The 43949-nt window shown below is 47.3% G+C and carries 40 protein-coding genes and 2 riboswitches (1 of these 42 running past the window's edge); of the genes, 37 read left to right on the top strand and 3 right to left on the bottom strand.

Features of this window, described 5'->3' with window-relative positions:
- Positions 1-225: 225 nt before the first annotated feature.
- Positions 226-864 (bottom strand): MetQ/NlpA family ABC transporter substrate-binding protein, encoded by a 639-nt coding sequence (locus tag ABLT31_RS22140; protein WP_367755769.1) that lies wholly within the window; start codon positions 862-864, stop codon positions 226-228.
- A gap of 260 nt (positions 865-1124) precedes the next feature.
- Between ABLT31_RS22140 and ABLT31_RS22135 the strand changes: the two genes are divergently transcribed.
- From ABLT31_RS22135 to ABLT31_RS22020, 24 genes are all read left to right on the top strand, one after another.
- Positions 1125-1886, top strand: a complete 762-nt coding sequence (locus ABLT31_RS22135; protein WP_367755767.1) for a M15 family metallopeptidase — start codon at positions 1125-1127, stop codon at positions 1884-1886.
- A gap of 118 nt (positions 1887-2004) precedes the next feature.
- A complete protein-coding gene (locus ABLT31_RS22130) occupies positions 2005-3828 on the top strand; it encodes a PAS domain S-box protein (protein WP_367755765.1) in 1824 nt (607 codons plus the stop codon).
- Positions 3829-3943: 115 nt separating this feature from the next.
- Complete coding sequence (locus ABLT31_RS22125; protein WP_367755763.1) at positions 3944-4312, top strand: hypothetical protein; 369 nt, start codon at positions 3944-3946, stop codon at positions 4310-4312.
- 228 nt (positions 4313-4540) lie between these two features.
- Positions 4541-5314, top strand: a complete 774-nt coding sequence (locus ABLT31_RS22120) for an FUSC family protein (RefSeq protein WP_367755761.1) — start codon at positions 4541-4543, stop codon at positions 5312-5314.
- 111 nt (positions 5315-5425) lie between these two features.
- Positions 5426-6157 carry an SIMPL domain-containing protein gene (locus ABLT31_RS22115; protein ID WP_367755759.1) on the top strand — a complete coding sequence of 244 codons (732 nt, stop codon included), beginning with the start codon at positions 5426-5428 and terminating at the stop codon, positions 6155-6157.
- Entirely contained in the window at positions 6144-8972 is a 2829-nt protein-coding gene (gene dacB, locus ABLT31_RS22110; protein WP_367755757.1) for a D-alanyl-D-alanine carboxypeptidase/D-alanyl-D-alanine endopeptidase, read from the top strand. The genes ABLT31_RS22115 and dacB overlap by 14 nt, the downstream gene beginning before the upstream one ends.
- Before the next feature lie 279 nt (positions 8973-9251).
- Positions 9252-10544, top strand: a complete 1293-nt coding sequence (locus ABLT31_RS22105) for a Zn-dependent hydrolase (protein WP_367755755.1) — start codon at positions 9252-9254, stop codon at positions 10542-10544.
- A 50-nt stretch (positions 10545-10594) separates the two neighbouring features.
- Positions 10595-10786, top strand: a riboswitch (cobalamin riboswitch).
- Positions 10787-10927: 141 nt separating this feature from the next.
- Positions 10928-13204, top strand: coding sequence for a ribonucleoside-diphosphate reductase subunit alpha (locus ABLT31_RS22100; RefSeq protein WP_367755753.1), 2277 nt, complete (start codon positions 10928-10930; stop codon positions 13202-13204).
- 18 nt (positions 13205-13222) lie between these two features.
- Positions 13223-14260: a ribonucleotide-diphosphate reductase subunit beta gene (locus ABLT31_RS22095; protein ID WP_462976522.1), complete on the top strand. Its 1038-nt coding sequence runs from the start codon at positions 13223-13225 to the stop codon at positions 14258-14260.
- A 332-nt stretch (positions 14261-14592) separates the two neighbouring features.
- Positions 14593-16116 carry a nickel ABC transporter substrate-binding protein gene (nikA, locus tag ABLT31_RS22090; RefSeq protein ID WP_367755751.1) on the top strand — a complete coding sequence of 508 codons (1524 nt, stop codon included), beginning with the start codon at positions 14593-14595 and terminating at the stop codon, positions 16114-16116.
- A 4-nt stretch (positions 16117-16120) separates the two neighbouring features.
- Positions 16121-17062 (top strand): nickel ABC transporter permease, encoded by a 942-nt coding sequence (gene nikB, locus ABLT31_RS22085; RefSeq protein ID WP_462976523.1) that lies wholly within the window; start codon positions 16121-16123, stop codon positions 17060-17062.
- A 56-nt stretch (positions 17063-17118) separates the two neighbouring features.
- Positions 17119-17919, top strand: a complete 801-nt coding sequence (gene nikC / locus ABLT31_RS22080) for a nickel transporter permease (RefSeq protein ID WP_367755782.1) — start codon at positions 17119-17121, stop codon at positions 17917-17919.
- Between the two features lie 19 nt (positions 17920-17938).
- Entirely contained in the window at positions 17939-18787 is an 849-nt protein-coding gene (locus ABLT31_RS22075) for an ATP-binding cassette domain-containing protein (protein ID WP_367755747.1), read from the top strand.
- Positions 18784-19563 (top strand): ABC transporter ATP-binding protein, encoded by a 780-nt coding sequence (locus tag ABLT31_RS22070; RefSeq protein WP_462976521.1) that lies wholly within the window; start codon positions 18784-18786, stop codon positions 19561-19563. Before ABLT31_RS22075 ends, ABLT31_RS22070 begins: the two co-directional genes overlap by 4 nt.
- Complete coding sequence (locus tag ABLT31_RS22065; RefSeq protein ID WP_367755745.1) at positions 19563-20912, top strand: MATE family efflux transporter; 1350 nt, start codon at positions 19563-19565, stop codon at positions 20910-20912. The genes ABLT31_RS22070 and ABLT31_RS22065 overlap by 1 nt, the downstream gene beginning before the upstream one ends.
- A 163-nt stretch (positions 20913-21075) precedes the next feature.
- Positions 21076-22080 (top strand): permease, encoded by a 1005-nt coding sequence (locus ABLT31_RS22060; protein WP_367755743.1) that lies wholly within the window; start codon positions 21076-21078, stop codon positions 22078-22080.
- A 13-nt stretch (positions 22081-22093) separates the two neighbouring features.
- Positions 22094-22954, top strand: coding sequence for a TIGR03943 family putative permease subunit (locus tag ABLT31_RS22055; RefSeq protein WP_367755741.1), 861 nt, complete (start codon positions 22094-22096; stop codon positions 22952-22954).
- Between the two features lie 77 nt (positions 22955-23031).
- Entirely contained in the window at positions 23032-23613 is a 582-nt protein-coding gene (locus ABLT31_RS22050) for an MSMEG_1061 family FMN-dependent PPOX-type flavoprotein (RefSeq protein ID WP_367755739.1), read from the top strand.
- A gap of 219 nt (positions 23614-23832) precedes the next feature.
- On the top strand, positions 23833-24579 hold the full coding sequence (locus tag ABLT31_RS22045) for an ABC transporter permease (RefSeq protein WP_367755737.1): 747 nt from the start codon (positions 23833-23835) through the stop codon (positions 24577-24579).
- Positions 24580-24941: 362 nt separating this feature from the next.
- Complete coding sequence (locus ABLT31_RS22040) at positions 24942-25634, top strand: GntR family transcriptional regulator (protein ID WP_367755735.1); 693 nt, start codon at positions 24942-24944, stop codon at positions 25632-25634.
- 78 nt (positions 25635-25712) lie between these two features.
- Complete coding sequence (locus ABLT31_RS22035) at positions 25713-26255, top strand: acyl-CoA thioesterase (RefSeq protein ID WP_367755733.1); 543 nt, start codon at positions 25713-25715, stop codon at positions 26253-26255.
- A 55-nt stretch (positions 26256-26310) separates the two neighbouring features.
- On the top strand, positions 26311-26502 hold the full coding sequence (locus ABLT31_RS22030) for a hypothetical protein (protein WP_367755731.1): 192 nt from the start codon (positions 26311-26313) through the stop codon (positions 26500-26502).
- 261 nt (positions 26503-26763) lie between these two features.
- Entirely contained in the window at positions 26764-27996 is a 1233-nt protein-coding gene (locus ABLT31_RS22025; RefSeq protein WP_367755729.1) for a DUF6612 family protein, read from the top strand.
- A gap of 78 nt (positions 27997-28074) precedes the next feature.
- Positions 28075-28263 carry a YqaE/Pmp3 family membrane protein gene (locus ABLT31_RS22020; protein WP_367755727.1) on the top strand — a complete coding sequence of 63 codons (189 nt, stop codon included), beginning with the start codon at positions 28075-28077 and terminating at the stop codon, positions 28261-28263.
- Between the two features lie 28 nt (positions 28264-28291).
- Here the strand turns inward: ABLT31_RS22020 and ABLT31_RS22015 are convergent, their stop codons facing one another.
- Complete coding sequence (locus ABLT31_RS22015) at positions 28292-29245, bottom strand: nuclease-related domain-containing protein (protein ID WP_367755725.1); 954 nt, start codon at positions 29243-29245, stop codon at positions 28292-28294.
- Positions 29246-29437: 192 nt separating this feature from the next.
- Between ABLT31_RS22015 and ABLT31_RS22010 the strand changes: the two genes are divergently transcribed.
- Complete coding sequence (locus tag ABLT31_RS22010) at positions 29438-30469, top strand: alpha/beta fold hydrolase (protein WP_367755723.1); 1032 nt, start codon at positions 29438-29440, stop codon at positions 30467-30469.
- 42 nt (positions 30470-30511) lie between these two features.
- On the opposite strand, the gene ABLT31_RS22005 is transcribed toward ABLT31_RS22010, so the two are convergent.
- Positions 30512-30841 (bottom strand): YmaF family protein, encoded by a 330-nt coding sequence (locus ABLT31_RS22005; RefSeq protein WP_367755721.1) that lies wholly within the window; start codon positions 30839-30841, stop codon positions 30512-30514.
- 106 nt (positions 30842-30947) lie between these two features.
- A riboswitch (SAM riboswitch) is annotated at positions 30948-31054 on the top strand.
- 224 nt (positions 31055-31278) lie between these two features.
- Between ABLT31_RS22005 and ABLT31_RS22000 the strand changes: the two genes are divergently transcribed.
- From ABLT31_RS22000 to ABLT31_RS21945, 12 genes are all read left to right on the top strand, one after another.
- Positions 31279-32361 carry a sugar ABC transporter substrate-binding protein gene (locus ABLT31_RS22000; RefSeq protein ID WP_367755719.1) on the top strand — a complete coding sequence of 361 codons (1083 nt, stop codon included), beginning with the start codon at positions 31279-31281 and terminating at the stop codon, positions 32359-32361.
- A 314-nt stretch (positions 32362-32675) separates the two neighbouring features.
- Positions 32676-34166 carry a sugar ABC transporter ATP-binding protein gene (locus ABLT31_RS21995; protein ID WP_367755717.1) on the top strand — a complete coding sequence of 497 codons (1491 nt, stop codon included), beginning with the start codon at positions 32676-32678 and terminating at the stop codon, positions 34164-34166.
- 1 nt (position 34167) lies between these two features.
- Complete coding sequence (locus tag ABLT31_RS21990) at positions 34168-35148, top strand: ABC transporter permease (RefSeq protein WP_367755716.1); 981 nt, start codon at positions 34168-34170, stop codon at positions 35146-35148.
- 67 nt (positions 35149-35215) lie between these two features.
- A complete protein-coding gene (locus tag ABLT31_RS21985) occupies positions 35216-35845 on the top strand; it encodes a copper amine oxidase N-terminal domain-containing protein (RefSeq protein ID WP_367755715.1) in 630 nt (209 codons plus the stop codon).
- Positions 35846-36561: 716 nt separating this feature from the next.
- Positions 36562-38133: a BCCT family transporter gene (locus tag ABLT31_RS21980; protein ID WP_367755713.1), complete on the top strand. Its 1572-nt coding sequence runs from the start codon at positions 36562-36564 to the stop codon at positions 38131-38133.
- 22 nt (positions 38134-38155) lie between these two features.
- Positions 38156-38536 carry a 4-carboxymuconolactone decarboxylase gene (gene pcaC, locus ABLT31_RS21975; RefSeq protein WP_367755711.1) on the top strand — a complete coding sequence of 127 codons (381 nt, stop codon included), beginning with the start codon at positions 38156-38158 and terminating at the stop codon, positions 38534-38536.
- Between the two features lie 107 nt (positions 38537-38643).
- Complete coding sequence (locus ABLT31_RS21970; protein WP_367755709.1) at positions 38644-39318, top strand: GntR family transcriptional regulator; 675 nt, start codon at positions 38644-38646, stop codon at positions 39316-39318.
- A 187-nt stretch (positions 39319-39505) separates the two neighbouring features.
- Entirely contained in the window at positions 39506-40636 is a 1131-nt protein-coding gene (locus ABLT31_RS21965; protein ID WP_367755707.1) for an LLM class flavin-dependent oxidoreductase, read from the top strand.
- A gap of 37 nt (positions 40637-40673) precedes the next feature.
- Positions 40674-41252 carry an amino acid synthesis family protein gene (locus tag ABLT31_RS21960; protein ID WP_367755705.1) on the top strand — a complete coding sequence of 193 codons (579 nt, stop codon included), beginning with the start codon at positions 40674-40676 and terminating at the stop codon, positions 41250-41252.
- Position 41253: 1 nt separating this feature from the next.
- Entirely contained in the window at positions 41254-42054 is an 801-nt protein-coding gene (locus ABLT31_RS21955; RefSeq protein ID WP_367755703.1) for an alpha/beta fold hydrolase, read from the top strand.
- 1 nt (position 42055) lies between these two features.
- Positions 42056-43540, top strand: coding sequence for an aldehyde dehydrogenase (locus ABLT31_RS21950; RefSeq protein ID WP_367755701.1), 1485 nt, complete (start codon positions 42056-42058; stop codon positions 43538-43540).
- A 32-nt stretch (positions 43541-43572) separates the two neighbouring features.
- Positions 43573-43949 carry the 5' portion of an NADPH-dependent FMN reductase gene (locus ABLT31_RS21945; protein ID WP_367755699.1) on the top strand. The gene runs 157 nt beyond the window's last position, so 377 of the gene's 534 nt are visible here — the first part of the coding sequence; the start codon lies at positions 43573-43575; its stop codon lies beyond the right edge, outside the window.

Below are 43949 nucleotides of genomic sequence, written 5' to 3'. Positions count from 1 at the left end.
CGCCCTCTTGTAAATCTTCTAACCTCCCTAAGGTACAGAGGGTTTCTTGGCGAACGGTTTTCTTATTAACTCGGAAAGAACGAGCTACCTGAATATATTGACGGAGTGAGCCGTCCTTGTTTTTCTGTTTGTTCACTTTAATATACATGGTAGTTATATTTTACCACGAAATAACTATATTTGAATACGACATAGTTATACACATAACACTACAAACTCACCAGATTATCCACAAAAAACGGCTCTCATCCCATGAAGGACAAGAACCGTTATCCACAATTGTAGGGTATTGCTGTCAAACTCGAGTTTGAATTCGAGGTTCTTAGGATTTTCCGCAATATCGAAAGGAGTTGGATCCTTCACATCGGCTTTTAATTTGATAAGTCCTGCTTGCTCATATAAGAAAAGGGCTCTTGCGCGCTGAGTGGGGTCATTTTGAATACCGACTGTAGCGCCATCCGGAATCTCATCAATAGACTTATATTTTGCAGAGTAAATTCCCATAGGGAATGTTACCGTTTTGTCAAGAACAACGACGTTGGCGCCATGGTCTGCATTGAAATTCTCCAAAAACGGAATCGTTTGGAAGCTGTTCGCATCGATCTCGCCTTCATGCAAGGTTCTGTTCGGAAGCACGTAGTCATTGAAGACCACAATCTCGATATCGAGCCCTTCTTTTTCCTTCGCTACTTCCTTCACTTTTTCAACGATTTGCTCATGCGGTCCAGCCGTTACTCCGACTTTGATATGGGTTTTTTCTTCGGCTTTTCCTGCACCTGCTTCTTGATCTCCGCTGCTTCCGCATCCAGCGAGGGCAATCACGCTTGCGGTGATGAGACTAAGGATTTTTGCATACTTTTTCATCTCTCTGTTCTCCTTTTTCTAGGTGTCATTCCCTTTCTGTCTATGTCGGGAAGTCTTATAAATTTAGTACGATAATACTTTAATAGACTAAAGTTGTCAACCTATTAATAATTTATTTATAAAATACATAGGTTTTATTTTTATCAAATTTTTCTGGGTTTTTAATTCTATAGCAGCCAAGTTTTGTCACGGACACCTTTTTTCTGTTATGCTATTCTTAAAAAGAAAGATGTTTTAAAGGATAGAAGGAGAGAATGACCTTGAATGAATCCAAATGGCTGGGTAGAATTTTAATGTCCGGCATCGCTTGTTTAAGCTTAACGTTCTTGCTATCTGCTCATTCCCAAAGTGCGATAGAGAGTCCTGAACCTCCAAAGGAGATTCCGAAGGTTTCGGCAGCGGTTCCGGCAACGGACGATTTCTTCAACCTGGACAGCCCTGTTTTATTTATAAATAAAGAGCATCACTTGCCCGCGGATTATACTCCCCCTGATCTGGTTGAGCCTGCGATTCCTTTTTCCTTTGAGGGGACAAGCCCCAAAAAGCTCATGCGAAAAGAAGCGGCAAAGGCCACCGAAGAGCTATTCGCCCATGCTCAAAAGGATGGGATCGCATTGGTAGGGGTGTCAGCTTATCGATCTTTTGACATACAGGAGACTATTTATCATAGCAATGTGAGAGCGTTAGGTCAGGAAGAGGCAGCGAAGTGGAGTGCACGCCCGGGAGAAAGCGAACATCAAACCGGATTAGCGATAGATATATCAACTGCGGAAATGGGCTTCTTATTGGAGGAAAGCTTTGCAGAAACCAAGGAGGGGAAATGGCTTGCCGAGCATGCCGCCCTGCATGGATTTATCATCCGATATCCCAAGGGAAAAGAAGAGTTGACAGGCTACTCGTATGAGCCTTGGCATATCCGTTATGTCGGCAAAAAAGCAGCGAAAGAAATCAGCGAAAAAGGAATTACCTTAGAGGAGTATGTGAAAGAGTTAACGGTCAAGAAGGGCACCCCAAAACAATAGGGGGGCCTTTTTCTTTATTTGGATGATATCAAGGTAGGGAATGGCGTGGGTGAAGTTTTCTTGATAGAATAGATATTATCAAGAATAATCTGAAACTATTCAAAGCGGAGGAAGATCCATGTTGATCGAAGAACGGCTTGAGGGTCAATCGTTATTTGTCCAGGCATTTGAATATGCCCCCATTGGAATGGCTCTTGTAGCTCCTGATGGTCGGCTTATAAAAGCCAATTCTTCTGCTCATTCTTTGTTGGGATATTCGGAAGAAGAGGTTTGCGGTGTTTTCTTTCAGCAATTGACCCATCCCGATGATTTGGAACGAGATACGCCATATATGATCCAGCTTTTGCAGGGAAGCCGGGATTCTTATCAGATGGAACAGCGGTTCTTTCACAAGTCGGGCTCCATTGTATGGGTGCTGCTTAGTGTTTCTCTGGTTAAAGATGAGGAAAAGAAGCCCTTATTTTTCATTTTCCATCTGAAGGATATTACGAAGCAAAAAATAGCGGAAAAAAGATTGCAGGAACTTCAGGAAAGATATCAATCCATCTTCGATTTCCACCCTGACCTGATCTACTCCATGGATTTGAACGGAAACTATACGGCTTTTAACGAGTCTTTTAAAACACGATTCGGGTTATCATCCGAGGAACTCCTGGAACAAAAACTTAATTTTCGCGATTTGACTTATGAAGAGGACCTGCTAGAAACAGAAGCATTCTTTCAGCAAGCGGCAAGCGGAAAAGTGCAGCGGTTCGAGAGCAGATTTAACCATATGGCTTTCATCGTTGAGGTCATTTACATTCCCATCTGCGTGCAAAATCAGGTCGTCGGCGTTTATGGGATGGCAAGGGACATTACCGAGCGAAGGCGAGTGCTCGAAGAGATCGTTGCCACGAGGGTCCAGTTAGAGTCCTTTATTGATAATCATGTGGATCCGATTCTAATTTTTGACTTGGAAAATCGGCTTGTCCGGGTGAATGAAGCCTTCGAAAGCACTTTTGGCTGGAAGGCATCAGAAATTGTAGGCCAAAAGCTTCTGCAGCTGCCGATTGTGCCGGAAGAGCGTAAGCACGAAGCGGAATTCAATTTTCAAATTACCCGAAATGGCCAGTCCATTAAGGGATATGAAACGATAAGGATCAGAAAAAATGGCATTCCCTTGCATGTCATGGTATCCGGTTTTCCGATCCTGGATCAGAAAGGGAATTTAAAAGGATGGTCCATTTGCTTGAGGGATATTACGGATCAAAAAAAGGCCGAAGAACTGTTGATAAACTCTGAAAAGTTGTCCATCGCCGGTGAGCTGGCAGCTGGTATCGCTCATGAAATTCGCAACCCGATTACCGCCATTAAAGGGTTTGTCCAGCTTATGAAATACGGGGAGAGCAATAATACCCATTACCTGGATATCATGAAATCCGAGATCGAACGGATTGAGTTGATTCTCAGCGAGCTGTTGCTTCTGGCTAAGCCTCAAATGATGAAATTCCAAAAAAGCGATCTCCGCGTTTTAGTGGAACAAGTCAAGACTTTATTGGAATCAGAGGCCATCCTGAAAGATGTGGAAATCGTTACTGCCTTCCCGCCAGGCGGGCTATTCATCGAATGCGATGAGAACCAGTTAAAGCAGGTGTTCATTAATTTTATTAAGAATGCCATCGAATCCATGTCAAAGGGCGGGACAGTGGAAGTGGAAATTAAGGCGCTGGGGAGTGAGAGGTTTCTTATTCGGATTGCCGACCAGGGCTGCGGGATTCCGGAAAACATTCTTTCCAAGCTGGGACAGCCTTTTTACACGACGAAGGAAAAGGGGACAGGCCTAGGGTTTATGGTCAGCAAAAAAATTATTGAAAATCACCAAGGGGATATTGAGGTAAAAAGCGAAGTAGGGAAAGGAACTACAATTGAAGTCATCCTTCCGATTCGGCATATGTATATTTAGGATATGAGGGTGCCCGAGGCTGGGGCACCCTTATTTCAATAGACAATATTAATCATGACAAAATTCTCTTCTATGGTAAGATTAGGATATGGAACAGGCCATTAAACTTTTATCGATGCTCGTAAACTTTATACATGATGTCATAGTTGACCTGACGGACGTTTTCGGTTTGCCCCTGACAGACAAGGACCTGCATTTCTGGTTGTTTGGCTTGCTAGGTTTCCTTATCTACATCGGGGTAGACCGGCTGTTTAAATGGATCGCAAAGCGGAACATCTCTTTGGTGTCTTTTTTGTATACCTTTACGGTAATGGCGGTCCTGGCTTTACTATTGGAAGTCATGCAAAAGGTAACCAAACGGGGAAATATGGAATTTCTAGACTTTATCTATGGAATCTGGGGATTTATTGCTTTCTGGCTCGTCTTCGTGAGCGCTTCCTATCTGTGGAAGAGGGTAAGGAAGAAGGTCAGGCGGGGTGGTTAACCGGAGAAAGTCCGCTTATATGACTTTTTTCGATCGATATTTGAAAATAAGCGGATAATCTCTCCTCCATGCCACTGATGAGGAAGGATCCATCGTTTTGTTTCGTGACTTTCACCAAGTATTTATTTATGAACAGAATATAGTCAGAAAAATTTACCATCGCCTTGATTATCTTCATATTTCTGATATATTGGAATCAACTTACAATTACGACGTGGGTGGATGATCATGAACAAATGGTTTGGAAAACGGATTATGAAGACAGCCATTGCAGTTTTTATTACGGCTTGGGTCTGTCAACAGCTAGGATGGCCGGTTATTTTTGCGGTAATCACGGCCATTGTTACCATTGAGCCGACTCTTTCTTCCTCGATCAAAAAAGGAATGATTCGCCTTCCTGCGGCGGCCATGGGTGCGGCCTTTGCTCTATTCTTCGATTACCTCTTCGGACAAATCCCTCTGACATACGCCTTATCTGCGGCATTAACCATCTATATGTGTCATCTTTTCCGCTGGCATGATGCGATGATTGTAGCCACGCTCACTGCCGCGGCCATGATCCCGATTACGGATGGGCACTTCTTCGAGGCTTTCTATACGCGGATCGGTACAACCTCCATCGGTATTATACTTTCTTCTATTGTTAATTTTGTGGTGTGGCCTCCTGACTTCTCGAACAACATCGAAACGTCATGCCGCCGATTATCCGCGCAGTCACAGAAGCTGTTTGAGGAGGTTTCGGGCGAGGAGGCGAAGGATGGTTCAAACCGTAAGCTGCTCAAGCAACGCTTGTCCGCCATGATGAAGGAATTGAATAAGACCTATGAGCTGATCCATCATCAAAAACAAGGCTACCGTTATCAAAAGCATAACGAAAGCCAAATCAATCAGCTGATCGTTTATGAAGAAACCTTAGAAAAGCTAGAGGAAGTATTGTTTCAAACGGGATATTTATTATCCGCATCAAAGGAAAGAAGGGACATAACCACAAGAAACGCCTAACCGCTGAGACAGAAGGTTAGGCGTTTTTTCTGGTGATCTGTTTCCTGCTTTTGCAACCCTCATGAATGAGACTGCGTCTAAGGAAATAATAGGATAAAAGGAGATGATGGCATGAAACGTTTAAAATCGAGTTTAATAACTGCAGCCCTGTTGGTGGGAATGACCGCCGCAGCCTCCACTTTTCTGGTGCCAGCTGGACAAGCTGTGGCCGCAGCCACTCATACGATCCAGGTGGCCGGAAAAGGCGAAATGATGATTCAGCCTGACGTTGCTTATTTGAATGTCGGTGTCAGGGCAGAGGGAGCTACGAGTCAGGCAGCCCAAGCCGAGGCTGCCAAGGTGATGGCAAAGATTCAATCGGCCCTGCAGGCAAACGGGATTGCCAAAGAAGATATTCAAACGATCCAATTTACCAGTTTTCCCCGCTATGAATGGGAAAAGGATCGTCGCGTTTTCAAAGGCTTTGAGGTGACGCACATCCTGCGCGTAACGTCCCGTGATCTAGCGAAGGTCGGAGAAGTGCTGGATGCCGTGACCGTTGCCGGAGCCAATCAGATTGATAACATTCAGTTCGCTACGGAAAAAGCAGCCGAATATGAGGGAGCGGTCCTTCAGAAAGCGATGGATCATGCGCTGAAAAAAGCTTCCGTGCTTGCCTCCGCTTCCGGAAAGAAAATCAAAGACGTGGTGTCGATTACGGAAATGGGCAGTCAACCGCCTTCCTTTTATCAACCTTTGATGATGGGGGCCGAGGCTAAGGCGGCTTCTCCCATCAGCACGGAACTATCGCAAGGATTGCTAAAGGTTCAAGCTGAGGTTCAGGTTGTGTATGAGATGGAGTAGAAAAAGCCGGGCCTTGTTCTTTTCGTGTTTTTTAGCGCTCGCTGTATTATTCCAGGCGGTTAATCCTGGTCTGGCGTTTGCAGAAAAAACGGGTGTGCAAGGTCTGTCTGTCCAATTGGAGCGGCTGGTCAATGGACTGGAGCAGAAGGAAAGCAGCAAAGGAATCCGTGCAGGAATAGCGGTCTATAACCTGACGTCGGAAAAATATCTTTATACCTACCAACATGAGATGCCCTTCGTGCCAGCTTCCAACATGAAGGTATGGGTATCCGCTGCAGCTTTGGATCAATTGGGGGGAAATTATCGCTTTAAGACAGAGATGTATGTGGACGGAAGGATCGATAAGAACGGTGTCTTAAAAGGGGACGTTGTACTGAAGGGGTACGGGGATCCTTCTTTGACCGTCGAAGACCTGCAGAAGCTGGTGGATCACCTTAGCGAAAAAGGAGTTAAATCCATACAAGGAAATCTTGTCATGGATGAAACCTACTTTGATACGAAGAGGCTGGGTTCCGGTTGGATGTGGGATGATGAGCCTTATGACTATAGTGCGCAAATCAGTGCCTTGGCATTGAACCGTAATGTGGTTGATCTTAAAATCGTACCTGATCAACCGGTCGGCCAACCTCCAACGGTCAGGATGAGTCCGAAAAATGACTATGTGACGATCCAAAATAATGTGGAAGTGATACAAGGGGCTGCTCAACAGTTTACAGTGGATCGACCGATTGCACAAAACACGTTGATTTTAAAAGGAACCATGGGAAACCAGGCGGCCGTTTACGGGGAGGCTCGAACGGTGGAAGATCCGGCTCTTTTTGCAGGCAATGTGTTAAGGCATCAACTGTTGGATAAGGGCATTGGACTTGATCCGCAAACGGAAGTTGTCAAAGGTAAAGCGAATCCGAAGGAAAGCGAAAGAGTGGGGACCCATTATTCGCGTCCCTTAGCTGAGCTGACCGTGGTATTGAACAAGGAAAGCGATAATTTATATGCGGAGATGTTTCTGAAAGCCCTAGGAGTGGAAAAAGGCGGCGGGGGAAGTACCCAAGCGGGATTGGAAGTCGTTGCTGCGGTGATGAAAAAGGCAGGAGCTGCGATGGACTTTCGGCAAGCGGATGGCTCCGGGCTTTCACGGTATAACTTGATCAGCGCCGAGCAAATGGTCAAGCTTCTAGCGTATGCCAGCAAACAAGATTATGCTAGGTTCCTCAAAGAATCGTTTCCGATTGCCGGTGTAGATGGCACCTTAGAGACCCGCTTAAAAGGGACAGCTGCGGAAGGAAAGGTTTATGCCAAAACGGGATCGATGAACGGAGTCAGCTGTTTGTCCGGATATATGACCGCTTCGAATGGGGATGAGCTCATTTTTTCCATTCTCTTGAATGGCATCCTCAAAAGTGAGGAAGGACGGGACTTTCAGGATGAAGTGTTGAAAGCTCTGGCTTCCGCTCCTGCAACCACAGCCTCGGCCCCGGTGGAAAGAAAGACGGAATCCTATGCACTGGATAAAGTCTTGAATCCACTTTTGCAGGATCCCCGTGTAAAAGGAGTCACTACAGGCATTATGGTGAAGTCTTTGGATCGGCAGCAAGTGCTATTTGCAAAAAATGCAGACAAGCTCCTGATCCCGGCCGGCAATGTCAGCCTTTTGACCAGCAGCATCGCCCTTCGCAAGCTCGGAAAAGATTTTCAATTTAAAACGGAACTTTACGCGACAGGTCCGATGAAATCGGGTGTATTGGAGGGAGATTTGGTCATCAAGGGGTATGGTGATCCTACTCTTCGCACTGAAGATGTCGACAAAATGGTTGGTGATGTAAAAGCTAAGGGAATTAAAAAAATCACGGGAAACATCCTGGTGGATGATACCTATTTTGATCGTCAGCCTTATCCGCTTGGTTGGGTTTGGGATCAAGAAGGTGATGCTTCCCATCCGCAAATTCGTACTCTAGGCCTCGATCGCGGAACGGTTCGATTAGCTTATCTGCCTGCAGCGAAAAAAGGAGAGGCGGTCCGAGTGAGTCTCCAACCCCGAACCCAGTATATACAGGTCCTTAATAAGGGGAAGACCGTATCCGCTTGGGAGGATAACACCTTGAAGATCGAGAAGGTTCGCGGTGAGAATGTGGTCCAGGTTTCCGGGAATCTTCCGATTTCGGCGAAAGGAGCGTCTGTTCAAGTTCCTGTCCATGAACCGGCTCTGTACACAGGGACCGTATTGGCAGAAAAGCTTTTATCCGCAGGCATTTCGTTGCCTCCTAAGTATCAAGTCCAGTTGGCTTCGGTCCCTCTGGATGCGATGAAAGTGGCTGAGTTTCGTTCACCTTCCGTAAAAGACATCGTATGGAAGCTCCATAATGAGCAGAACCCTTACTATGCGGAAATGATCACGAAGACGTTAGGGGCCGTGTACAAAGGGGAAGGGAGTACGGAGAAAGGTCTTGAAGTGATTTCGGATTCCTTGAAGGGATACGGATTAAATACCCATTATGTTTTGGTAGACGGCTCTGGTGTTACGCAGTACAACCTCCTTTCCCCGCGACAGGTTCTTGCGGTTTTGGACATGATGTCGGGGGATGAATTCTTCCGATCCACTCTACCTATGAACCGACTCCTTGGTACTCCTGCAGAAGGCAGGATTATCGCCCAATCCGGGTCGCTGCCAGGCGTTCGGTCGCTGTCGGGTTACGCGATGACCGAACAAGGGGAATGGCTGTCTTTTTCGATTATGATGAATGGCTATGCGAAGGATGACCAAGTGATGGATGACTTGCAGGATGCGATCCTGCTGGGGTTGGTGGGGGATCGGTAGGAGGCTGGCTTGGGGAGGAAATTTCTCCTGCAAGCCGGCTTTTTTCGGTGGAATTTTATTTTTAGAGGAAGTTGGGGAGATTAGACTGTTAGTAATTTAATTAAATTAGAAAATATGACCGTATTTTTAACAATAAGCATACATCATTCGCGGACCGTTATCCGTTACCCATAGAATTTCTCGAAAAAGTAATGTAATCTCTCGAAAAACGATTAAAATTTCTCGATCATTTCTCGAAACCAACCTTATGATATGATAAAGAAAAGTGAGGTGGACAGGTTGCAAGTTTTTTCAAAGGAAAGATTGTTAGAAGAATTGGAGCAGTGCCCACAGGTGGAGGGCATTGATCCAATCGAGGCCGCAGAAAGGCTAGCAGACATGGCGGCGATCGGAGCCACTCCGGAAGGTGGAATCACCCGCTACCCGTATGCGAAAGAAGAAAACCAAGTGAAAGAGTTATTCCGAAGCTGGATGGAACAGATGGGGCTTGACGTCTACGAAGACACGGTAGGCAATTTGTTTGGGCGCTTGGAAGGGGAAAACCCGGAGCTGCCGGTCGTAATGACGGGTTCTCATTTAGATACGGTTCCGAATGGCGGAGCGTTTGATGGGGCGTTAGGCTGTCTCAGCAGTCTGATGGCGATAGAATCCTTGATCAAGCAAGGAAAAAAGCCGAATCGAACCATAGAACTTGCAGTGTTTGTCGATGAAGAAGGGGCTCGGTTTGAAAAAGGTTTATTTGGCAGCCGGGTCATGATGGGGGAAGTCACCCCTAATGAATTAGGCCGACTTGTAGACGCAGATGGGGTTACCCTAGAGAAGGCGATGAGGGAGGCAGGATATGATCCGAATCGAATCGCTGAAAGCCGCCGCCGCCCGGAAGACATCTTTGCCTTTTTGGAGCTGCATATTGAGCAGGGGAGAATTCTAGAAAGCGAAGAAAAAAAGATTGGAATCGTGAACGGAATAGCCGGCCCTTCCTGGAAATCCTTTACGTTTCTCGGGAGCACGGACCATGCCGGAAACACCCCGATGCATCTGAGAAAGGATGCGGTTGCGGCAGCTTCTGAATTTATTTTGGGAATAGAAAAGCTTCCCCGTATGTTTAGCCCGACAGCCGTCGCAACCGTAGGAAAACTCAACGTCTTCCCCAACGGCACGAATATCATTTCGGGGAAAACGGAAGTTTTCGTGGATGCGAGAGACATTCAGGAGGAAACGAGAGAGCGGATGCTGGAGGCGATTATCGAGCTGGCTCAGGAAACCGCACAGAAACGCGGACTGCAAGTAGAAATCGATCACATTATTTCCATTCCTCCTGTCCTGGTCCCCGACTGGATCCAAAGCGCCGTTGCAGCGGCAGCTGAGCGAAATGGACTGCCTGCACGAACTTTGCCAAGCGGAGCCGGGCATGATGCCATGATCATAGGAAAACATGTCCCATCCGGCATGATTTTTGTTCCTTCTTTCCACGGGAAAAGCCATTCTCCGGAGGAGTGGACATCCTTGCCGGATTGCGTGAACGGGATGCTGGTGATGAGAGATGCATTGTGGGAGTTAGCGAAAAAATAAACCCTCCCCTTGACACAACCTATATATAGGTGTAAAGTTCAATTGAATTACATATCTTGTGTGAATAGGTTCCTTGAGGATAATCAAGGATGAAAAGGGAAGTTCGGTGAATAATCCGACACGGACCCGCCACTGTGATAAGGGAGTTCCTATCCTCAATGCCACTGATCCATAAGGATTGGGAAGGCGGATAAGAATGATGATCTTTAAGTCAGGAGACCTGCCTGTTTCACGTTTGACGCGACGAACCTACGGGAGCCTAGGGAGGTGTTGAAATGGACATTTTCATGGGGTTATTCTCGTGCAGTGAAGCATTTCTTCCCTTTATTGGGGAGAAGTGCTTTTTTTGCGTTTAAAATCAAAATCATCTTCAGGAGGAATTCATGATCACGATCATCAAACGAAACGGAACGGCAAATTCCTTGGATATTGAAAAGCTTAAAGTCGTAGCCCAGTTTGCGTGCGGAGAGCTGGAGCATGAAGGCTATACCCCAGAGCGTTTGGTCAAGGAAGTAGAAATTCAGCTGAAGGACCAGATGTCCACGCGGCAAATCCAAAAGACCCTGATCCAGACGGCGGTTGAGCTGACTTCGATCAGCGAACCGAAATGGCAGCAGGTAGCAGGAAAGCTTCTCGCTTATGATGCCTACAAGGAAGCCAGTCTGAATCGCGGCTACAGCACGTTCGGGTATGGCGATTTTTTTGAGCTGATCCAGAATATGACGGAACAAAGATTGGTTGGCTCGTACATCATCGAGGGTTATACCCGTGAGGAGATAGAGGAATTGGGGCGCTATATTCGCCCGGAAAGAGACTACCTGTTCAGTTATAGCGGGTTAAAGATGATTCTGGACCGCTATGTGATCAGGGGATATGACCGGGAAATCCTGGAGCTGCCGCAAGAAATGTTCATGGGCATTGCCATGCATTTGGCCTTATCCGAAAGAACGGAGGAGGATAAGATGGAGTGGGCAAAAACCTACTATGATCTGTCTTCCGCGCTGCGGTTCACCTTTGCCACTCCGACGATGAGCGGGGCAAGAAAGGTACACCATCAGTTATCCAGCTGCTTCATTGATACCGTGGACGATAGCCTCAAAGGGATTTACTCCAGCGTATCCCATTTTGCCGAGGTATCCAAAAACGGCGGGGGAATGGGGCTTTATTTCGGCAAGGTCAGGGCAAGGGGATCCGATATCCGGGGCCATAAGAATACCAGCGGCGGAATTATCCCTTGGATCCGCTTGGCGAATGATACCGCCACTTCCGTCGACCAATTGGGCCAGCGAAGCGGCAGCGTGTGCGTATGGACGGATATGTGGCATGCGGACCTCCTGGAGTTTCTGAAGCTGAAAACGAATAGCGGGGACGACCGGGCGAAAGCCCATGATGTTTTCCTGGGATTATGCGTTCCGGACCTGTTTTGGCGTGCAGCGGGAGAAAACATGGATCAGCTTTGGCATCTGTTTTGCCCTCATGAAGTCGAGCGGCATATGGGATTTCGATTGGAGGACACATGGGGCGAAGAGTGGGAGAAGAAGTACCAGGCTTGCATCCGCAATAAAAGCTTGCGGCGCACGGAAGTGAAAATCAAGGAGCTGGTCAAACTGATGCTGACGTCCCAGCTGGAAACCGGCACCCCGTTTATCATGAACCGGGATCATGTCAACCGGATGAATCCGAATGCTCACCTGGGGATGATCCGCTCTTCCAACTTATGCACCGAGATTTTGCAGAATATGAGTGCAGGAGAGTATCTGGAAACCCATGCTGAAACGGCAGACGGGGATGAGGTGATCGTAACCAAGGTTAAAGCGGGAGATTTTGTGACCTGCAATTTATCCTCCACCGTCATAAGCCGGAACTTGAAGGAAGAGGAACTGAAGGAAGTGGTCTTTGCGCAGATCAGAGCCATGGATGCCGTCATTGATCAGAACGAATATCCGTTGAAAGCGGCTGAAATCACGAATAAGAAATATCGGGCGGTCGGATTGGGATCCATGGGATATCACCATGCCCTGACGCTGCTTGGAATCGCATGGGAAAGCGATGAGCATATGAGATGGGCGGATGAGTATTTTGCCAAGTGGTCGTATTATGCCATCCAGGCGAGTATGGAATTAGCAAAGGAGCGCGGCGCCTACCCTGGTTTTGAAGGAAGCGATTGGCAAACGGGCGCTTACTTCGATAAGAGGGGATTATCCGGATGGCAAGATGGACTGGATTGGGATGAGCTAAAGAGGCATGTGCAAGCCTATGGGGTGCGGAACGCCTATCTGATGGCGATCGCGCCGACGGGTTCCACATCGGTCATTGCAGGAACGAGCGCCACCATCGATCCGATCATGGATAAGTATTGGCTGGAGGAAAAGAAGGGATTGACGATTCCGCAAACGGCGCCCGATTTATCCTCCGAAAATTTTTGGCTGTATAAAGAAGCTCACCGAATCGACCAGGGCTATTCGATTTCTGCGAATGCGATTCGCCAGAAGTACATCGACCAAGGCCAATCTTTCAACTTATACATTAACCCGGAAGAAACGAGTTTGCGCCAAGTCTTCAATCTGTACTATGAAGCGTGGAGGTCAGGCGTGAAAACCGTATACTACGTGCGTTCCAAATCATTGGAAATAGAAGAGTGCGTAAGCTGCTCAGCGTAAAGAAAGGATGGATGAAATATGGGAAGCATGACACTGAGGCCATTGTTCAATCCTCATGGAGATACCGATATGGCCAAGAAGAGAATCATAGGGGGGAATACCACCAACCTGCAAGAGTTTAACCGGCCTAAATATGAATGGGCCATGAGATGGTACCGCACATCGATGAATAATTTCTGGATACCGGAGGAGATTCCGATGAGTGCAGATGTCACCGACTATCGGAATTTGCCTGACGAGTACAGGGAAAGCCTAGGCAAGGTCCTCTCGTTCCTGATCTTTCTGGACAGCCTTCAGGCCGCCAATCTGCCGAACATCAATGATTACATTACTGCACCGGAGGTTAACCTTTGCCTCACCCTGCAGGCATCCGATGAAGCCATTCATAGCCAAAGCTATAGCTATATTCTGGACAGCATTTGCCATCCCCATGAGCAGCAGCGGATCCTCTACCAATGGAAGGATGATCCCCTGCTCCTGAAAAGAGTTTCTTTCATCGGGGGATTATACAATGAGTTCATCCAGCATCCAAGCGAATGGGGGCTGATCAAGACCTGTATGGCCAATTTTATTTTGGAAGGCCTGTATTTCTACAGCGGGTTTGCTTTTATCTACGCCTTGGGACGATTGGGAAAGATGAGCGGCACGGTCCAGGAAATCCGCTATATCAATCGGGATGAGCTTACCCATCTGGTCCTGTTCCGCAACATCATGAAAGAAATGAGAACCGAGAATCCTCAATACTTCACAGAAGAACACCTTGCTGAATTGCGCAGCATGGTCAAGCAAGCCGCAGAAATGGAAATCGAATGGGGACATTACGTCATTGGCGATAAGATAGAGGGGCTGAATAAGCATTTGGTTGAATCGTATATCAAGCATTTGGCGAATGAAAGATTAAGAATGCTAGATTTCGAGATTCTTTATCCGGAAATCACGCAGGATCCGCTGCCGTGGATCTCCAAATTATCCAACATCAATGGGATTAAGACCGACTTTTTTGAAGCCAAAGTCACGGCTTATACGAAGGCGGCCATTGTGAAGGATGATTTATAGGATCTATCTCAGCTTGCCTTCACCATGATAGAACAAAGCTTGCGGGTGCTGGAACCGCATCGCAAGAAAAAACGCAACGGTCTTTCTCGGGGTGAAGCTCGGGAATGACCGTTGTCTGTTCGTCCTTGAAAATTATACGAGGAAGTTTCCGCAAGATATATGACCCGATCTGGCTATTTTTATTGGGGATTGACAGGAAACAAAATCCTATTATACAATTCAAATCGTAATAATTACTATTAATAAAGAGTGAAAATAAGGTTTTCATCATTGTTAAGTTTCATTTATTTGTATTTATTACGATTTTCTAAAACTTGAAAGGTGGCTTATTCATGAATCTATTTCCGTTTCTTGCCTTACTTTTTTTGTTTCTGGCGGGCTGCAGCCAAGAGCAAGAGATAGCGGGCCCACAAACGAAAAGCGTCACGCTGATCCATCAGTTCAAAACCGGCAGCATGGATCCTCATAATGGCAGTACTCCGCTCCGGGCAGGTATAGTTGAGACTCTGGTGCGTTTGGATGAGAACTTAGAGGTGAAGCCATGGCTGGCGACAAAATGGGAGGCAAAGGATGAACGGACTTGGGTGTTTACGATCCGCGAAAACGTTGCGTTCCACGATGGAACCAAGCTAGATGCAGCTGCTGTGAAGGATTCTTTTGAGCGTGCCATGACTGTAAATGAGAAGATGATAGGTGCCTTGAAGATCGCTTCTATGGAAGCGGCCGGACAGGAATTGACCATGGTAACGAGTGAGCCCCATCCATCGCTTCCGTCCGAGCTAGTTAATCCGATGGCGGCTGTGGTGAGTGCAGAGGCAGAGAAGCAGGTGGGATCAGAAGCGTTTAACGCTGCTCCAGTGGGTACCGGCCCTTTTAAAGTGAAGAAGTTTACCCCGGATATCGAAGTGGTGGTGGAGCGTTTTGATGGGTACTGGGACGGTGCGGCAAAGCTGGAAGAGGTTACATACAAATTCAATGAAGATGGCAATGTAAGATCTTTGGCCTTACAGTCCAAGGAAGCCGATATCGTATACGGGCTTCCTGCCGAAACGATTGATGTCATCGAGCAGGACAACGAGCTTCGAGTGGAGTCCATCGCAGGGTTGCGCGTTCACTTTCTCTTGTACAACCAGCAGAAGCCCTGGATGCAGGATGTGAAGGTGAGAAGGGCAATAGATCTACTGATTAATCGCGAAAGTATCGCCAATGACATTATGCTCGGGAATGCTACGCCAGCCAACGGTCCATTTAACACGGCTTTGCCGTTTGGCAGTAAGGAACCCTTACGAGCATTGAATGTGGACGAAGCCAGGAAGCTTCTGGAGGAAGCCGGGTTTGCGCCAGGGGCTGACGGGAAGCTCGCGAAAGAGGGGAAAAGATTGACTTTGGAACTCCTTACCTATGGAGGAAGACCAGAACTGCCGCTTATGGCGCAATTGCTGCAGTCCGATGCCGCTAAGGCCGGCGTGGAGATCCGGATCAAAAACGTAGAAGATGTGGATACGTACATACGCGAGAATAAGGATTGGGACATGGTGACCTACAGTAACTTGACCGCGCCTCGCGGAGATGGAGGATTCTTTCTCAATTCGGCTTTCCTGCCGGGAGGATCCCTTAATGCAGTAAATATTGATATCCCAAAGCTAAATCAATTTGTGGAGCAATTAAATCAAACGGTGGAAACACAAGAGCGCGTCAAGCTGACTCAAGAAGCCGTTGGCCTGGTCAATGAGGAGGTTCCGCATTCCTATGCGGTTTATCCCAATATTATCGTAGGCATCAACGAAAGAATCATAGATTGGAAGCCTGGCGCGGAAGAGTACTATATCCTGACTAACAAAATGGATGTGAAATAAATTGTTGAAGCTGGTGAAAGCCCGTCTCGTACAGCTTGTCTTTGTTCTGTTTCTGTTATCCCTGCTGACCTTCACGCTCATGAAGCTTGCTCCGGGAGATCCAGTTCTTCATCTCTTGGGAGCTGATGAGCTGGCCGTGACCCAAGAGGAGGAAGCCGCGCTCCGAAAGGAGTTGGGCTTTGATCTGCCGATCCTCGTCCAGTATGGGCAGTGGATGATGGGAGTGCTGCAGCTGGATTTGGGGACATCGTACATCAAGGGGAAGCCGGTTTGGGATGAATTGATGGATAGGCTTCCGACCACAGTTGAATTAACGGTGGGAGGCATTCTCGTCATGATCATGATCTCCGTCCCGCTTGGCTTATTAGCGGCAAAGTATCCGGATCGCTGGCCTGACCATCTGAGCCGCTTTCTGGCTCTTGTTGGAGCGTCGATTCCGAGCTTTTGGATGGGACTGCTGCTGATTTACGCCTTTTCATTCAAGCTCCAGTGGCTGCCGTCCATGGGCAAAGGAAGCCTTCAGCATATGATTCTTCCCTCTGTCACCCTAGGCTTTGCCATGGCAGCGGTGTATGCCCGCTTGCTTCGTGCCGGATTGCTTGAAAGCCTGTCCCAGGAGTATATTCGGGCCGCACGGGCGAGAGGGATCGCGGAGTGGCGCATTTTGACCAAGCATGCTCTCCGGGCGGCGCTTTTGCCCGTTGTCACGGTATTTGGGATCAGTATCGGCAGTTTATTAGCCGGCACGGTCGTCATTGAAACCCTGTTTTCCTTGCCCGGGCTCGGGAGCATGGGGGTTCAGGCGATTTTTCAGCGTGATTACCCGATCATTCAGGGCTACGTGCTGCTAACCGGCGTATTCGTGGTCGTGGTCAATTTGCTCGTTGATTTGAGCTACGGATGGCTGGATCCGCGGATTCGCTATGGAAAGGGGAACGTGTCGTGAACGGGAATGTTCAGCAGGTGGTAATTACCCGAAGAGTCCTGCCTCGCTATCCAGCGATGGTACTGGGGATGGGACTGATGGCAGGGATGTTGCTTCTCATGCTCATCGGGCCATGGATCGTGCCCAATGATCCATTGGCCGTACAGATGCCGGAGCGCCTTCAGGCACCCAGCTGGCAGTATCCGCTGGGAACGGATCACATGGGCCGGTGCATTTTCTCGCGATTGGCGGAGGGGGCAAAGATTACGATCGGTGTTTCCGCTCTAGTTATCGCCTCGGTCATGCTGATTGGCATCCCTTTAGGATTGATTTCCGGATACCTTGGCGGGCGCTTGGATGCTGCCATGATGAGACTGGTCGATGGCCTTTCGGCATTGCCTGAATTTATTTGGGTCATCGCTGTTTCCGGATTTCTTGGACCCAGCTTAACCAATATGATCGTTTCCATCGTCATGATCAAATGGATCGGATATGCGCGTGTCGTGCGAAGCATTGTACTGTCTGAACGGGAAAAGGAATATGTCTTGGCAGCGCGCGTCGCAGGTACAGGATCCTGGACCATTCTGTGGAGGCATCTGCTGCCGCAGGTCATTTCCCCCATTGTTGTGCTGGCTGCGCTCGACATCGGGAAAATTATCTTGATCATTTCTTCGCTTTCGTACCTGGGTCTGGGCGCTCAGCCGCCGACGCCGGAATGGGGGGCGATGCTCAATGACGGCCGCCCGTATTTCCAGACATTGCCGCAGCTCATGATCTATCCGGGTGCGGCGATCATGCTGGTCGTGATCTCCTGCAATTTGATAGGAGAGGGATTGCGTGACTTTTTTGACGTTCGCAGCAGAGGAAGGTTTAGATAATGAGAGGAGGGGATGTCGGATGAAACCGGTGTTGGAGTTGAAAGACTTGAATATCTGTGTCCAGCAAGGCAAAAGTCATCATCTGCTGGTCCGTGATCTGAGCCTCTCGATTCAGCCGGGGGAAACCCTGGCCCTGGTAGGGGAAAGCGGAAGCGGGAAAAGCCTGACGGCAAGTGCGGTCCTGGGACTTTTATCGCCGTCCGTTCATGTGAGCGCAGGGCAAATCTTTTTTCAAGGAGAGGATATCCTCCCTTGGCCTGAGAAGAGGAGAAGACAGCTTCGCGGAAAGCAAATGGGCTACGTCTTTCAGGATTATCAAGGAAGCTTTACGCCGTTTATCAAAATAGGCAACCAGTTCGTCGAGACCCTTCGGGCGCACCGCGAAATTTCCAAAGAGGAGGCGAAGGAAGGGGCATTGGTTTGGTTGGATCAGGTGGGCTTGCCTGCGGAGAGGGTATTTAACAGCTATCCCTTTCAGCTGAGCGGGGGACAGCGCCAACGGGCCGCATTGGCTGCCGCTCTAATCCTGAAGCCATCTTTATTGATCGCCGATGAACCGACCACGGCACTCGATGTGCTTACTGGGGAAAAAGTGATGGATCTGCTGGATCAGCTCCAGCAGCAGACGGGCTGTGCGGTCCTGATGATCTCGCATGATTTGCGGCATGTTCTGAAGAGAGCCGATACGATCGCGGTCATGAAGGAGGGACGTATTGTCGAGAGGGAAGCGGCTCATGTCATTCGCCTCCAGCCCAGCCATCCCTATACACAAATGCTTCTGAAGGCGAGACCGCTTCTTTCCGAAATTCATAAAGAGCTGCTGGCGGAAGAACAAGCTTTTATTCGATCGGAGGTGGGTCTTGCGTGATGGACCTTTTGACTGTCCAGGGATTGACGAAAACCTATAAGAATTCAGGGGAGATTGTATCGGCTGTCCAAGACGTATCCTTCCGCATTGGGGCAGGGGAATGTCTGGGGTTAGTTGGAGAAAGCGGCAGCGGAAAGAGCACGCTGGGGCGGATCCTGCTCGCCCTGGAACGGCCGGATAGCGGGGGTGTCCGCTTGCGGGGAACATCGATATTGAACTTGAAAAACAAGGCCTTGCGTGACATGCGCAAGCAGATTCAAGTCGTCTTCCAAGATCCTGCCTCTTCCTTGAATCAGAGGCTGCCGGTTTGGCGATCGGTGATGGAGGCGCTGGATAATTTTCCGGAGGCGGTGCCGCCCTTCCTGGCAGATGTCCGTCACCATCGAAGGGATACAGCGGTAAGATTGCTGGAAATGGTGGGGTTAGGAGCCGAACATATGGACCGGTATCCGCATGAGCTGAGCGGGGGGCAGAGGCAGCGGGTGGCGATTGCGCGGGGGATTAGCCTGATGCCGAAGCTCTTGATATGCGACGAGCCGACTTCCAGCCTGGACGTTTCCGTTCAGGCCCAAATTTTGCAATTGCTTAAAAGCATGAAGACCGAGCTTGGCATGGCTTGCTTGTTCATTTCTCACGATATGGCTGCGGTGCGTTATATGAGTGATCGGATCATCGTGCTGAAAGAAGGACGCATCGTCGATGAATTCGCCAGCCGCCATATCCTGAGCGAGGACCGGCATGAGTATACGAGGCAGTTAGTGGCGGTCGTGAGTTAATGGTAAAAACCGTCTCTGTTACGCATCGCGAATATCTCGCCCTGGCCTTTCCCCTTATCCTATCCGGTCTTTCCACGCCGCTCTTAGGGGCAGCGGATACCGCTGTTGTGGGCCAGCTCCCTGATCCGGCCTATATCGGGGGAGTGGCTGTAGGTACGCTCATTTTTAATTATTTATATTGGGTGCTTGGTTTTTTGCGCGTCAGTACGTCCGGATTTACGGCACAAGCGCTAGGGGCTAACAACCAGCAGGAACTGCTGATGTTTCTTGCGCGTCCATTAGGGATAGCTCTTCTTATGGGATCGCTGTTCATTCTTTTGCAGGTCCCGATTAAACAAACGGCTCTGCTTTTATTGGATTCCGGTCCCATTGTAGAGGCCCAAGCGGAAAGCTACTTTGACATTCGCATTTGGGGAGCTCCCTTTGCCCTTGCCAATTACGTCATCTTAGGGTGGCTTATTGGAATATCCAAGGTGAAGCTCGGCTTATATCTGCAAATTTTCATGAATGTACTTAATATCCTGCTCGACTTCCTGTTTGTAATGGGGCTGCAATGGGGAGTGCCAGGTGTGGCCATCGCCACCCTCATTTCAGAAGTGAGTGGAACGGGAGCGGGTATCCTTCTCCTGGCAGCTAGCCGAAAAGTGGATAGCAAGGAATGGAGCTGGTCTTCCTACTGGGACTACTCTTCATTCCTTAAGATGTTTAAAGTAAACCGGGATTTGTTTATCCGAACGCTTTGCTTGCTGGCCGTTTTCGGTCTCTTCACAGCTCATGGATCCGGGCTTGGCGACATGACCTTGGCCGTCAATGCCATTTTGATGCAATTGCAGTTTATCCTGGCTTATTTCTTTAGCGGTATTGCCAATGCTGCATCGATATTGGTCGGAAAAGCAATTGGGAGCAGAAATGAGGGACTGTTTCAACGCACCATCCAGCTGACGGTCTTTTGGTCTTTCTTGGCATCGGGTTTTCTTGTTGCCGTACTCTTTCTGGCTGAGGAACCGATCTTGTCTGTATTTACTGGAATTGAAGAGGTAAAAGTTCTCGCTTCGGACTATTTGCCCTGGCTGTTTCTTTATGCGTTCGGCATTTTCTGGGGCCTGCAGCTCGAAGGGATCTATGCCGGCGCAACGAATGCTAAGCCTGTCCGCAATTCCATGATTCTTTCCTTGCTGGTCTTTCTACTCTCCGTTTGGCTGCTGCTTCCCATATGGGGCAATCATGGGCTATGGTGCGCCTTTGTACTATTTAGCCTGTCTCGCTCCTTGTTCTCCTGGGCGTACCTTCCCGGATTGAAGAGGGACTTGTTTGGGCCGGGAACGGGTATAACTTTGACTGTTAAATAATAACTATTATGATTCTGTAAAGAGAGAAAGGATCCGTGGAAAATCAGTGGATCCTTTTTTCTGGTTGTCCTCCAAAAGAATAATCGTTATCATTACTTTTAGAGTTCAACATTATGGGCTTGTCTGCATAGAATGTATTAAATTGTAGGCTGGAGGATTAAAGATGGTAAATTGGATTCGTTCATCTTTTATTGAAATCATAGGAGCGGCGATGCTTGGAATGGTTCTATATCTGTTCTTTTTAGGCGGGAATTTGCCCATGCAAGGAGGTTTATCTATTCCTCCTTCCGTTCTAAGTTTAAACACCATTTTCCTTAGCATTCTTATCGAAGCGATTCCTTTTGTACTCATTGGCGTATTGATTGCAGGGGCGATTCAGGTTTTTATAACGGAGGATCATATTCGCCGGTGGATACCTAAGAATCGATTGCTGGCGGTTTTGGCAAGCTGTTCCATCGGTGCTTTGTTTCCGGCATGCGAGTGCGGCATTGTTCCGATTGTGCGCCGTTTAGTGGCAAAGGGGGTTCCCATTCATGCCGGAATTGGCTTTCTCCTTACGGGACCTATTATCAATCCTATCGTGATTTTCTCGACCTATATGGCGTTCGGCAATGATGCGAGAATGGCCGGCATGCGCATGGTGTTGGGCTTTGTTGTCGCTGTGATTGTGGCATTTATCATTGGAATGTTGTTTAAGGGCTCGCAATTAAAAAAGTCAAGCTCATTCATTCCGATTGCAACACCCGGGACAAAGAAGCCGATTGGTCAAAGGATGAAGCAAATGCTTTATCATTCCATTGATGAATTTTTTGATATGGGAAAGTATCTGATTTTCGGAGCCTTTTTGGCTGCTTTCGTACAAACTTATGTTTCAACGAAGTCGCTCATGGCCATTGGGGATGGAGTCGTTTCCTCCACGCTGGTGATGATGGGGATGGCTTACTTATTATCGTTATGCTCAGAGGCCGATGCCTTTATCGCCGCATCGTTTCGCAATACTTTCCCGATGACGGCTTTGCTTGGATTTCTAGTTTATGGACCGATGCTGGATTTGAAAAATACGTTGATGATGATGGGCATTTTCCGCATTCGATTTGTTATCGTACTGGTTGCTCTGATTACTATCACTGTTTTTGGATGTGTCATGGCGGCACATGCTTGGCTGTGAGGGGGTGAAAGGAATGTTAAGAGCTATCATCTTATTAGGATTTGCGGGCTTTATATTTAAATTGCACTATACGGGTGAAATCGGAAAGTACATCAATATGAAGTATGTGGCGTTTAGCCAAATCGCTTCCGTATTGCTGGTTTTTCTTTTTTTCATCCAATTGTATCGCACTTGGATAGCCAAAGAAAACGAGCACCATCATGAGGATTGCGGACATGATGGCTGTGATCATGATCATGGGTTTTCTTCGGGGTGGAGCTGGAAAACGGTTGTTTCCTATACGATATTAATTGTTCCATTAGTCACGGGATTTCTCATGCCGGCGAAGACGCTGGATGCTTCGATTGCATCCAATAAAGGAGTTCTATTGGCTTCACCCGGCAAAACAGATCCAAAAACGACGGAAGACGGATCCGGTGATCCATCCGCCAACATTGAAGGCTCTTCCAGCCCGCCCGTATATTTTGATGATCTGTATACTGAAAAAATAAACGAGATGAAAAACGAGCGGCAGATCCAAATGGCAAATGCTGATCGGAACTTTGTATCCAAGTATGATACGATCTCGCTTTATCCTGAACAGTTTAAAGGGATGCCCATTGAAATGATGGGGTTTGTTTATAAAGAAGAAGGGCTGATGAAATCGAATCAGCTGGTTCTCTCCCGATTCATTATTACGCACTGCGTAGCGGATGCCGGCCTGCTTGGATTTTTGGCCCAAATGGATGAGGCATCGCAGCTGGAAAAGGATACCTGGATTCAGGTGAAAGGAACCCTGGATTTGACCACGTATGGGGACATGGAATTGCCCATTATCAAAGTGAGAGAGTGGAAAGTAGTGGATCCGCCGAAAGACCCATATGTTTATCCTTAGGGCAATTGACGACATGATGAAACTCATTATCATTATAAAAGTAGAAATAAAGCTCTGCAGTGAAAGGATGGGTTAGCGTGAATAAAGGGGAGCGTGTCAACTTTGCGGAATGTTCCATTCGGAGGGAGGAGGAATTAAGAGAGATTGTTGGCAGTCCCCATGAAGCGGTCATCAAGAAAACCATTACCCAGCTGGACGATCATTGCAGAAGGTTCATCTCCATTTCGCCCCTTTTATTTCTGGCAACCTCTGATGAAGAGGGAAGAGGCGACGTTTCGCCCCGTGGGGACGAGCCGGGTTTCGTTCAAGTTTTAAATAGCAGTCAATTGGTTATCCCGGAGAGACCCGGTAATCGGAGAGTGGATTCGCTAAGAAATATTTTAAGGAATCCCCATGTAGGATTGATCTTCTTAATTCCTGGAATGGAAGAGGTCCTGCGGATTAACGGGCGAGCGTATGTGATCAAAGGGAATGAACAGGACAAAGCCTCTCTTCTGGGAATCGGCGTCGAAGTGGAAGAGTGCTTCATCCATTGTCCGCGGGCATTGAAGCATTCGGGCATCTGGAATATGGAGTCATGGCCAGATAGAGAAAAGCTGCCTTCCATGATGGAAATGTTTCGTGAGCATTTGAAAATAAATGGATTCATTTTGAATTAATGGGAAAAACTCCACCTATATTAGAAATGAAGAAAGAAAATAAAGGAATAGTTGGAAAAAGTCCACTTATCAACGATAGAACGAGCTAAAACGGAGCCAATATCGTGATTAGTAGGAGAATTTCCAACTATTTTATATAAAACTTTATAAAATTTTATTGTAAGTGGCGATTTTCCAACTATTTTATTGCACTCTTTTCTTTCGAAGAAAGGGAATAACATGAAAGATATTAGTTATTTCGCATTAACCGCCGCTTGCCTATTTGTTGTGATCCCCATTTGGGTTTCTTATCGTCAAAACCTGGGGATATCCAAGGAGATTGCCTTCTCCTCCATCCGTGCACTGATCCAGATGATCCTCATCGGTTATTTGATAACCTTTATCTTTTCCGTTGAAACATGGGAAATGTTAATTTTCATCATCTTGATCATGGTCCTCATTGCAGGAAAGACATGTGCAAGGCGGGGCGCAAGGTTCTCTAACGCATTTATCGTTTCTGTAGTTGCCATTCTCGGATCTGAAGCGGCTTCGGTTTTATTATGGCTTACTTTTGATATTGTGGATTTTAAAGCACGATATATTATCCCGATGAGCGGGATAATCATTGGGGGGGCAATGACCGTAGCCAGCCTAACCTTTGATAGGATGCTCAGCGAGTTTGAAGCGACAAAGGATCTGATCATGGCCAAGCTGGCACTTGGCGCAAGTCCTAGGCAATCCTGTCAGGAATTAATCGAAAAGACCATTAAAGCGGCCTTGATTCCTAACATCGAAGTAATGAAAACGGTCGGCTTAATTCACATGCCAGGAATGATGACCGGAGCGATCATCGCTGGCGCATCCCCGATTGTGGCAGTCAAGTACCAATTGGTCATTTTGTTCAGCAATATGGCTAGCGCATGCATCACGGCGATCTTCACTAGTTTTTTATCTTATCCGGCCTTTTTTAAACAAAAGATGTTCTAGCCTAAAAAGGAAAATGCAGCTAGTTCCTCGTCGGAACTAAGCTGCATTTTTCATTTCTTCACTTTATCAATCAACTAATAGAGGAACTTAAAATGGAAATCGAAATGTGTCGAACACTTTCTCTGGTGAAGATTCCGAGGATAACGTAAGATAAGGATGAGCAAACCGCTTTCAAATAATTTCCAAGCGGAGAGCAGGATGTTAACTACAAAAGATAAATAGAATATAGCAGTCGTTTAGATCAATTTAGTTTAATAAAAAAATATTGAAAATTATACCATATGACAATATAATAAATTCAGTGTTAAGAGCGTGGCATGCCACATGCCAGTGACTCGAAAGTCCGGTTATGGGGTGATGCAATGACTTTAGAGAAAGTACAAACATCGGTCTCGTTAAAAAAACAAGCCTATGAATCCATCAAGAATGCGATTATTCATCAAACCTTTGCCCAAGGGGAAGCCTTGAATGAAAGGGAGCTGAGTGAGCGTCTGGGCATTAGCCGGACTCCGATCCGGGAGTCGATTCCGCTATTGGAGCTGAATGGCTGGGTGGAGTCCATCCCGCGGAAAGGGACGTTCGTTTGCCGCATTACCAAGCAGGATGTAGAGGACGTGATTCAGCTCCGCCGGGCGTTGGAAGTGTTGGCTATCGAGCTCGCAATTCCGATTCTAACGGATCAGGATATCGAAAAAATCGAACAGATTTACCGAAAACAGTTGGCTGAGAAAGATCACTCGAAGTTCATTACGTCGGATAGGCAGTTTCATATCTATCTGGCCAAGCTTAGCGGCAATCGTCAGTTAGTCAAGCTTTTAAAGGCCATTAATGACAAGATCCGCTGGTTTGGGATGAGTGCCCTCAACCGTCCCAACCGAAAAGACCAAGCCTTGCAAGAACATGGGCTCATTATCGAGGCTCTAAAGGCCAGGGATATCGAAAAAACCAAAAAAGCCGTATTGAATCACATTGATAATAATCGATTCGCAGTGCTCAGCAGTGTAGAAAGTGATGTGAAGGGGGGTGATACGGGTAACGAGCAAGGTCTTAGCTAAATGATAAGGGTGAATCCCGACACAAACCATGTTTATTGATGTAGGGCCTTTAGGCAATCAACGGAGGGTAGAGAATCAATGTCAAACTTAAAATATGTATGGGAGTCCCGGACTTCCAAATCGAGCCATGTGCTCCCGCCAGATACCAATTGCCATGGCACGCTGTACGGCGGCAAACTCATGGCGCATATAGATGATGTAGCAGCTCTCACAGCCATGAAGCACTCGAATTGCCGAGTGGTAACGGCGTCTACGGATTCTATTGATTTTCTACATCCTATAAGGATCGACAATGAGGTTACCCTCGAGGCTATGGTGACGTGGACTCATAAAACCTCGATGGAGGTTTTTGTCAAAGTGATTGCCGAAAATCTGCTGACGGGGGAGCGGACCGTATGCGCCACTTCGTTTTTAACTTTCGTTGCGGTTAGTCCGGAGGGTGTACCGGTCCAGGTTCCAGGCATTAAGCCACAAAACTCGGAAGAAATCTTTCTCCATGAAGGAGCGGCAAACCGAGCAGAGGCTAGACGCACTCGCAGAACGGCGAGCAAGCAACTTGCTGATATGCTGGGGGTCAAGAAGTTTGGGGAAAAAGATCAAGAGGTTCGGTTTGTAGGGTGATAGATCCCATTACTATACGTTTTATATTAAATCAGACATTTGGAGGTCAAATTTTATGACAGCTGCTGTATTATACAAGGAAAATCAAGAGATGGTTATTCTTCGAAATGTAGATAAATCCGTATTGGAGCAAATCAAGGCTCAATGTGGAAACGACCGCTGCATTTGCAAGATTGATGACAAAGAAGTAGATTACGGGGCCGTATCCCATGTAATCTGGATGGATCGCGCGGATATTGGCGACTAAGATTTAAGATCAGAGGGTGTCCCAAAACTAGTTTTTTGGGACACCCTCCCTTTTTAATGGACGAAGAAGCAAAGAAGTGGAGAAGATCCACCTATATCAAACCCATCCACCTTTCCCTCACAAATCCGCCAATCCTACTAAGTATTCTCGAAATGGTCAACACCAAGAAAGGCTACGGCCTCTGTTTTTTTTCAAAAAAGGAAACTTTTTCTAGTAACTATCGTATAACCTCACGAGTACATAGACAGGAGGAGTGCTTTTATGAAAAGAGGATTACTAGCTTTATCTCTATCTGCTACTCTATTAGCAGGATCTTTGATTGGCTATGGAAACGCTTCGGCCCAAACAGTAGAAGGGAACCAAGTGAAAAGAGGAGATTTTTTAAAGAACATTGTGGATCAGCTTCAGCTTCCTTTACAGGACAAGAATCTCGCTTTGCCTCAGGATGTTTCGGCCGATTCTCCTTATGCGGATACGATTCGCATCATGAAGGAACGTAAAGTCATCTACGGTTATGGAGATGGAACGGTACGCCTAGCGAATGCACTGAAGCCAAATGAAGCATATATTATCTTATCCAAAATACTAGGTTTGAATATAGAGGTTTTAAAGAACGAGTATGGAATTACATTTGACCAGGACAAGGTAACGGAAGAGCAGGCGCGCCAAGCAATCCAGAAAGCCCTCGTAAGCGATCCGACGGCACATGAGTGGGTGATCGAATCTTCCGAGGTGATGAATGCTCAAGATTCTTTTAAAGCAAGCATGAATCAGGACGTGAACATGATATTTAGAAAAGGGCTTCCGGAAAATCCTTCTGTAAAATTGACCAGCATGTCCATGAAGATGGAGATGGCATTCAAGAAAGACCAAGGCTTCCGCATTATCTCCAAGTCTAAGCTTCCCGAGCCCCTGCCTAATGGAGAAACGGAAATGGAGATGGAGCAATATTTCGTGAAGGAAGGCATGTACTTGAAAATGCTGAACCCGGAGACGAATCAGGAAGAATGGGTAAAGATGACGAGCATGCCTTTTACGTTTGATCAAATGATGGAAATGCAAAAAAACAGTGTAGCGTATAACCAGCAAATGAACAACAAATTTGTCTTCTACCGCGATTTAGGTAAGGAAATGGTGGACGGGCAAGAACAGCAGAAAGTGTCTGTTCAAGGGCGTTTTGCTTCGATGCAAGAGATGATGAATATGACGAGCAATATGTTTTCCAATGGGGAATTGCCTGCTGATATGATGGCTCATTCAGGCATGGAGGCTTTAACCATGTCAGGAACCATGTGGTTTGATGTGGAGACCAAGCTCCCGACGAAACTGACCATGGAGATAGAAATTGAACTAGCGGAGCTACCCAATCAGCCATTGGAAAAAATGGAGATGAACATGAGCGGGTCGTATTCCGACTTTAATAGCGTAGAGGCTATCGCGCTTCCGGAGGAAGCAAAGCAGGCTAAGGAAATCGGGGCTGAGCCGCAGCAATAATGGGCTGAGTAGGGCGAAACATGGAGCAAGCTACTCCCGTAATACTTATTGAGTATATGATAAAGGGGAGTGATTTCGATGATGTATTTGCTTGCCCTTGTTCTTCCTCCCGTAGCGGTTTTGCTTTGCGGAAAGCCATTTCAGGCTGTTCTCAATCTGATTTTGACTTGTTTTTTCTGGTTGCCGGGGGCGATCCACGCGGTATTCGTTGTACACGATAAGAAGGTCGATCGACGTATGAAGAGGATGCATAGGCATAGGGATTGAAGCTGCTCAAGAGATTGAGCGGCTTTTTTCATTTAGTATACACCCGATCTTTTGTAGACCCCTGAAAAGGCAAGTTCATGGAGAGGAGCAGCCGCGTGGAAGTATGTATGGAAGACAGTCCAAGAAGTTTTCTGCACTGTTCATTGGTGATGGTTCCATGAAGTAGAATATGATCTTGAATGACCTGTACATGGGCTTTTTTTCTTTTTAACTTACATGTTTTGCATAGCCAGTTTCCGTGGATCCGCTGCATAGTCTCGAGATTGCAAGAAAAGCAGGGGATTCCACGAATGAACTCAGTAGGGTGGATTTGATACCAATCTAGTACATCGAAGTCCTGGGAAGTATGTTGATTGATAAGGAGTTGGCTGATCTTGCGGAGCTGGTAAGTGGTGAGAGAGGGTGATGGAGCCGTTTTGGCAAGGTCTAGTACTTTGTTGGGGATATGTTCCGCATGATGCACTATTTGAAAGATATGCCGATTTCCAGGAGTTGTTTCAACTATCGTGCTAGGATAGCCGATGGCAACTAGACAGTGAATGGGAATGGATTTGGACATATGAATTTCCATCCATTTTTGAAGCTGGGTTCGTTGTCTTTTGACTTGCAGGATGGGATCAGGAAACCCTTCTTTTGTATTGTTATACGTTCTGATGACTTGTTTGGAAACGGGATCGAAGTAAAGGTGGCCATAGATGTTCTTGGACTCGATAATGAGGGCAAACCAAGGGGAGAGGATGAGGGTGTCCAGCTGAACAAACTGATCATCAATGGGAAGCCGTAAATCTTGAAAGATGAGATATTCTTTTTCCGGTAGAAACTGAAGGTGGTAATCCAGCTCCTGTTCGCCTCGGTAACCTGCTCGTAATTTTCTTAGACTGACGAGGATTTCTTCGCGTTTTTTGTGATGAAGGGGAAGTCGACGCAGCAAGGCTTCCTCAAGTTTTATTCTGAGTGGAAATTCGCGTTGTTTTTTTAGCATTGGCAAAACCTCCTTTCCTCCTAACTTCGCTAGTGGCTGACGTAATTCCTTCCAGAACGTTAATTTCTCGAAATCAGTCCAAAATCTCTCGAAACCATAGTGTAATCTCTCGATCGGAACTGCTGCATGTAACTCCATTGTAATCCCCACCTGCTAATCTAGAGTATAGACAGGAAAAAGGGGGGGAGTTTCATGGAAGCGAAGCGAATCAAGACGGACCGACTCGAAGTAGCTTATTTGGAAGCGGGAGATCCAGCTCGTCCAGTGGTAATGCTCGTGCACGGGAATGTGTCATCGAGTTGGTTTTGGGAAGACATGATGGAAAGTCTATCACAGGATTTTTATGTTTTGGCGCCGGACCTACGGGGGTATGGGGAGACGGAGCCCTTAGCCATCGATGCAACGAGAGGATTGCGTGATTGGTCGGAGGATGTGAGGTCGTTTGTACAGTCGCTGAGATTGGATCGTCAGCTTCATATGTTGGGCTGGTCGATGGGTGGCGGGGTGGTCATGCAATATGCGATAGACTACCCGAATGAGGTTTCTTCGCTCATGTTGATGAATCCCGTATCTCCTTTTGGATTTGGGGGAACGAAGGATGAGCAGGGGACACCTTGCTATCCGAATTTTGCCGGGTCTGGCGGCGGAACGGCTAACCCTCAATTCATAGAGCTGCTTAGCCAAAGGGCTACGGGGGAGGAGCAGCCCCATAGCCCCAGGAATGTCTTGAATCAGTTTTACGTTAAGCCGCCCTTCCGGCTTGATGCCCAAAAGGAAGATCGTTTCGTCCGCTCTATGCTATCCACAAAGTTGGGATCCGGTTTCTACCCGGGTACGTTTGAGACTTGCGCGGAATGGCCGGGCGTAGCTCCCGGAGACAAAGGAATAAATAATGCGTTGTCTCCTAAGTATTTGAATCTTGCTGCATTTGCTGACCTAGAGCCTCAAATCCCCGTTTTATGGATTCGCGGAGCAGATGATCAGATCGTATCGGATAGCTCTTTATTTGATTTTGGTTATTTGGGGAAGCTGGGTTACGTTCCCGGTTGGCCAGGCATGGATGAGTTTCCTCCACAGCCCATGGTATCTCAAATGCGCGTGGTGTTAGAACGTTCCGGAAACTTTGAAGAATGGGTAGTGGAAAACACAGGACACTCTCCGCACCTAGAAAAGCGGGATTTTTTCCTTGAGAAGATTCGGGGATTTATCAAGCGTACAATGTGAATGATGACCGGCACAAACATGTTAGTTAATCGACTAACGAATCTACCACCCCGGTGGCGCCTGCCCCAACGGTCTTCCGGTTAGAGCTTTAAACTCATGGGGATGGGTGGGTCTGCCATCCTCATCTCGATAAATCTTCCCTTTCACCTCATGAATGTGTGTCCCATCGGGGAGGGGGATGGCGGGCCCTGTGCTGCCTGTAAAGAAATGCTGGTGGCCGTGTTCTTTTGGGGTTACTCCTTTAAAGGCATGAACATGACCATCTGTAGAGTTTCCCTTCTCAGGAAAGGTAAAAGCATGAACGAAGTGCTCGTGTTCGCCCGAACCTGTAGTGCGGAAGTAATGGGTGTGGGGTTGAGGCATAAGAGACATGTGGGTCACTCCTCCTTTTGGTTCATTCTATGCAATCATGATTCTAAAAAATTTATTGACGCCCCCATTTTTTTTTAGTAAGATCTTACCTAGCGAACTGAATAGTTTCTTATCGAGAGAGGTGGAGGGACTGGCCCTATGAAACCCGGCAACCGTTCATGAATGGACATGAAAAGGTGCCAATTCCAGCAGGAGAATCCTGGTAGATAAGATGAAGGAAAATGCCTTGTTCATGAAACTTCTTCTTATTGAAGAAGTTTTTTCTTTTTCCAGGACCTTATTACCATAAACTACTAGGACTTTTGGACTTTACTCCGCTAAAAAATCGGATTATTCTAGTTTTAAAAGCAAAGTAAACAACTAAGAAAACTGTGGTAGTTATTGCCTGAATTTTTCAGGTCTTTCTATAATAAATAAAAAAATATGGGGGCACTCAAATGAAAACAAAGAAATTATCTCTTTTTCTTTCGTTCGTCATGATTTTCTCGCTAGTCCTCACCGCATGCGGCGGGGGAGCGAAAGAAGAAGCGGGCGGAACCACTTCTGGCGGAGAAGGAGCAACTGAAGCCAAGAAGCGTATTGCTTTAGTCATGCAGTTTAATATTGGAACCTTTTCGGCTCAATACGTGGCTGGTGTAAAAGAACAAGTAGAAAAGTTTGGCGGGGAACTGACCGTCTTTAATGCAGATAATGATTTGGCTAAGATGGCTTCTCAGCTGGATGCGGCTGTGAACCAACGATTCGATGGGATCTTGATTGACCATGGAACACCGGAAGCTTTAACGCAAGGTGTCAAGAAAGCCGTTGAGCAAAAAATTCCTGTTATTGCGTTCGACGCAGCTTTAGATATTCCTGGCGTTACGGTATTGGAGCAAGGTGACGTGAAGATGGCCGAGTCCACGTTGGAAAAGCTGGCTGAAGATGCAGGCGGCAAAGGGAATATCGTTAAGATTTGGGTAGCCGGTTTTGCTCCGATGGAGCGCCGTCAAATCGCTTATAAGCAATTCCAAGAGAAATACCCAGAAATCAAAGAGGTTGCGGCTTTCGGTAGTGCATCAGCAAACACCGCGTTAGATACGCAAACGCAAATGGAAGCGATCTTGAAGCAATATCCTAACCCTGGCGATATTACAGCCGTTTGGGCAGCATGGGATGAATTCGCAAAAGGGGCTACTCGCGCCATCCAACAAGCGGGCCGTACCGAAATTAAAGTTTACGGGATCGACTTGAGTGATGAAGACTTGCAAATGATTCAAGATCCAGCATCTCCTTGGATCGCTTCTGCTGCGGTGGATCCTTCCGATATCGGACGCGTGCAAGTACGTTACGTATACAAGAAAATTAAAGGGGAAGAAACCCCGCAAAATGTTTCTTTAGATCCAATTCTAGTCACTCGCGAAATGCTTCCGAAGGAAAAGGTAACCATGGGTGACCTTTCCAAGCACATCGAAGGATGGGGACAAAGCACGCAAGGAATCGAAGAGTGGATGAAGGAACTGGAAGCTCAGAACCAAAAGTAACATAACATAACGGGAGAAAATCCTGCTATTCCGAAAAACGAAGGCAAATGGGCTAAAATAGCAGGAGAAATTCCGGTTATCCACCTGAAATCAGGAAAAAATGCTTGTTTTACCGGACTTAACCGGAAAAAATCCTCTTATCTTATCCTATTGCATTTAAAAAAGAGAAATAACCGGAGATTCTCCTGTTATACGGAGTCTTTCCTACAAGAATGTACCCAAAAACTCCCTTTATTAACGTTCAGGCCTATCAGGATGATAGGGTTCGCGGATAATAGGGGGAGTTTTAATTTTTGATAAGAGAGGGATGGAACATGTCCAAACTAGAGATGAAGCGCATCGAGAAGTCCTTTTCAGGCGTCCCTGCTCTTCGGGCGGTCGATTTTGAGCTTCGTGCGGGAGAAATCCATGCGCTGCTGGGAGCTAACGGGGCAGGGAAAAGCACGCTGATGAAAATCCTGACAGGGGCTTATGTAGCGGATGGAGGAGAGATCTGGGTAGACGGGGAAAAAGTGCAGATTTCAACTCCCGCTGATGCGAAGAAATACGGCGTTCAATGTGTGTACCAAGAGGTAGACGTCGCCTTGGTTCCCTATCTGAGCGTAGCGGAGAATATCCTGCTCGATCGGCAGGTCAATCGAAGGGGCACGTTTTTCAAGTGGCCTGACTTATACCGGGATGCCGAGGAGATTCTGAAGCGTTTAGGCTTTTCCATCCCTGTTCGGAAAAAGGCGGAAGAACTGACGCTTTCGGAAAAGCAAATCATCTTGATTGCCAGAGCGATCGCTCAAGATGTGAAATATGTTATTTTTGACGAGCCCACAGCTCCTCTTAGCGTGAAGGAAGCTGAGCGGCTGTTTGCCCTGATGAGGCAGCTGAAGCAGCAGAATGTAGGGATTATCTTTATTTCCCACCGCTTGCCGGAGATTTTTGAAGTGTGTGATCGGATCACCGTCATGCGGGACGGTCAGCATGTCTCAACCAAGAAGACATCGGAAACGAGCATAAATCAGGTGATTGCGGACATGTTGGGAAAAGCTTTTTCCGAAGAATTCCCGAAAAAACGAGTCCCTATCGGCGAAACGTTGCTCGAAGTGCGTGGGATGAGGAGCGGCAGCAAAGTCCGAGGAGTGGATCTGGAGGTTCGCGAAGGAGAAATTGTCGGTATAGCCGGCTTGGTCGGCGCGGGTAAAACGGAATTGGCCAGAATTTTATTCGGTGCTGATTCTCGTGATGAGGGCCAACTCATCTTGCGGGGAAAAACGCTATCGATTCAAAATCCCGCGGATGCCGTAAGCCAGGGTGTCGTGCTTGTTCCGGAGGAGCGGCGAAAAGAAGGGATTCTGGTAGAAGAATCGGTGCGAAATAATCTGACGTTGGCCACTCTCTCGCAGTTCGCTTCGTTCGGCTTTATGCGCCAAAGCGCGGAGGCGGTTCGTTCGAAAATACTCATTGACCGTCTGGGGATCAAAACCTCCGGCATCCATCAGTTTGTTGGAAACCTGAGCGGCGGAAATCAGCAAAAGGTGGTCATTGGAAAATGGCTGGATACGGATGCGGATATTTTCATGTTTGATGAGCCGACTAAAGGGGTAGACATTGGAGCGAAAACAGACATCTTCAAGCTCATCGGGGAGCTGGCGGAACAGAAAAAAGGAATCCTTTACTTTTCCAGCGAGCTTCAGGAAATCTTAGGGATTGCCGACCGCATCCTGGTGATGTGTGACGGACAGATCGTCAAGCAGCTGTCCCGGGAGGAAGCTACCCAAGAAAACATCATGTATTACGCAAGCGGAGGAAAATAAAATGAAAGTAATGGATTGGATTTATAAATACGGAACCCTCGCGGTCATTGCCATTGTCCTTATCTTTTTTAGCTTGATTAACCCTTACTTTTTTACGTATGGGAATCTAGCGGATATCCTTCGTTCGATCTCAATCGTGACTTTAGTAGCCATTGGGGTGACCTTTTCGCTTATTATTAATGGATTTGACCTTTCGGTCGGATCTGTCGTTTCCCTGGCCACGGTCGTTTCGTCCTCGATGATGATTTGGTATGAACAAGGAATCTTCGTCACCTTGCTGATTCCTATTGTTTTGAGTGTGCTGATCGGTTGGGTCAACTCCTTGCTGATCGTGAAAATCCGCATACCGGATTTGCTCGCGACCTTAGCTATGCTCTATATTGTCAAAGGGATTCACTTAACCTATACCAAAGGGTACTCCATCTACGCCAACATGCCTATGCCGGATGGATCGACAGCCCCGGGGAAGTTTAACGAAGGATTCCTTTGGCTGGGACAGGGGCAAATTGCGTCCGTTCCCGTACCGGTCATTTTGATGCTGTTGGCGGTGGTGGCTGTGCATATTTATCTGAACTATACCCGCCAAGGGCGCTTGCTTTACATTACAGGAGGAAATGCGGAAGCTGCCCGCTTATCCGGTGTTCCGGTAGACCGTTATAGAACCCTCGCCTATGTCTTGTCTGGATTGTTTTGCGGATTGGGCGGGATTCTTTTGGCGGCCCGCATAGGTACCGGTCAGGTAGATGGAGGAGCTCCTCTATTGATGGACGCCGTCGCTGCTGCGTTTGTAGGATATTCCGTATTTGGCGCGGGGAAGCCGAATGTCATCGGAACCTTCTTTGGAGCCGTTTTGATAGGAATTCTTTTAAATGGAATGACCATGCTCAACCTTCCTTACTATGCGCATGATATTGTGAAAGGAACCGTGCTGGTTCTGGCGCTAGCCGTAACGTACTACCAATTGCGCAAAAGAAAGGTTTAAGGTTCTAGGCCTCTTGGTTCTTTCATAGATATAAAGTAGTAGACTGAGAGAACGGAGGCTTGGGATTTTGAATAGAAAATTCGTCTCATTGCTAATTGGACTGGTTGTATGGCTGATGGTTTCCCTCGTCGGACAAGCTGAATCGAAAGAAGTAGAGATCAGGTGGAACGGGGAATGGCTAGAGTTGGAACAGACGGCTTATTTGGTCAAAGGAAGCGTGTTGGCTCCAGTGAGGGAAACTTTCGCAACCATCGGGGCAGCCGTTTCCTGGGATGAAAAAACGAGAACCGTCACAGCCAAAAAGGGAACGAAAACGTTAGTCCTTCATGTAGGGAAAAAGGCAGCGTTGCTGAACGGAAAAACGATCAAACTCCCAGCACCCATTCAGTTAGCTCAGGGACGAGCCATTGCTCCTGTTCGATCCATAGCGGAGGCGTTTGATGCCAAGGTGGAGTGGGTCCCCCTGGATCAGACGGTTTATATCTCAGAGGCAGGAAAGGTTTCTATTCAACAGGCTGAGCAGTTGGTCCGTGACCATATCGGGATCGCGAAGAACTCCGACACCGTGATTGAGTTTGACCATATGGAGGAAGGCGCATATACCATTCATGTTTATGACCTCGTCGACGAGCACACCGCTACCCGCGGATGGTATCTGGTGGAGGTGGAGACGGGGAAGGTTACGTCGATGTTTTAGATTGCCACTCTGCTTGGTTTGACCTATTTAAAGATGGGTGGCTAAATGTCAGATAACCAGAGTTCATTGCATAGTTAGAGGGTGTCCCAACAAGCTAGGTTCTTGGGACACCTTCCTACATTTCTACCATTTTGCTACATCGGAACTTTAATAAATAAACCGGTGAAAAGACCATTATTCTATTCCCGTGTGGATAAGTGGAGAAACGCCACTTAAAATCAAAATCAAACAATATAAAGTTAAAATAATGGGAAAAGCTCCATCTAATTCAGCTTAATCCCATCATTTTGGACGTTCCAACGTTATTAGTGGGAGCAAATCCACCTAATTACAAGAAAAAGTAATGATCTCGGCGTTTAATTGGCGAATTTCCACTTACTTCAAACCCATCCACTCTTCCTCGCAAATCCATGAACCTAAAACCTTATTGAGATTTTATCAAGGTGTCAGTATATTTAATGTAATTTTAGATAAATTACAAATCTTATTGACAATAGTGAATTAATAGTTTAAATTTAATATAACTTCTTGCATGGTACATGCAACATGGTACAATGAAAGCTATTCTTTCCTTGTATCGTGCACTATTTTTAAAAAATACTAGTGATTAGTTCATGAAGGAGGGTAAAATGGAAACGGTTACTCAAAAGCAGCAAAAAGTTTAAAGGGAATGTTTGGTTGGGTTCAAAGCAGGGGAAATAAGGAGGGAATTACGAGTGGGAAACAAATGGGAATCCGTAAGCAGGAAGATTGACTGGCCTGTTTTTGTTATCAGCGGTGGGCTTTTGCTGCTGTTTGTTATACTTTCTATATTTAATGTAGAGGCGGTTTCTAAATTTGTAAACACAGGCTTTGAACTTTCAATTCGATACTTTGGGGCATACTGGCAACTGCTATTATTGGCGACATTCATAATTGGCCTGGGGTTATCCTGCTCGAGGTATGGGAGTGTCAAGCTAGGCAATTTAGCTAAGCCGGAGATGAGCAGGTTTAAGTGGGTTTCTATTATAGTAGTTTCTGGACTGGGAGCAGGAGGGGTTTTCTGGGCTGCAGCGGAGCCTATGTATTATTTCATGGACGTACCGCCCATGCACCAGGGCATTTCGCCTAATACCCAAGAAGCTATAGCGCCCGCTTTAGCACAAGCCTTTATGGATTGGGGTTTTACGGCTTGGGCGGTTTATGGAGCCATCAGTGCGATTATTTTCATGTATGCTCACTATCATAAGGGAATGCCCTTAAAACCTCGAACGTTGCTATACCCTATTTTGGGAGATAAAATTCTTACGAGCAAGTGGGGAACGTTTGCTGATTCCTTCTGTATCATTGGAGCAGCAGCTGGAACGATCGGACCGATTGGATTCCTAGGTTTGCAAGTCAGCTATGGCCTGAATTCACTATTTGGGATTCCGGATAGCTCCTTTACCCAAGCTTTAATTATTATTGGTCTGATCAGTGTTACCATTATTTCAACGGTCACAGGGATTGATAAAGGGATTCAATGGTTCAGTAAATTAAACGTCATCATGGCTGTGGTTATTGCTGTTTTCATTTTGATGTTTGGGCCTGGAGCCTTCATCATTGACGCGTTTGTCTCTTCTTTTGGATTTTATTTAAGCGAATTTATTAATGTGAGTACGTATCGCCAGGATCAAGAGTGGCTGGGATGGTGGATGCTTTTCTTCTTTGGATGGTTTATTGGGTTTGGACCGATGGTTGCGATATTTGTCGCAAGAATTTCAAGAGGACGCACCATCAGAGAAGTATTCTTGGCTGTTTCGGTTCTTTCCTCGATAACAACGAATTTTTGGTTCACCGTATTAGGGGGTTCGGGTATTTTTTATGAAATGAACAACGCTGGTTCCGTAAGCGGCCCATTAAATGAGAATGGCTTGCCAGCTGCTATTATAGCGATTGCTCAGCAAATGCCGCTATCTGCGATCATGCCCGCTATTTTCCTCGTATTGACGATTCTTTTTGTCGTAACCACGGCAGACACTATGTCTTATACGCTGGCAATGGGCGTCACGGGAGAAGGGGATCCTCCAAACTTTGTACGGGTATTCTGGGCTGTGCTGATGGGCTTTATTGCAATCATTTTAATCAACATCGGAACAGGTGGAATTAATGCGCTTCAATCTTTTGTGGTGATTGCCGCTGTACCGGTATCGATTTTGCTGCTGCCTTCCTTATGGCATGCTCCTCAGCTGGCTAAGAAAATGGCCATCGAACAAGGGATCGTTAGAGCGGAAAGCGTAGAAGCAAAGGAAAAAGAAGTAGTTGTGTAAAAAATGAGAAGGAGTGCTGAACATGGGTAAAAAGAGATTTGATGAGGGATTAGAAGTTCGTCGGGCGGTGTTGGGATCGGAGTATGTCAATCGGTCGATTCAAAATGCAACCGATTTCAATCTCCCCATGCAGGAATTAGTTACCGAATATTGTTGGGGAGAGGTTTGGACGAGACCAGGTCTTTCCAGAAAAATGCGCAGCATCATCAATCTTGCGATGTTAACAGCCCTAAACCGGCCGCATGAGATTAAGCTTCATGTTCGCGGGGCGATGAATAATGGCGTAACCAAGGAAGAAATCAAGGAAGTATTTTTGCAGACAGCCATCTACTGCGGTGTTCCAGCAGCAATGGACAGCTTTAGGCTGGCCCAAGAGGTTTTCGCTGAAATGGAAACAGAGTAAAGTGCGCATTGACTCATCGCTGGATTGGAAATATTATGAACTATAACGAGAGTTTGCATGGTACATGATGCATGGCATAGACATAAACAGAGAGGTGGGTGAACGGATTGAATCTTTCCGTTTCAACTGAGAGTATTCATACACAAGTAACAAACGTATTGCGCAATGCGATTGTATCCGGGGAATTTGAATTGGGAGAAAAGCTTTCGGAAACCGCTCTAGCCCAAAGACTCGGGGTAAGCAGGACACCAGTCCGGGAGGCGCTAAAACAGCTGCAGCAAGAGGGGCTTGTGGAAATTATTCCACGCGTGGGTACTTGTGTTACGAAACCAACCGAAAAAGAAATCTTGGAATTGTTTAAGCTGAAAGAATCACTGGAAGGCCTAGCTGCGGGATTGCTGGCTGAAAGAGGAGAGGTTCCTGAACGAAAGGAATTAGTCAAGGCGTTTAAAAGCATGGAGGAAGCCGTAAGGAAAGGCAACATAGATGGCTATGTGGAAGCCAATGACCGTTTTCATGATGCCATCTTAAAAGGATCGGGCAACAGCAAGCTTCTGTATCATTTTAACCTGCTCATTAATCAGCTCCCTTATAAACGATTTGTCTATCTTACGATAGGTCAACCGAAACGACTTGAAAAGTCGGTAGAAGAGCACCGAGAGATTGTGGAGGCGATTCAGCGTCAGGATTCGAAGCTGGCTGAGCAGCTTATGAGAGAGCATGTGAAAGCAAGCGGGGCAAAGCTCATCGAAATCATGAAGGCAGAGTTATTTGGAACGTAAAAGGCTCTTGGCAGGAGAAGCAGGATAGGTCCTGCCAAGGGATGGTTACATCCAAAATTCTAAAAATAATAAACATATTGACAGGTGAAAGCGTTTGTCGTTATAGTATGAATATAATCTGCCTTGCATGGTACATGGTACATGGAACGAACAAGAGGGAATCCAAAATGGAAAAGGGGTATGACAAATGAAATTTGGAATTTTTGCGAACTTGGCAGGTCCCGGAAGAGAACAAGAATTTGCGAAGGTCTTGGAAGAAGCAAGGGAACAAGCGGTTTACTGCGATCAAGCTGGATTTGACTCCATTTGGTATACAGAACATCATTTCGGTCATGAAGGCTATGAGCTGGTGCCGAATCCCATTATGATGGGAGCCGATATCGCAGCCCGTACGAAAAACATCCGCATTGGCCAAGCAGCAAACATTATTACCTTTTGGCACCCGCTTCGTTTGGCAGAAGATATCGCATTTCTGGATCAGATGAGTCAGGGGCGCGTAGAAGTGGGTATCGGACGAGGGCTTTACGGACGGGAAGCCATGAACCTGAATCAATACGCAGATCCCCGCGACCAGGAAAGGAACCGGGCTTTATTTGAAGAAACCTATGAAATCTTAAAGAAGGCTTTATCCGAGCGCTTCTTCTCCCACCAAGGCGAGTTCTATAAATTCCCTGCTCCCGGATTGAAATGGAATCATCCATTGAGCCCGCAAACACCGGACTATATGGATATGGAAAAAGGCGAGATTCAAAAGATGTCCATCATGCCGCCGCCTTTCCAGCAGCCGCATCCTCCGCTTTGGCAGGTCATCGATACGCCCCGATCCATTAAGTGGGCAGCAGAGCACCAGGTCAAGGGGATTTTCTGGATGCCAACCGTAAAGGAATTGAAGCCTCGTTTTGAAATGTACCGTGAAAGCTTATCCCAGGCAAAAGGTTCCCAAGCAGAATTGGGTGAAGGATTGGCGCTGGTTCGCGACTGCTATGTAGCCGAAACGATGGAAGAAGCCCGCAGAGATGCAGAAGAAGCGGTCCTGCATACATACCGCTGGATTTGCCACTGGAGGGGGCTGGGCAATCTGTTGGATCCGGGTGAAGAATTAAAGCCGGGAACGGAATTGAGCTATGATTTTTTGCATCCGCGCAATCTATTGTTTGGAACACCGGATTATGTGGCGGAAAAAATCCAGGAACTGAAGGAAGAGCTCAACTTAAAGAATCTATTGCTTTGGACGAATCACGGCAGCCTATCTCATGAAAAAATTATGCGCAGCACGAAATTGTTTGCCGAAGAAGTTATGCCGAGATTTAAAGCATAGGGAGTTAACCATATCACTTTGGGGAGGAAGAATAACAATGCTGAAAATTCGCAAATTATATACCGTCATAGAGGAAACCTTGCTTGAAGGGGAAAAAGAAGTCAACCCATCCATCCGCAATATTGCCGCTGTAGCTGTGGTGAAAAATCCTTGGCATGGCAGAGGGTATGTAGAAGATTTAAAGCCTGAAATCCTGGCTTGTGCCCCTGAATTAGGAGAGATACTAGTCAAGAAGCTATTTGAAGTGATTGATTCTCCAGATGATGTTGAGGCTTTTGGAAAGGCAGCTGTTGTCGGAGTGGACGGAGAGGTGGAGCATGCCTCCGCTCTCATCCATACGTTCCGCTTTGGGAACAAGTTCCGCGATGCTGTAGAAGGAACGAGCATTCTCACCTTTACGAATAAGCGTGGAGGTCCTGGAACTTATGTTACGCTTCCCTTGGTTCACAAAACGGATGAATCCAAGCGTTCCCATTTCATTACCTTTGAGACGAATATTCCAGATGCCCCGCGAGCTGATGAAATTGTCGTAGCCATTGGCGTAGCGACAGGCTCAAGACCGCATCCGCGCATAGGCGATCGCCATCAGGATATGGTAGAGATGGGATTGAAGTAGGATGGAAAAGACAAAAAGCGGATCCACCCATTATGTTGAGGCGGGGGAAGGGCATCCTGTCATCCTGATCCATGGCGTAGGCTTAGATTCGACGATCTGGGAGCAGCAGATGAAATCATTGTCGGCTCAGTACCGTGTGATCAGTTATGACATGATAGGGCATGGCCGGTCGGCCTGCCCTCCTGGGCCTTACAGTCTATCCCAATTTGAGAAGCAGCTCGATGATCTGCTTAGCGATTTGGCGATTCCGCAGGCCCACTTGGTCGGGTTTTCCATGGGAGGGCTGGTGGCTCAAGCCTATGCCGCTCATCATCCGGATAAAGTGTCTTCCCTAACTATCGTCAGTTCTGTGGCTAAACGTACGGAGGAGCAGCGCGAGGGAGTGCTTGCCCGGGTGAAGGAAGTGGAGGAGCATGGACATCAAGCGACGATTGATGCCGCGATTGAGCGTTGGTTTAATCCCGCTTTTCAGTCCCAGCGCCCTGAAGTGGTCGAGCAGATTCGCCGTCGCCTGCAAACCAATGAGCCAGATGCCTACTTGGCGGCTTACCGGGTATTCGCTACAGCGGATGAAGAGCTTTATGAGAAGCTTCACCAAATTGCGTGCCCAACCTTCATTATCACGGGAGAACTGGACAAGGGATCTACCCCCGAGATGGCCAGGTTCATGGCACAGCAAATTCCGGGCGCAGAAGCCCTGGTACTCCCTGGCATTCGCCATATGCTGCCGATAGAAGCGGGCGAGCAGCTCAATCAAATCTTGCTTTCGAGAATGGAACAGTGTGCGGGAAAGGGGCGTTAACATGGCTGAATTAAAAAAATACCGGATGTATATCAATGGGGAATGGGTAGAGTCCAGCAACGGGGAATATTTTGAAAGCTATAACCCGGCAACCGGGGAGCCCTGGTGCTGGGTGGCCAAGGGGACCGAGGCGGATGTGGACCGAGCGGTCCAAGCGGCACAGGAGGCTTTCGAGCATGCTTCGTGGCGTTCCCTAACCTATACGCAGCGAGGGAAATTGCTAAGGCGGCTGGGGGACCTGATCGCTGCCCGCGTGGAAGACTTGGCGATATTCGAAACGCTGGACAATGGAAAATTAATTCGGGAAATGCGGGGACAGCTGCAGTACCTTCCTGAATTCTTCTATTATTACGCGGGCCTGGCCGATAAGATTCATGGGGAAACCCTCCCCATCGACAAGCCGGATATGTTTGCCTTTACGACCCGGGAACCTTTAGGCGTTGTCGCAGCGATTACCCCATGGAATTCCCCGCTTTATCTTACAACCTTAAAATTGGCACCGGCCTTGGCGGCAGGAAATACGATCGTCATCAAGCCTTCCGAAGTGACCTCCGCTTCTCTGTTGGAGCTCGTGCCGCTCATTGAAGAAGCAGGATTTCCGCCTGGCGTGGTGAATGTGGTCACCGGTTTCGGCGATCCGGTAGGCAGCGCTTTGACAAGCCATCCGCTAGTCAGGCGGATTGCCTTCACCGGGGGAACAGAGTCGGCCAAGCATGTGGTCCGCAATTCTGCGGAGAACTTCGCCCGCGTTACGCTGGAGCTGGGAGGGAAATCCCCGAATATCGTATTTGACGATGCCGATGCAGAAAGTGCTGCCATGGGGATTATCGCCGGGATCTTCGGGGCTGCCGGACAAAGCTGCGTAGCGGGCTCGAGGGCTTTTCTCCAGAAAAATATTTATGATCGCGTCCTGGAGAAAGTGGTGGAGCGCGCCTCCAAGATTGTGATTGGCGATCCGATGGCTGCGGAAACGGAAGTAGGACCTTTAGCTACGGAAGGCCAAGTGAAACGGATGGAATATTACGTCCAAGCCGGCCACGAGCATGGCGCCCGGTTGGTGTATGGAGGAAAGAAACCGGAGGCGATGAACAAAGGGTGGTATTTTGAACCGACCATCTTTGAGCATACAGACAGCAAAATTCGCATCGCCCAGGAAGAAATCTTTGGGCCGGTATTGACCGTCATTCCCTTTGAAACGGAAGAAGAAGTGGTTCGGTTGGCTAACAGCACGAATTATGGCCTGGCAGCAGGGATTTGGACCAATCACTTAGCCAAAGCGCACCGGGTGGCCAAAGGGGTTCGGGCCGGCATCGTTTGGGTGAATACTTATCGAAGCATATCTCCCATTGCTCCCATTGGAGGATCCCATTGGAGCGGCTACGGAAGAGAAAGCGGATATGATGCCATTTACGAATACACGGAAAATAAAGTGGTTTGGGTGAATACGTCGTCCGAACCGATGCCGGATCCGTTTATCATGAGATAGCTGAAAATAAAGAAATTGGAGGGGGAAGAGAAATGAAGTTATTAGGAATTTCCGGTACGATTACAGGCTCCAAAACACGGGTTCTCGTTCAACAGGTGCTAGAGGAAATCAAGCAGAACCACCCGGGCGTTGAGGTTGAATTTCTGGATATGAAGGATTATGACGTCCAGTTTTGCGATGGGCGAGACCCCGCCACTTATACCGGAGATACGAAAAAAGTGATCGATATGGTGTCGTCTTCGGATTTCTATATCATGGGGACACCGATCTTCCAAGGTTCGATCACTGGCGTTTTGAAGAATCTATTCGATTTAATTCCCCCGCAGGTTTTCCGAAACAAGGTCATGGGGTTTGTCGCTACAGGAGGAACCTATCAGCATTATCTGGTCATTGAAAACCAGCTGAAGCC

The organism is Ammoniphilus soli (assembly GCF_040813775.1).
Note: the sequence above shows the minus strand (reverse complement) of the source record. Positions and strands in the feature narration are given on the sequence as shown.

Bases quoted from the DNA above. Each gene is read 5' to 3' on its own strand.
- ABLT31_RS22140 (WP_367755769.1), bottom strand. From the start codon at position 864: ATGAAAAAGTATGCAAAAATCCTTAGTCTCATCACCGCAAGCGTGATT.
- ABLT31_RS22130 (WP_367755765.1), top strand. From the start codon at position 2,005: ATGTTGATCGAAGAACGGCTTGAGGGTCAATCGTTATTTGTCCAGGCA.
- ABLT31_RS22125 (WP_367755763.1), top strand. From the start codon at position 3,944: ATGCTCGTAAACTTTATACATGATGTCATAGTTGACCTGACGGACGTT.
- ABLT31_RS22120 (WP_367755761.1), top strand. From the start codon at position 4,541: ATGAACAAATGGTTTGGAAAACGGATTATGAAGACAGCCATTGCAGTT.
- ABLT31_RS22115 (WP_367755759.1), top strand. From the start codon at position 5,426: ATGAAACGTTTAAAATCGAGTTTAATAACTGCAGCCCTGTTGGTGGGA.
- dacB (WP_367755757.1), top strand. From the start codon at position 6,144: ATGAGATGGAGTAGAAAAAGCCGGGCCTTGTTCTTTTCGTGTTTTTTA.
- ABLT31_RS22100 (WP_367755753.1), top strand. From the start codon at position 10,928: ATGATCACGATCATCAAACGAAACGGAACGGCAAATTCCTTGGATATT.
- ABLT31_RS22095 (WP_462976522.1), top strand. From the start codon at position 13,223: ATGGGAAGCATGACACTGAGGCCATTGTTCAATCCTCATGGAGATACC.
- nikA (WP_367755751.1), top strand. From the start codon at position 14,593: ATGAATCTATTTCCGTTTCTTGCCTTACTTTTTTTGTTTCTGGCGGGC.
- nikC (WP_367755782.1), top strand. From the start codon at position 17,119: ATGGTACTGGGGATGGGACTGATGGCAGGGATGTTGCTTCTCATGCTC.
- ABLT31_RS22075 (WP_367755747.1), top strand. From the start codon at position 17,939: ATGAAACCGGTGTTGGAGTTGAAAGACTTGAATATCTGTGTCCAGCAA.
- ABLT31_RS22065 (WP_367755745.1), top strand. From the start codon at position 19,563: ATGGTAAAAACCGTCTCTGTTACGCATCGCGAATATCTCGCCCTGGCC.
- ABLT31_RS22060 (WP_367755743.1), top strand. From the start codon at position 21,076: ATGGTAAATTGGATTCGTTCATCTTTTATTGAAATCATAGGAGCGGCG.
- ABLT31_RS22055 (WP_367755741.1), top strand. From the start codon at position 22,094: ATGTTAAGAGCTATCATCTTATTAGGATTTGCGGGCTTTATATTTAAA.
- ABLT31_RS22045 (WP_367755737.1), top strand. From the start codon at position 23,833: ATGAAAGATATTAGTTATTTCGCATTAACCGCCGCTTGCCTATTTGTT.
- ABLT31_RS22040 (WP_367755735.1), top strand. From the start codon at position 24,942: ATGACTTTAGAGAAAGTACAAACATCGGTCTCGTTAAAAAAACAAGCC.
- ABLT31_RS22035 (WP_367755733.1), top strand. From the start codon at position 25,713: ATGTCAAACTTAAAATATGTATGGGAGTCCCGGACTTCCAAATCGAGC.
- ABLT31_RS22030 (WP_367755731.1), top strand. From the start codon at position 26,311: ATGACAGCTGCTGTATTATACAAGGAAAATCAAGAGATGGTTATTCTT.
- ABLT31_RS22025 (WP_367755729.1), top strand. From the start codon at position 26,764: ATGAAAAGAGGATTACTAGCTTTATCTCTATCTGCTACTCTATTAGCA.
- ABLT31_RS22020 (WP_367755727.1), top strand. From the start codon at position 28,075: ATGATGTATTTGCTTGCCCTTGTTCTTCCTCCCGTAGCGGTTTTGCTT.
- ABLT31_RS22015 (WP_367755725.1), bottom strand. From the start codon at position 29,245: ATGCTAAAAAAACAACGCGAATTTCCACTCAGAATAAAACTTGAGGAA.
- ABLT31_RS22010 (WP_367755723.1), top strand. From the start codon at position 29,438: ATGGAAGCGAAGCGAATCAAGACGGACCGACTCGAAGTAGCTTATTTG.
- ABLT31_RS22005 (WP_367755721.1), bottom strand. From the start codon at position 30,841: ATGTCTCTTATGCCTCAACCCCACACCCATTACTTCCGCACTACAGGT.
- ABLT31_RS22000 (WP_367755719.1), top strand. From the start codon at position 31,279: ATGAAAACAAAGAAATTATCTCTTTTTCTTTCGTTCGTCATGATTTTC.
- ABLT31_RS21995 (WP_367755717.1), top strand. From the start codon at position 32,676: ATGTCCAAACTAGAGATGAAGCGCATCGAGAAGTCCTTTTCAGGCGTC.
- ABLT31_RS21990 (WP_367755716.1), top strand. From the start codon at position 34,168: ATGAAAGTAATGGATTGGATTTATAAATACGGAACCCTCGCGGTCATT.
- pcaC (WP_367755711.1), top strand. From the start codon at position 38,156: ATGGGTAAAAAGAGATTTGATGAGGGATTAGAAGTTCGTCGGGCGGTG.
- ABLT31_RS21965 (WP_367755707.1), top strand. From the start codon at position 39,506: ATGAAATTTGGAATTTTTGCGAACTTGGCAGGTCCCGGAAGAGAACAA.
- ABLT31_RS21960 (WP_367755705.1), top strand. From the start codon at position 40,674: ATGCTGAAAATTCGCAAATTATATACCGTCATAGAGGAAACCTTGCTT.
- ABLT31_RS21955 (WP_367755703.1), top strand. From the start codon at position 41,254: ATGGAAAAGACAAAAAGCGGATCCACCCATTATGTTGAGGCGGGGGAA.
- ABLT31_RS21950 (WP_367755701.1), top strand. From the start codon at position 42,056: ATGGCTGAATTAAAAAAATACCGGATGTATATCAATGGGGAATGGGTA.